Source organism: Pseudomonas sp. LB-090624, assembly GCF_003205205.1.
Lineage (GTDB): Bacteria > Pseudomonadota > Gammaproteobacteria > Pseudomonadales > Pseudomonadaceae > Aquipseudomonas.
Map to the genome: position 1 here is coordinate 172492 of NZ_QJRL01000006.1, position 50770 is coordinate 223261.

Sequence of the window (50770 nt, forward strand, 5' to 3'; positions counted from 1 at the left end):
TCAACCAGTTCCGCCTGCCGGGCCTGGAGGTGGAGCCGCAGTTCATCCGCGAGTACCCGCTGGCCGAGCATTTCGCCCACTCGGTGGGTTACGTAGGGCGCATCAACGAGAAAGAAGCCAAGGTCCTCGACAGCACCGAATACCGGGGCACGCAGTCAATCGGCAAGACCGGTATCGAACACTTCTACGAAAGCCAGCTGCATGGTCATGTGGGCTACGAAGAAGTCGAAACCAACGCCCAGGGCCGGGTGATGCGCGTGCTCAACCACAAGGACCCGACCCCAGGGCAGGACATTGTCCTGACCCTGGACGCCCACCTGCAGGTGGCTGCAGAGAAGGCCCTGGGCGACCGCCGCGGCTCGGTAGTGGTGCTGGACCCGGCCAATGGCGACGTCCTGGCGATGGTCAGCAACCCCAGCTTCGACCCGAACCTGTTCGTCAAGGGCATCAGCTTCAAGCAGTACGCCGCGCTGCGCGACTCCATCGACCGCCCGCTGTTCAACCGCGTACTGCGCGGCCTGTACGCGCCCGGCTCGACGGTAAAACCGGAAGTGGCCATCGCCGGGCTCGACAGTGGCGTGATCACCCCGGGTAGCCGGGTATTCGACCCGGGCTACTACGAACTGCCCAACTATGCGCACAAATACCGTAACTGGAACCGTAGCGGCGACGGCTGGGTGGACATGTACACGGCCATCATGCGCTCCAACGACACCTACTTCTACGACTTGGCGCACAAGCTGGGCATCGACCGCCTGCATGACTACATGGCCGAGTTCGGCCTCGGCCAGAAGGTGTCACTGGACATGTTCGAAGAGGCTTCCGGGCTGATGCCTTCGGCCGAGTGGAAGCGTGCCACCCGGCGCCAGGCGTGGTTCCCGGGCGAGACGCTGATCCTTGGCATTGGCCAGGGTTACATGCAGGTCACCCCCCTGCAGCTGGCACAGGCCACCAGCCTGCTGGCGAGCAAAGGCGTGTGGCACCGCCCGCACCTCGCCATGACCGTAGGTGGCGCTGCGCCGATCGACCCCCACCCGATGCCCGATATCGTGCTGCACGACAAGCATGCGTGGGACCAGGTCAGCCAGGGCATGCAGATGGTCATGCACGACCCGCGCGGCATTGCCCGTGCGGCGGCGGCCGGTGCGCAATACCGGATTGCCGGAAAGAGCGGCACCGCGCAGGTGGTGGCGATCAAGCAGGGTGAGCGTTACAACCGCGACAAGACGCTGGAACGCCACCGTGACAACGCCTTGTTCGTCGGCTTTGCCCCAGCGGACCACCCGAGCGTGGTGGTGGCGGTGATGATCGAAAACGGTGAGGCCGGCGGCCGAGTGGCCGGACCGGTGGTGCGTGAGGTGATGGATGCGTACCTGCTGGATGCGCAGGGGCATCTGAAGCCGGAGTATGCGGGCGGGGCAGCGCCTCACAGCGTGCCGCACACTTGAAATTGCCAGGGCTGCGCAGCAGCCCCAGACTCTCTTGTCATTGAGAATGGATCATTCGCCCAGGTAGGCCTTCTTCACCTGATCGTCATGCAGCAGGGCTTTGGCACACCCTTCCAGGCTGATGCGACCGCCGTCGATCACATAGGCACGCTGGCAGGTCTGCAACGCTAGCCGGGCATTCTGCTCGACCAGCAGCAGCGTCACCCCGCCCTTGACCACCTCGACGATGGTTTCGAAAATTTTCTGCACGATGATCGGTGCCAGGCCCATGGACGGTTCGTCCAGCAGCAGCAGCTTGGGCCGCCCCATCAGCGCACGGGAGATGGCCAGCATCTGCTGCTCGCCGCCCGACATGGTGCCGGCCAGCTGGAAGGCGCGTTCTTTCAGGCGCGGGAAGATGCCGTACATGTGCTCGATGTCAGCGGCAATGGCGTCCTTGCCGTCGCGTCGGCTGAAAGCGCCCATCTCGAGGTTTTCGTGCACCGTCAGCTTGGGGAAGATGCCGCGTCCTTCCGGCACCAGCGCCAACCCTTCACGGATCAGGTCATGCCCCTTGATCGCCGCGTGCGCCTTGCCGTCGAAGGTGATGCTGCCGGCGCTGGGCTTCAGCAACCCGGCCAGGGTTTTCAAGGTGGTGGTCTTACCCGCGCCATTGGCGCCGATCAGCGCTACCATCTCGCCCTCGCCCACTGTCAGGTCGATGCCCTTGATAGCCTGGATGGCGCCATAGCTGACCTGAAGGTCGCTCACTTGCAGAATGTTCTTCATGCCACTGCCTCCGCGCCGAGATAAGCCTCGATCACTCGTGGGTCCTTGCGCACGTCGGCCGGTAGGCCGTCGGCGATCTTGCGGCCAAACTCCAGCACGGTGATGTGGTCGCACAGCCCCATCACCAGCTTTACATCGTGCTCGATCAACAACACCGTTTTGCCATCCGCCTGCATCTTGCACATCAACTGGCGCAAGCCTTCGGTTTCCGAAGCGTTCATGCCAGCCGCCGGCTCGTCGAGGGCGATCAGCTTGGGTTCGGTAGCCAGCGCCCGGGCGATTTCCAGGCGGCGCTGGTCGCCATAGGACAGGCTTTTGGCCAGCTCGCCGGCCAGGTGCCCGATACCGACGTAGTTCAGCCAGTAGCGCGCGGCCTGACGGATCTCCCGTTCTTCACGTACACAGGCCGGCGTGCGCAAAATCGCGCCAAACACGCCGCTGCGGGTGCGCACATGGCGGCCGATCATCACGTTTTCCAAGGCGGTCATGTTGTGGAACAGGCGGATGTTCTGGAAGGTGCGGGAAATGCCCGCCTCCACCACCTTGTGCGGTTTGCTGATGCGCAGTGGCTTGCCGTCGAACATCACCCGCCCCTGCTCGGCCCGGTACAGGCCGGTGAGCACGTTGAACAGGGTGGTCTTGCCGGCGCCGTTGGGGCCCAGCAGACCACGGATCTCACCACGGCGGATGCTCAGGTCGATGCCGTGCAGGGCCTGCAGGCCACCGAAGAACTTACTGACCTGATGCAGTTCGAGAAGGATGTCGCTCATGCCTTGTCCGCCTCTTTTATCGGGAGTTCGAAGGATGCTTCGCTGGCTGGAGCATGCACTGCGGTGGTGAGCGCTGCAGGCGCCGCCTCCAGCTCGGGGTCGCCATCGTGCAACTCGGCACGACGGCGGTCGGACGGCCACAGGCCTTCAGGACGGAAACGCATGACCAGGATCAGCGCCAGGCCGAACACCAGCATGCGCAGCGTCGAAGCGTCCAGCACGTTGCGCAGGATGTCGCGGCTGATGAAAGTGACGTTGTCCATCACCCACGGCTGGACCCAGTTGACCAGGTCGCGGAACAGTTCGGGCATGACCGAGAGGATCAACGCGCCCAACACCACGCCACGGATCGAGCCCATGCCACCGAGTACCACCATGGCCAGGACCATGATCGACTCCATCAGGGTGAACGATTCGGGGCTGACAAAGCCCTGGTAGCTGGAGAACAGCACACCGGACACGCCACCGAAGGTGGCACCCATGGCAAAGGCCAGCAGCTTGAGGTTGCGCTTGTTCAAGCCCATGGCCTCGGCGGCCACTTCGTCTTCGCGCAGGGCCATCCAGGCGCGACCGATGCGCGAGACCTCCAGACGCTTGGACAGGACGATGCAGAGGATGACGATGAACAGGAAAAACAGGTAGTAGCTGATCACGGGCGACACTTGCAGGCCGAACAGGCTCCAGCCTTGCTGCAACGACACCACTGGCGTTGTACCTGCCCCGGACGCATGCGCCCATGGCCCGAAGTCGACGTGCAGGGGGGCGATGTTGCTGATGCCCTGCGGGCCGTTGGTGAGGTTCACCGGCTGGTCCAGGTTGTTCATGAAGATGCGGATGATCTCGCCGAAGCCCAGGGTGACGATCGCCAGGTAATCACCGCGCAGCTTGAGCACCGGTGCACCGATCAGCACTCCGCAAATAGCCGCGGCGACCGCCGCCAGCGGGATGATGACCCACACCGGCCAGTCCAGCACACCGTCGACCAGGCCGGCCATGTGCAGGTGCGGCGAGGCAAGCAAGGCGTACAGGTAGGCGCCGATGGCGTAGAAGCCGATGTAGCCCATGTCGAGCAGGCCGGCGTAGCCGATGACGATATTCAGGCCCAGCGCCAACAGCACGTAGAGCATGGCAAAGCCCAGGATGCGTACCCAGGTCGGCCCGAGCATGGGGATGGCCTCGACCAGGAACGGCAAGGCGATGAAGCCGAGGATCAGCAGCAGGTACTGGCTCTTGAGGTTTTTCATGGCTGCCTCCTTACGCCCGGTCGGCCTGGCGTTCGCCAAGCAGGCCGTTGGGGCGGAACAACAGCACCAGGATCAGCACCGCAAAGGCAAAGATGTCTTGGTAGTTGGCACCCAGGAAACCGCCTGTTATCTGCCCGGTGTAACCCGCGGCCAACGATTCGATCAGCCCCAGCAGCAAGCCGCCAGCCATGGCCCCGAACAGGTTGCCGATACCGCCGAGCACTGCCGCCGAGAAGGCCTTCAGCCCCAGCAGCAGGCCCATGTAGGCGTCAGCCTGGCCGTAGTTGACCGCACGCATTACCCCGGCAATCGCGCCCAGGCTGGCACCGATCAGGAACGTGGCGCTGATCACCCGGTTGATGTTGATGCCCATCAGCCCGGCCACTTCCTGGTTCTGCGCGGTGGCACGCATGGCCTTGCCCAGGCGAGTCTTGTCCACCAGCAGCCACAGGCCAAGCATGATTACCACCGCGATCAGCATGATCGACAGCTGCACGTTGGTGATGGTGGCGCCAAAAACGTCCACCGGCTGGGTCTCGACCACTTCGGGGAAGGTCTTGTAGCCACGCCCCCAGATCATCATTGCCAGGTTCTGCAAGGCGATGGAAATGCCGATGGCAAGAATCAGCGGGGTCAGCCGCGGGGCCTTGCGCAAGGGCCGGTAGGCGTACTTTTCCATGCCCTGGGCCAGCAGCATGCACACCACCACAGCAGCCATGATCGCCAGCAGCAAGGTGATGATGCCGGGGGCAAAGCCTGCGCCGGCAAGCATCGTCAGTACCGAAATGGTCACCATGGCGCCAACCATCACCACTTCGCCATGGGCGAAATTGATCAGGCCAATGATGCCGTAGACCATGGTGTAGCCCAGCGCTACCAGGGCATAGATGCTGCCCAGCACCAGGCCGTTGAGCACCTGTTGCAACAAAATATCGAAGTTACCGTCCACGAGCTGAATCCTCGAAGCTGCATTGATGTCGTCGCGCGGCAGCACACCGCCGCGCGACCGACAGGCCTGGCAGGTAGGAAATGTCTTCTTGTTATACGGCGGGCAGGCGCCCGCTTGTTATTGGCGGTACAGCTCAGTCACGCTCGACCGACAGGGTCTTCCAGCCGCCGTCAGCGAACTGGAATACGGTTGCCGCAGGGTTTTTGAGGTTGCCCTTGTCATCGAAGGCGATGGTGCCGGTGACGCCGTCATAGCTCTGGCTCTTGAGCACAGGCAGGTACACCTTGGGGTCGTCGGAGCCGGCTTTGACCATGGCATTGATCGCAGCCCAGGTCGCGTCGTAGGCTGCTGGTGACGACTGCACCACACCCACGCCGAACTTGTCCTTGAGCTTCTGCTCGAAGGCTGCCCCTTTGGGCATCTCCAGCAGCGGCATGCCGTAGTTCCAGGCATAGGTGCCCTCGGCAGCGCTGCCGGCCATCTGCTTGAACGAGTCGTTGGGCAGGTTGCCGATGTTCATGAAGCGGGCCTTCAGGCCCAGGTTCTTCATCTGCCTGGCCATGGGCGCAGCCTGGTAGTCGAGTGCGGCGAAGAACACCGCATCGGCCTTCTGCGCCTTGGCCGTGGTGAGAATGGCGTTGAAGTCGGTGGACTTGTCGTTGGTGTACTCGCGCACGACCACGTTGCCGCCCGCCGCCTTGACCGCCTTGGTTACCTCGTCGGCCAGGCCCTGGCCATAGGCGGTACGGTCATCGAAGATGGCGATGCGCTGGGCCTTGAGCTGACTGACCAGGTAGTTGCCGGCGTAGCGGCCAAGGGTCGCATCGTCGTTCACAGTACGGAACACCGAAGGAATACCCTGCTGGGTCAAGGTGGGGTTGGTGGCCGACGGCGAGATTTGCGGGATGCCAGCGGCCGCGTAGATCTTCGAGGCGGGGATGCTGGTACCGGAGTTGTAATGCCCGATCACTACAGCCACTTTCGAGTCCACCAAGCGCTGCGCCACCGCAGTGCCGGTGCGCGGGTCGGCAACGTCGTCTTCGGAAACCAGCTTGAAGTTGGCGACCTTGTCACCAAGTTTCAACTGCTGCTGATTGGCCTCCTCGATGGCAATCTGAATGCCATGTTCGACGTCCTGTCCCTGGTGCGCCGAAGGGCCTGTCAGGGGGCCGGCGAAGCCGATCCTGACGGTTTCAGTGTCTGCTGCGTTTGCCGTCCCCATGGCCATCAGCAATGTTACCGCGGTCGCGAGGGCTGCACGCCCTCCCTTGTTGTTATTCATGCTCAGCTCCCAGTAGTGATTGGACGAACCTCGACATCGCTTACCGCATGCGAATTGGCCGGAACGCCATCGCACTTGTAAGATAACAGTCAGCAGGCAACTGTCAATGGGTGTATGCTGAAGCCGTGGTCAAATATTTTTACCGGCACATGTGCAGGGCGGTTCAAGGGGTAAGCCCGCTCCTACAGATCAGATGTTTGATAACATATGCCTACAACATCACCGCTGGTTGGCTACGGATCCCGCCGCAAGGGGCATCAGGGCTGCGCGCAACCTGCCGGAGAACCCACCGTGATGAGCCAACCAGTTTCAGGAGCAACTTTTCTATGAATGCGTCGTTAGGCACGCGCCGCGCCAATCTGGCGGAAACCGTAATCCAGGAACTTTCCAGCCGGATCGACAACGGCACCTACGGCCCGGGCGACAAGCTGCCGTCCGAACAGGAGCTGTGCAAGGAGTTCAACGTCAGCCGCCCGGTCATTCGTGAGGCGGTGGCCTCGCTACGCCTTGGCGGGCGCCTCATCGCTCGCCAGGGCGTGGGTGTGTTCGTGGTCGAGCAGGATGTGAAACGCATCGGTTTTGCCATCGACAGCGTGGTTGATGACGTGCGCGCCGCCGCACAAATACTTGAACTGCGCCTGGGCATCGAAGCCGAATCGGTGGCCCGTGCCGCCGAGCGCCGCAGCCCGGCCAGCATGGCGGCGATTACCGAAGCATTCGACCGCTTCAACTCACTGGACGGCGCAACGCAGGAGGAAGAAGCCAAGGCCGACTTCGAATTCCACCTGGCGATTGCGCGCGCCACCAACAACCCCCACTTCACGCAACTGCTGGAAGCGCTTGGGCCGGACATCATCCTCGACCTCAACCTCAAGCATGGCCAGGTCACTGGCAAGAACCGCCAGGCACACATCAAGAAGATCGCTCGCGAGCACGGCGCGATCCTGTCGGCGATCAGCATGGGGGATGTCGCCAGTGCGCGCACAGCACTGCGCAAGCACCTTGAAGAGAGCCTGTCGCGGTATCAGCGGTTGCTCGACAGCAAGGCCTGAGTGATAGACCGGTCTCTTTGCGGGCGAGCCCGCGAAGAGACCGGTGCAGGTCACATCAGGGGTTCAGCAGGGCCTCACAACCCCAGGCACACATACTTGATTTCAAGGTAATCCTCGATCCCGTAGCGTGCCCCTTCCCTGCCCAGCCCTGATGCCTTCACCCCGCCAAACGGGGCCACCTCGGTCGCCACCACGCCGACGTTGACCCCGACCATGCCATACTCCAGCGCCTCGGATACCCGCCAGATCCGCCCGACATCCCGTGCATACAGGTAGCAGGCCAGCCCGAACTCGGTATCGTTGGCATGGGCAATAACCTCCTCTTCACTGCTGAAGCGGAAGATCGGCGCCACCGGGCCGAAGATTTCCTCGCGTGCCACGCGCATGTCCGGCGTCACATCGGCGAGCAAGGTCGGCTCGAAGAAGGCCTCGCCCAGCGCATGCCTGCGCCCACCGACTACCACCCGCGCCCCCGCCTCCACCGCGTCGCCCACCAGGCGCTCGACGCCACTGGCAGCACGCCCGTCGATCATCGGCCCTACCTGGGTGCCAGGCGCATCGCCCTGCCCCACCACCAGTTCGCGCACGCGCTCGGCAAAGCGCGCGACAAAGCGCTCATAGATACCTTCCTGGATATAGAAACGGTTGGCGCAGACGCAGGTCTGGCCGCTGTTACGGAACTTGGCGATCAACGCGCCCTCCACGGCCTTTTCCAGGTCGGCATCGTCGAACACGATGAAAGGCGCATTGCCACCGAGCTCCATGGTCACTTTTTTCACCGTCGCCGCTGACTGTTGCAACAGCTGGATACCAATCGGCGTGGAGCCGGTGAACGACAATTTGCGCACCACCGGGCTGGCCGTCAGCTCACCGCCAATCGCCGCCGAATCGCCGGTTACCACGCTGAGCACGCCGGCAGGGATACCGGCGCGCTCAGCCAGCACACAGAGTGCCAACGCGCTGAAGGGGGTTTGCGAAGCAGGCTTGAGTACCAGCGTACAGCCTGCGGCCAAGGCCGGCGCTGCCTTGCGGGTAATCATCGCCGCAGGGAAATTCCAGGGTGTGATCGCCGCGCACACTCCGATCGGCTCCTTGGTCACGATCAGCCGGCGATCAGCGCTCGGCGAAGGAATGACATCGCCGTAGATACGCTTGCCCTCCTCGGCGTAAAACTCCACATAGGCTGCCGCAAAGGCAATCTCGCCACGGGACTCGGCCAATGGCTTGCCCTGCTCGGCCGTCATGATGCGTGCCAGGTCTTCCTGATGGGTGAGGATTTCGCGGAACCACGCCTGCAGCCGGGCGGCGCGCTCCTTGGCGGTGAGGGCACGCCAGGCCGGCAAGGCGCGTTCGGCAGCGGCGATGGCGCGGCGGGTTTCATCGGCGCCCATGCGGGGCACATGGCCGATGACCTCGCCGCTGGCCGGGTTGGTCACCGCAATGCGCTGGCCACTGTCGGCAGCCAGCCATTTTCCGTCGATATAGCAAACTTCACGCAGCAGATCACGATCGGCAAGGTTCATGTCGATTGGCTCGTTCGAAGAAAGAAAAAGGTGGGGCCAGACGGCGCCCCACCTGAGGCGAATCAGCGCTGGGCCTGCAAGGCCTTGTCGCGGATCTGGCTGAGGGTCATGCGCGGCGTCAGGGCCTCGGGGTCGACCTGGATCTCGATCAGCGCCGGCTTGCCCGAGGCCTGGCAGCGCTCGAAGGCGGCGGCGAAGTCTTCGGTGCGGGTAACCGTCTCACCGTGCAGCCCGTAGGCGCGTGCAAGTGCCGCGAAGTCCGGGTTGTGCAGTTCGGTGCCGGAAACCCGCCCTGGGTAGCTGCGCTCCTGGTGCATGCGGATGGTGCCGTACATGCCGTTGTTGACGACGATGGTGATCAGCCGAGCGTCGTAGTGCACCGCTGTGGCCAGCTCCTGGCCGTTCATCAGGAAGCAGCCGTCACCGGCGAAGGCCACCACGGTGCGTTGCGGGCAGGTCAGTTTGGCGGCCACCGCTGCGGGCACTCCATAGCCCATCGAGCCGTTGGTTGGGCCCAGCAGCGTACGGAACACCTGGTGCTGGTAACCACGGTGCACCCAGCCGGTGTAGTTGCCAGCCCCGCAGGTGAGAATGCTGTCGGCTGGCAGGGTTTTGTTCAGCCAAGCAATCACTTCGCTCATCTGCACGTCGCCCGGCGAACGCGGGGTTTCGAAGTTACCCCGGTAGCCACTGTTGAGGCTGGCGACCCAGTCGGCGAACGCGTCCGGGCGCACCGGCCCGAGGATATTGGCCTGACGCAGGAAGCTGCCCGGGCCTGCATTGATGCCCAGGGTCGGCTGGTAGACGCGGCCAATTTCCTCAGCGCTGGCATGCACGTGCACCAAGGCCTGCTTGGGTGTGGGGATGTCAACCAAGGCGTAGCCGCCGGTCGTCATCTCGCCCAGCCGGGCACCGACCACGATCAGCAGGTCGGACTGCTTGACCGCCTCTACCAGCACCGGGCCGGCCGCCAGACCCAGGTCACCGGCGTAGTGCGAGTCGGTGTTGTCGAACAGATCCTGGCAACGGAATGAGGCCGCCAGCGGCAGGTTCTGGGTGTGCACGAACCGTTTCAGGTCGGCCACTGCCTCGGCCGTCCAGCCCCCGCCGCCAGCCACCACCAAGGGCCGCTCGGCCTTGGCCAGCAACTGCTGCAGCTCCCCCAAGGCTTCGGGTGCCGGCGCTGCCTCGACGCGCTTGGCCGGGCGAGCATCGGCCACCTGCACCAGGTCGGTCAGCATGTCTTCCGGCAAGGCGATCACCACCGGGCCGGGGCGGCCACTGATGGCACGCTGGAAAGCCTGATTGACCAGTTCGGGGATGCGTGTGGCGTCGTCGATCTGCACCACCCACTTGGCCATCTGGCCGAACATGCGGCGGTAGTCCACCTCCTGGAAAGCCTCGCGCTCGATCTGGTCGCGAGCCACCTGGCCGATGAACAGCAGCATTGGCGTGGAGTCCTGGAACGCTGTGTGCACGCCCACCGAGGCGTTGGTCGCACCCGGGCCACGGGTGACGAAGCAGATACCCGGCTTGCCGGTCAGCTTGCCATAGGCCTCGGCCATGTAGGCGGCGCCACCTTCCTGGCGGCAGACGATCAGGTCGATTTCATCCTGTACGTCATGCAGCGCATCGAGCACCGCCAGGTAGCTTTCGCCAGGCACGCAGAAGGCGCGCTCGACACCATTCACGCGCAAGGCATCGACCAGCACCTGGCCGCCACTGCGCTTTACTTCGGAGTTGCTCATTGTTGTTCTCCCTCAGGCGCTGCGATCAGATGACCGAATCTTCCAGGAACGGCTTGTTGTCGATTACCCGCTGGTAGCTCAGCGCGCCCAGGTCGAGCGAGCGGTAGGCACCATAGGTGATCAGCTCGGACAGCCCGCGGCCGATGGCCGGTGCCTGCTGCAGGCCGTGGCCGCTGAAGCCGTTGCAGAACAGGAAGTTGCCGACCTCGTTGTGCGGACCGACGATGGCGTTGTGGTCGAGCACGCAGAAGTCGTAATGCCCGGCCCAGTAGTTGACGACCTTGATGCCTTCGAATGCCGGCACGCGCTCGGCGAGGATCGGCCAGACTTCTTCGTCGAACTCGGCGTGCAGCACCTCGAAGTCCTCGAAGTCCACTTCCGGGTCGTTTTTTGGATACGTGCCGCCCAGATAGAACTTGCCCTCCGGGCGGAAGAACACCCCGGTCGGGTCGATGGTCAGCGGCACGGTACCTTCCAGCGGCGTACGGCAATCGAACACGAACAGCGAACGACGGCGTGGCTCGACCGGAATGTCCAGGCCGGCCATGCGCGCGACCTGGGTGCCGCGGGTACCGGCACAGTTGACCAACAGGCCGCAGCCAATGCGCTCGCCGCTGGCCAATTGCACGCCAGTGATGCGATCGCCTTCACGCCGGATGCCGACCACTTGGTTCTCGATGTACTCGATACCCATCGAACGCGCCTTGCGACGGAAGCCGTTGAGCATGCCCAGGCTGTCGAACCAGCCTTCGCCGCTCTGGCCGTAGCTGGCGCCTGCGAGGCTGTCGATATTCACCCAGGGGAATTTGCGCTTGAGCTGTTCGGGGTCGAGCAGATGGACATCGGCGCCGTGGGATACCTGGGTATCGTGCAGGCGGCGAAGCACTTCATAACCCTTGTCGTCACCGAGGAACAGGTAGCCGTTTTCGTGAAAGGCCAGGTCCGGGCGATCGCCTTCCACTTCCATCACATCCGGGAAGCTGCGCACGAACTCGGCGCCGAATTTGGAGATTTCGATGTTGATCGGATTGGAGAACTGCTGGCGAATCGAACTGCTCGACAGTGCGGTGGCCGATTTGTTGTAGGTCCAGTCGCGCTCGATGACCAGTACCGAACCTTTGAAGTCCGGGTTGTTGGCCAGGAAGTAGGCGGTAGCGCTGCCGTTGACTGCGCCGCCGACGATCACCACATCATAATTCTGTTGTTTAGCGGTGGAAGCCATGGAGTGAGCTCTCTTCTGATGTTGCGCTGATCACAATGCAGATGGCCCTGTTCCGGCCCCCTCGCCGGCAAGCCAGCGAGAGGGCCGAAACAAGTCATTTCGGATCTTCGAAATGCCCGGCACCGGCGAAGTTGCCGCCGTGGTAGCGCGCGGCTGGCTCGTCAGGCTTGAGCGGCGGATGCTCGGCAAGCACCTTCTCGCGATAGTCATCGGCGCTGTCTTTCGGCACGTAGCCGATGGACGAGGCCAGACGGTTGTCCCACAGGCTTTCGCGGTTGTTCGACATGCCGTACACGATCATGTGGCCAACCCGCGGCGCCAGCAGTGAGCGCTCGGTGAGCTGGGCGAAGTCGTCGAACGACAGCCAGGTGGCGAGCATGCGCCGGTCCAGCGGCTCGAGGAACGACGAGCCGATGCGCAGGTTGACCGACTCGATGGCGAACTTGTCCCAGTAATAGCGGCCCAGGTCCTCGGCAAAACATTTGCTGAGGCCATAAAGACTGTCGGGGCGATGCGCGGCGGTAGCGTCAATGGTCTCGGTGCGATCGTAGAAGCCGATGGCGTGGTTGGAACTGGCGTACACCACGCGCTTGACGCCGTTGCGCCGGGCGGCTTCATAGATGTTGTAGGTGCCGACGATGTTGCCGTTGAGGATCTTGTCGAAGGTGTCCTCCACCGGCACGCCACCGGCATGCACGATGGCATCGACACCCTCGGTCAGCGGCAGCACGTCGTCGAAATTGCCCAGGTCGCAGCGCACCAGTTGTTCATGGGGCGCAGCATGGCCCAGGTCGGCGATGTCGGTCAGGCGCAGCTCGTCAGCGAATTGCGCCAGGTGCTTGCGCAGCACGCTACCCAGGCGCCCGGCGGCGCCGGTGATCAGCAGGCGTTTGAATGGCTTGCTCATGATTTACCTCTGTGTAGATCGATTGATCAGACCAGCGCCGCAAACGCGTCGCGCAGCTGGCCCAGTGCCTGTTCCAGTTCCTGACGGGACGTGGCGAAAGACAGGCGGACATAAGGCTCCACGCCGAACGCCGAGCCTGGTACGGTCGCCACCTTGCCTACACGCAACAGGTACGCCGACAGCTCGGTATCGTTGCTGATCACGTGGCCGTCCGGGGTGCGCTTGCCGATGAAGGCACTAACCTCGGGGAAGGCATAGAACGCACCCTGCGGCATCTGCAGCTTGAGGCCGGGGATCTGCGCCAGGCCGTCGACCACCAGGGCGCCACGCGCCTGGTACTCACGGTTGGCGTCACGCACGAACGTCTGCGGGCCGTTCAGTGCCGCCACCGCAGCCAACTGCGAAATGCTCGACGGGCAGGTGGTGGTCTGCGATTGGGTTTTGTTCATGGCCACGATCAGGTCTTTGGAACCTGCCGCATAACCCAGACGGTAGCCGGTCATGGCGTAGGCCTTCGACACACCATTGATCAGCAAGGTGCGCTCGCGCAGTTGCGGGCACGCCGTGACGAACGACACGAAAGGCTGGTCGCCGAGCACGATGTGCTCATAGATTTCGTCCGAGATGATCAGCACCTTCGGGTGGCGCTCCAGCACCTTGCCCAGGGCGGCAAACTCCTCGCGGGTGAAGATCGCCCCGCTCGGGTTGTTCGGCGAGTTGAGCATCACCCAGCGCGTACGCGGGGTGATCGCAGCCTCCAACTGCTGCGCAGTGACCTTGAAGCCCTGTTCGGCACCGCAAGGGATAACCACCGGGACACCGCCGTTGAGCATCGCCATGTCGGTGTACGACACCCAGTATGGTGCCGGGGTGATCACCTCGTCGCCTTCTTCCAGGGTGGCCAGGAAGGCGTTGAACAGCAATTGCTTGGCACCATTGCCCACACAGATTTCGTCCAGGCCATAGACCAGGTCGTTTTCCCGGGCGAACTTGTCGACGATAGCCTGGCGCAGCACTTCCAGGCCGTTGGGCCCGGTGTAGTGGTTGTTGCCGGCGAGCATCGCCTGATAGGCCGCCTCGATCACGTGGGCCGGCACGTTGTAGTCTGGCTCGCCCAGCGCGAGGTTGATGACCGGTTCGCCCTTGGCCAGCATCTGCTTGGCCAGCACCGACACGGCCATGCTCGGCGAGCTTTTAACTGCCTTGACGCGGCTGCTTTGCACGTCCATCGCTCAATGCTCCTTGGCGGCTTCGAAGCCGTAGTCGTGACGCGCCTGCTCGGCGCTGATGTAGCCGAAGCGCAAGTCACGCTCGACTTGCTGGCGGTCGCGTAGGCGGGGGTCGCCGTAGCCACCGCCGCCGGGCAGTCGCAATACCAGCCGACGGTCTGCCGGCACGAATTGCTGGCCCTTGCCGCGCAGCAGGGTGCCGTCATCCAGGCCGACGAAGCCTTCGGCGCCCTGCTGGCCACCCTCAAGGCCGCGAGCAGCATGCTGGATACGGTCGAACATGGCGCTGAAGCGGAAGCTGTAGCCCTCGGCCGCAGACACTTCGATTTCCTGGCCCAGACCGCCGCGCAGCTGGCCGGCACCGCCGGAGCCTTCACGCAGCTCCTTGCGCCACACCACCACGGGGCCAGCGTGCTCGGTAGCTTCCACCGGCATGGTGTGCACGCCACTGGGGAAGGCCGTGGCGCTGAGGCCATCCATCGCCGAACGGGCGCCCATGCCGCCACTGTTGAACATCAGCATCTCGGCGTTGCGGCCGTGCGGGTTGTTTTCCAGCGGGCGTACGCTCAAGTGCAGGTTCCACAGGGCACTGGCACCTTCGGCCGGCACCTTGCCCGGCAGACACTTGTGCAGCGCACCCAGCACCAGGTCGGGGACGAAGTGGCCGAGCACATGGCGCACCGACACTGGCGCCGGGTGCTTGGCATTGAGGATGCAACCCTCTGGTGCAGTGACTTCGAACGGCTCCAGTGATGCGCTGTTGTTAGGAATTTCAGGTGCAACGATGCACTTCAGGCCATAGCAGGCATAGGCCTTGGCGTAACCCAGCGGCACGTTGATGCCAAACTGGCTCATGCCCGAGGTGCCGGTGAAGTCGCTTTTGATCCCATCGGGACCGACCGTGATGGTGACCGCCAGGGTCACCGGCACGTCGTAGCCGTCAAGGGTCATGCTGTTGCTGTAGGTGCCATGCGGCAGCGACTTGAAGCACTCCAGCGTGGCACGGCGGCTGTGCTCGAGGATGAAGCCGCCGATGTGTTCCAGGTCGTCCAGCCTGAACTCTTCGAGCATGTCGAGCAGGCGCTTGTGGCCAGTCTCGTTGCACGCCGACAATGCGTAGAAGTCACCCACCACGCGGTCGTTCTCACGTACGTTGTTGCGCAGGATGTTGATCAGGTCACGGTTGACCTGGCCGCGCTCGAACAGCTTCATGATCGGGATGAACAGGCCTTCTTCGTACACCTCGCGGGCATCAGGACCAAAGCCGCGGCCGCCGATGTCGACCACATGCGCGGTGCTGGCGAAGTAGCCGATCAGCTTGCCCTTGTAGAAGGACGGGGAAACGATGGTGATATCGTGCAGGTGACCGGTACCCTTCCACGGGTCGTTGGTCACGTATACATCACCTTCGAAGATGTTGTTTTCACCGATGTCGTTGATGAAGTGCACCACCGCCTCGGCCATGGTGTTGACATGGCCAGGGGTGCCGGTGACGGCCTGGGCGAGCATGTTGCCAGCCCGGTCGAAGACGCCGGCCGACAGGTCGCCGGCCTCGCGCACACTGGTGGAAAACGCCGTGCGGATCAGGGTCAGGGCCTGTTCTTCGACCACCGAGACCAGGCGGTTCCACATCACCTGCATTTGAATGTCGATCAAAGTATCGCTCATGGTTCTGGCTTCCGGATTCAGGCGTTAGCGGCGCACGACCAGCAGGCAGCCGTCTGGCTGGACCGTGGCGGTGAAGTTGGAGGTGACGAACGTCGAGGTCTCGCGCTCGACGATGATCGCCGGGCCTTCGACGCGGGCACCTACCTGCAGCTCTTCGCGCGGGTGGATGCCAGCCTCGACGAACCCACCGGCAGCCACGTCGAATACCTGGCGACGGGCGACTTCGTGAGCGCGATAGGCGGCGCCCACTTCGTCGATCTGCTGTACCGGCGGTAGCGGCGAACTGGCCTTGACCGACCAGCTGACGATTTCGATATCCGGGCCTTCGATGGGGCGGCCAAAGAAGCGGGTGTAGGCCTCTTCGAAGCGAGCCTTGAACTCCACCGTATCGGCGGCACTGAAAGCCTTGAATGGCAAGGCCACCGGGATTTCCCAACCCTGGCCGACATAGCGCATGAACGCCGTGCATTCCATTTCCGGCTCACCGACCGGCATGCCCTGGCGCAGGAAGCCCAGCGACTCGGCCTTCATTTCTTCGATCAGCGCATTGACCACTGCTGCATCGAACTCGGACAAGCGCACGAAGGCGCTGCGCACGGCTTCGTAGCCGAACGGCGCACGCAGGAAGCCGATGGCCGAGCCCACGCCCGCACCAGCCGGCACGATAAAGCGCGCCACGCCCATCTTCTCGCACAGCCGAGCGGCATGCAGCGGGCCGCCGCCACCGAAGGTGATCATGGTGTAGTCGGCGATGTCCTTGCCGCTTTCCACCGCATGTACGCGGCCAGCGTTGGCCATGTTCTCGTCGACCACCTCGCACACGCCAAACGCAGCGGTATCGGCCTGCATGCCCAACGGCTGGCCGATGACCCGGGCCATGGCGTTGGCGGCGCTGTCAGCGGACAGGCGCAAGGCGCCACCGGCGAAGTTCTCGGCATCCAGGCGGCCAAGCAGCAGGTTGGCGTCGGTAATGGTGGGCTCCAGGCCGCCACGCCCGTAGCAGGCCGGGCCTGGCTCGGACGCGGCGCTGTGCGGGCCAACGCGGATCTGGCGCATGCTGTCGATGCTGGCGATGGAGCCGCCGCCGGCGCCGATTTCGACCATTTCCACCACCGGGATGGAAATCGGCATGCCGCTGCCTTTCTTGAAGCGATAGGTGCGCGCTACCTCAAAGGTCTTTGCGGTTTTCGGCACCTGGTCTTCGATCAGGCAGATTTTTGCCGTGGTACCGCCCATGTCGAACGACAGCACGTTTTCCAGCTGGTAACGGCGGGCAATGTCAGCGGCGAATATCGCACCACCGGCCGGGCCGGATTCAACCAGCCGTACCGGGAACTCGGCGGCACTCTGCACGGAGATGATGCCGCCACCGGAATGGATCATGAACACCGGACAGTGGGCGCCCGCTTCCTTGAGGGTGACCACCAGACGGTCCAGGTAGGACTTGATCAGCGGCTTGACATAGGCGTTGGCGCATACGGTGTTGAAGCGTTCGAACTCACGCATCTGCGGCGAGACTTCGCTGGAGATGGAGATCGACAACTGCGGCAGGCGCGCTTGCAGGGCATCGCGCAACTGGCGCTCGTGGGCGCCATTGACATAGCTGTGGATGAAGCCGATGGCCACGCTCTGGTAGTTGCCTTCGGCGATGCGCTCGACCAGCGCCTCAATGTCGGCCTGCACCGGGGCGATCAGCACCTTGCCCTTGACGTCCAGGCGCTCGCGCAGGGTATAGCGGTGTTCGCGATCAATCAGCGGCGGTGGCAGGACGATGTTGATGTCGTACTGCTCAAAGCGGTTTTCAGTGCGCATTTCCAGGGTGTCCCGGAAGCCTTCAGTGGTGATGAAGGCTGTGCGGGCGCCACGGCGCTCGATCAGCGCGTTGGTGGCCAGGGTGGTGCCATGGATCAATTGATCGATGTCCGACAGCGCCAGGCCCGCCTGCTCCACCACCTGGCGTACGCCGGTGAGGATGGCCCGCTCGGGGAGCTCGTAGTCGGTCAGGATCTTGGTCGAATGCAGCACGCCGTTCACATCCAGCGCGATATCGGTGAAGGTGCCGCCTATGTCCACGCCGACCCGGCATGATGTCGCAGTCATCGTCATATCCCCTGCAATGCTCTGTAGTTGTCTCGACCGGTTAAGGCGGTCTTCATGTAAGTTATATGTTGTCTTACAGGTGGTCAAGCACCTATTTACTGAAATCTGTTGTGTTGGCACCGACCTCTTCGCCGATGGACCCACGCCTACAGGCTCGCCGCAAACCCTGAGGGCAGCGCCCTGAGCTGCGGGGGCGGGCGCTCCCGCGTAAAGGCCAGTGCCACCACCCCTCAACCTGCCGTCTTGACCATTCTCCCCCCGCCCACCGCCTGCGCTGTGGGGAACACTTCCATCCGGGACACATCCACTTGCCGCGGCATCTTCAGCGCAGCCAGCAAAAGCTCGGCAATGTCTTCCGGCTGGATCGACTCATACCCGTCATACAGTTCGCTACCTGCCGCCTGCATGCCCATGGCGGTTTTGTACAACTGAGTCTGCACCCGGCCCGGGGCAATCTCGGTCACTCGCACCCCGCTGCCCAGCAGATCACAGCGCAAGGCATCGCAGAACAGGCTCACCCCGGCCTTGGACGCCCCATACACCGCCGCTCCCGGATGCGCTGCGCGGCCGGCACTCGACCCAATGAAGAACAGATGCCCCCTACCCCGCCCGACCATGCCGGGCAACACCTGGCGCGCCAGGTGCAGCGGCGCCTTGAGGTTGATATCGAGCATGTTGTCGATCTCGGCTTCGTCCATGTCCTGGAACGCCGCACGGGTAGACAGAATGCCCGCGTTGTTGACCAGTACATCTAGTGCCTGCCCTTCCAGTGCGGCCGTCAGCGAACGGTAGTCGCGCACATCCGCCTGCAAGGTACTCACCCCGGGCTCGCCGGCAAGCTCTGCCAGCGCCTCAGGGCTGCGGCCCACGGCGATCACCTGCAAACCAGCGTCACGTAGCGCCAGCACGATGGCCCTGCCGATACCACTGGTGGCCCCGGTTACCAGCGCCCGCTGGTAGCCCTTGGGGAATGCGACTTCAGGCATAGATGTAACCCCCGCTGACAATCACGTTTTCGCCGGTGGCGTAGCTGTTGCGGCTGCTGCCCATCATCACGATCCACTCAGCAATTTCTGCGGGTTCTGCGGCGCGGCCCAGCGGGTTGGCCGCTGCCAGTTCGCCAAGGAAGCCCAGCTGCCTGGCGCGCTCGGTGGCGAAACCGGCCGGGGCCACCGAGTTGACCAGGATCTGGTCCTTGGCGCAGGCCTGGGCAAAGGATTTGGTCAGGCTCACCACCGCTGCCTTGGTCGCCGCGTAATGGGCGTTTTGCGGGTGGGCCTTGAAGGCATCGACCGAAGTGACGTTGACGATACGCCCCGTAACCGCCGGGGCCGCCACGTACTGCTGCATGTGGCGCACCGCAGCGACCATCATGTGGTAGGTGCCCTTGATGTTGACGGCGTTTTCCAGGTCCCACTCATCGTCGCTGATCTCGAAGATGTCCTGGCGCGGGTAGATTGCCGCGCTGTTGACCAAGCAATGCACCCGCCCCAGGCCCTCGACAATCTGGCCAAAGGCAGCGTGGGCGGTATCCTTGCGGGCAATATCACCCACCGCGATCGCCACCTGCACACCTTGCCCGCGCAGCTCTTCTGCAGCTTGTACCAGCAATTGCTCATTCCGGTCGATCAGGCCGATCTTGTCGGCGCCACGCTTGACCATCAGACGGGCTGTTTCCAGGCCCAGACCCGCGGCACCACCTACGATCACCACCGTTTGCTTGTCCACGAAACACCTCCACGATTGAGTCTTTACGTAAGATGCCTGTTGTCTTACATTTGGTCAAACATCAATTCGCCGACAGGTGCAGCCATGCCCGCTTACAGCCGCTCGTCCGTCCCCGCCCCGCATGCCCGGGACCGCCTGCTGGATGCGGCCAGCGCGCTGTTCGCCAACCACGGCTACCAGGCCATCGGCTTGCGCGACCTGGCCAGCCACCTGGGCCTACGGGCGGGGTCGCTGTATCACCATATCGAAAGCAAGCAGGGACTGCTGTTCGAGCTGATCGAATCGAGCCTGATCGATCTGCTGTATGAAACCCGACAATGCCTCAAAGGCGCCCGTACCAACAGTGAACGCTTACCGTGCTTCGTCCGGGCATTCGTCGCTTACAGCCAGGCCAACCCTGACAAACTGGTGCTTTTGACCCGCGAGGCAATGAACCTCAGCGAAGAGCAACTGTTGCAGGTCGAACAGCTGAAGGCGGAGTACAGCGGGCTGCTGAGTGACATCGTTGCTGCCGAATGCGGGCTTACGGCATCGCGGGCGCGTTCGATTGCCCACGCGGTACTGGGATTGTTGTGTGGCCAGGCGCAATGGGGAACTTTGCTGAACGCCCGGGAGCAGTTGGTGACCTTCGTCCAGGGCATTGTCGGCACCGGCAAGCCCCCTCAACTGATTGTGCGTTAAGGCGCTGCTGCAAGTTGTGGGGCCGGGCTTGCCCGCGAACGGGCCGGCACATCGGTACAAGGCAATCAGGCCACCGGCATGCTTCAATACACCGCCACCCCCTTTACTCCGGAACCTGAGCCCTCATGAACCGCAACGACCTGCGCCGCGTCGACATGAACCTGCTGGTGCTGTTCGAAGCCCTGATGATCGAACGCAACCTGACCCGCGTCGGCGAAAAGCTGTTCATTACCCAGTCCACCGTCAGCGCCGCCCTCGCCCGCCTGCGCGAGCTGTTCGACGACCCGCTGCTGATCCGTAGCGGCCGGGCCATGGAGCCCACGCCGAGGGCCATGCAGATCTTCGCCGAGCTGGGCCCGGCCATGGACGTGATTTCCGCGGCCATCAGCCGCGCCCGCGCGTTCGACCCGGCCAACAGCTGCAACGTGTTCCGCCTGGGCCTGTCGGACGACGCCGAGTTCGGTCTGTTCCCGGCCCTGCTGCAAGCCCTGCGCGAAGAGGCCCCGGACATCAGCGTGGTGGTCCGGCGGGCCAACTTCCTGCTGATGCCGGGCCTGCTGGCCAGCGGCGAGATTTCGGTGGGCGTGAGCTATACCACCGACCTGCCAGCCACCGCCAAGCGCCGCAAGCTGCGCGATATCGGGGTACGGGTGCTGCGCGCCGACGACCGCCCGGGGCCGCTGACTCTCGACGAATACTGCGCGCGCCCACATGTGATGGTGTCGTTTTCGGGTGACATGAGCGGCAACATCGACCTCGACCTGGCGCGCATCGGCCGTTGCCGCAAGGTAGTACTGGCCGTACCGCAGTTCGGCAGCCTACGCGCCCTGCTGCGCAACACCGAGCTGATCGCGACGGTGCCGGACTACGCCGCCTGCGCCTTGGCCGACGACGGTAGCCTGCGCGCCGACCCGGCGCCGTTCGAGATCACCGAGGCCGAACTGTCGATGGTGTGGAGCGGCGCACAGGACAACGACCCGGCCGAGCGTTGGCTGCGCGAACGCATCCTGCAATTCATGGCCACACAGTGACGCAGCGACCTCATCGATAGCCGCAATGGACGACTCGTCACTGGCTGTCATTCGGCCGAGCATGGCAGTGACTGGGCCGGTGCAGGTTTCTACTTGCCCCGCTGCATCCACGCCGCCCCCAACCCGCTGAGGCATATCACCGAGATGCCCACCAGGCTCAGGGTATCCGGGACCTGGCTGTACACCACGAACCCAAGCAAGCCGGCAAACACGATCTGGCAATAGCTGAAGGGCGCCAGCATCGCCGGGGCCGCATGACGGAAGGCCTGGGTCAGCAGCAGGTGCGCGGTCATGCCAAAGCCGCCCAGCGCCAGCATCAGCAGCGCATGGTCCCAACGCGGTACCTCCCAGAAGAACGGCACCAGCGCACTCATCGCCAATGTGTTGCACAGCCCCGCATAGAAGTTACTGGTGGTCGGGCTGTCATGCGCAGCGAGTATGCGCGTCAGCAACTGATAGAAGCAAAAGCCCAATGCTGAACCGAACGGGTAAAGGATCGCCGGGGTAAACATAGCCCCGCCCGGGTGCACCACCACCAGCACGCCGATGAAGCCCAGCACCACTGCCACCCACTGTCCCACCGTCACCCGCTCTTTCAACAGCGGCGCCGACAGCGCAGTGACCAGCACCGGGGCAAGGAAGTTGACCGCGGTGGCCTCGGCCAGCGGCAGGTATTGCAAGCCGGCGGTGAATAGCAGGCTGGTGCTCAGCAGGCTCAAGGCGCGCAAGGTTTGCAACAGCGGGCGGCGGGTACGCAGTACATTGAGGCCGGCCTTGGGCAGGAAAATGCCGGCCATCAGCAGGGTATGCACCACATAACGCGCCCACACCACCATGACAATCGGGTACAGGCCGCCAAGGAACTTGGACAAGGCATCGTGGCTGGCGAAGAGGAACGTCGCCACCACCACCAGGGCAATACCGCGCAGGGGTTGGTTGACGCCGGACAGCGGTGTGCTGGAACTCATGGCTCTCTCGATGACGGCGCGGCCCGATGCCGCGCCCAGGAAAGGCCGCACAGGCATACACCTGGCGGGTGTAACAGCTCGAATTCTAGAAGAGATGCAGCAGGATAAGGAAGTTGATTCACCGTTTGTCCAGCACGGGAGCAATTTGTGTTCGCTGATCGACCACTTTATGCCTCGCACGCATGGCCCGGGGGCTGCTGATCACCGACCATCGAACACGACCCCTGCCCACCCTACAAGGAATTTACATGCAAAGGCTCACCACCCGTAACGGCCTGGACCTCCCCGCAATCGGCCTGGGCACCTGGCCGATGACTGGCAGCGAGTGCACGGCCGCCGTGCACCAAGCCCTGGACGTGGGTTACCGGCACATCGACACCGCCACCGCCTACGACAACGAGGCGGCTGTCGGCCAGGCGCTGCGCGACAGCGATGTGCCTCGCGAGCAGATCCACCTCACCACCAAGGTCTGGTGGGACCGCCTTGAGCCAAAAGCCATGCGCCAGTCGCTGGAAGACAGCCTGCGCGCCCTGGGGACCGAACAGGTCGACCTGTTCCACATCCACTGGCCCGGCAAGGACTGGGACCTGGCGCACAGTATCGACACGTTGGTGGCCTTGCGTGACGAGGGCAAGGCGCGCCATATCGGCGTGGCCAACTTCCCGCTGGGGCTGCTGCGCCAGGTGATCGAGACCCTGGGCGCGCCGTTGTCGGCGATCCAGGTGGAATACCACGTGCTACTTGGCCAGCAACCGCTGCTCGACTACGCCCGCAGCCACGACCTGCTGCTGACCGCTTATACCCCACTGGCCCGCGGCCAGGCAGCGGCGCAACCGGTCATTCAGGAAATCGCCCGCAAGCACGGCGTGCTGCCCAGCCAGGTGGCACTGAAGTGGCTGCTGGACCAGGACGGGGTGGCAGCGATACCCAAGGCCAGCAGCCGGGAAAACCAGTTGGCCAACCTGGCAGCATTGAACGTGCGCCTGGATGATGAAGACCGCGCAGCGATTGCCCGGCTGCCGAAGGACCAGCGCGTGGTCAGCCCGGCGTTTGCGCCGGACTGGAATAGCTGAGTTGCGCGCAGACCGCCCCTTCAAACCCGGGTAATGATCTGCTTCAAACGCTCGCTGGCCGGCGCCGGCCGCCCGTACAGGTAGCCCTGGAAGTGCGAACAGCCCTCCGCGGCCAGCCGGCGCATCTGTTCCTCCGACTCCACGCCCTCGGCGGTGGTCTTGATCATCAGGCTGTTGGACAAATCGGTGATCGCACGGATGATCGACATCGCCTCGCGGCTGTCGCACATGTCGTGCACGAACGACTTGTCGATCTTGATCCGGTCGAACGGGAACGACCGCAGGTAGCCCAGCGACGAATACCCGGTGCCAAAGTCGTCCAGCGAAATCGACACCCCCAGGTCTTTTAGCGCGCGCAAAGTACGCACATTGTCTTCGCTGTTGCCCAGCAGCACCGACTCGGTAATTTCCAGCTCCAACCGCTGCGGCGCCAGGCCAGAGTCGGCCAGCGCCAGGGCGACGATGTGCACCAGGTTGCCGTTCTTGAACTGCACCGCCGACAGGTTGACCGAAACGGTCTGCTCACTGTCCCAGCTGGCCGCCTCCTGGCAGGCCAGGTTCAGCGCGCGGGTACCGAGTTCGTGGATCAGGCCGGTTTCTTCGGCGATGGGGATGAAGTCCATCGGCATGACCATACCGCGGGTCGGGTGCTCCCAGCGCAACAGCGCCTCATAACCGGTGACGCTGCTGGTCTGATGGTCGACCACCGGCTGGTAGTGCAGTTGCAACTGGCCCAGGTGCAGCGCCGTGCGCAAGTCGGTTTCCACCAGACGACGCTGGCGGGCAGCAACGTCCAGCTCGACGTCGAAGCACTCATAGCGGTTGCGACCGTTGCGCTTGGCTTCATACAGCGCCATGTCGGCATAGCCCAGCAGTTGCTCAGCCTGGTCGTTGTCATCCGGTGCGATGGCAATGCCGATACTGACGCCCACGCTGAACTGGTGCCCTTCTATCTGGAACGGCGGGTAAATGGCATTGATCAGTCGCTGTGCGGTATTGCAGGCCGCCTCGCGGTTTTCCAGGCCGGTGAGCACCACGGCGAACTCGTCGCCGCCCAGCCGGGCCAGGGTGTCGTGTTCACGCAGTTCGCGGCGCAGGCGCTTGCCAAGGGCACGCAGCAGCTTGTCGCCAAAGGCATGGCCGAGCGAGTCGTTGATGTTCTTGAAATTGTCCAGGTCCAGGCACAAGGCGGCGGTCAGCTTGTCGTGCTCGCTGCCGCGCACCAAGGCCTGGCGCAGGCGTTCGTTGAACAGTGTGCGGTTGGGCAGCCCGGTAAGCGCATCGTGGTGCGCCATGTGGTGGATCTGCGCGTGGGCGGCCAATTCTTCGGTAGCGTCCTCGGCCACGAACAGCACGTAGTCGGCCTGGCCCTCGCGGTTCTGGCTGAGCAAGGTACGGCTGCGCAGGGTGCGCGGGCCACGGGCGGTATCGACGCGGGTTTCGGCGGCATGGCCCTTGGTGCTGCGGGCACCGCGCACCAGTTGCTGCTGCAGGAATTCGGCCGCCGCCGGTGCCAGGCAGTCGCTGGGCAGTTGGCCGATCATGGTGCGCTGCGGCCCGCCGAACAGGCGCTCGGCCTGCTGGTTGGCCAACAAAATCCGCTGGCTTTCCAGGTCCTGGACGATGACGCTGGCGGGAATGTTGGCAATCACCGAATCAAGAAACTGTGACAACTTGGCCATTTCCTGGCTGTACTGTTCGGCCAGCTCCTTGGCCCGCAGCAGTTCCTGTTCCTGCTGGTAGCGTTCGGAAATGTCACGGGTGACCTTGGCGAAACCCACCAGTTGCCCAGCGTCGTCGTACACCGCGTCGATCACCACATGGGCATGGAAAGCTGAGCCGTCCTTGCGCAGGCGTGAGCCGATTTCCTCGAAGCGGCCGGTGTTGCGCGCCTGCTCCAGGTTGAGCGCAGGCAACCCGGCAGCACGTTCGGCATCGCTGTAGAACAGCGAATAGTGCTGGCCAACGATTTCTTCGGCCTTGTAGCCCTTGGCGCGCTGCGCACCGGGGTTCCAGTTGGCAACGATACCTTCGGGCGTGAGCAGGTAGATGGCATAGTCCACCACACTCTGGATCAACAGCCGGTACATGATGTCGGGGCTGGCAACTAGCGACATGAACTTTACCTGAGCCTTTGCAGGGCATGAAAAGAGACCGGCAAGCGGGTGCCGGGCTTGAGTGAGCATTGATGGCATTATGCCGCCCATGACAATTTTGTGAAGTGGCTCACAAAAATGTCGCCATCCCTTCATCAAGGACGAACCAAGGCGAGGAACACCTCAGTGGCGAGCGCCGGTCACCAGGAAATTGAGCAAATCAGGATCATCATCCACGGCGATGGCCTGCGCCGGGCGGGACAGCTTGGCCAGCACGGCCTTGCAGAAGGCCACCGCGGGCGGGTCTTGCGCGTAGCAACGCAGCAGCCAGTCGCCTTCACCACCCAGCAGCTGCAATGCCACTGCCTGGCCGATGCCCTGGCGGCGGTACTTCTTCAGGATGAACAGGTCGGCCAGTTCCAGCGCATCGATGCCCGGCAGTTCGCTGCGCTCGACCAGCACGAAGCCGGCAATGAAGCCGTCCGCCAACACCAGGCAGGCGCGCCAGCCGTCATCCTGCCAATAGCGCTGCAGGTGCTCGTCGTGGATGTAGAAGCGGCCGTCCACCTCGACATCTTCCTGTTCCCAGTCGGAGGACTCATAGGCATAAAACTGGTACAGGTTGCGGATCAGCGGGGCCTGGTCCGCGGTGGTGGGCAACAGCGCGATGGGCAGCATGGTGCGGGGCTCGGTTAAATTGCCGATTCTAGATCACCCGCCTGCGGCAGTAAAAAGCCCGGGCCCTCCCCGCACGGAAAGGCCCAGGCAAGAATCACAGCAGATGATGGCTAGAGGTCTGCGGGGCGTGGGCGTTGTGCAGACCTTATGGTCGCGGCCTTGGGGCAGACCTCAAGCCGAAACTCAGCCCTCCTGCAACGCCCGCGGGCGGTGACTGCGCGCCTCGGCCTCTGGCGCCTTGGCCGCCTGCAGGTGGAAGTCGAACGCCAGCTCGGCAAAGCGCTCGCCTTGCACGCCGCGGTCATGCGCCGCCGCCGCATCCTCGACAAAGCGCAGGTCGCCGATCAGCCCGTCACGGGTGGCGTAGGCAAAGTCATCCCACAGGTACTGGTCACCGGCAAAGTTGATCTGCGTGGTCAGGTGCCGGTGCCCCGGTGCCGAGATGAAGAAGTGCACATGCGCCGGGCGCTGGCCGTGGCGGCCGAGCAGGTCGAGGCATTCCTGGGTCGGCCCCTGCGGGTCGCAGCCGTAACCCGACGGCACGATCGAGCGCGCACGGTAGCGGCCTTCGGCATCGGTGATGATACGGCGGCGCAGGTTGTACTCGGACTGGCTCGAGTCGAAGTACGAATAGGTGCCTTGGGTATTGGCGTGCCACAGGTCGACGGTAGCCCCGGCCAGCGGCTTGCCATCGGCATCGAACACCTGGCCCTGGAGGAACATCACCACGCCAGGATCGGTGCCATCGTCCATGCGCACTTCACCTTGCGCCAGTGGAGCGCCGGCAACGTAAAGCGGCCCTTCGATGGTGCGCGGGGTGCCACCGGCCAGGCCGGCTTCGGCGTCCTTGGCGTCCTGCAACAGGTCGAGGAAGTGCTCGATGCCAAGGCCGGCAGCCAGCAAGCCGGCCTCGTTACGGCCGCCCAGGCGGTTGAGGTAGTCAATGGCGTGCCAGAACTCGTCCTCGGTGACTTCCAGGTCTTCGACCAGGCGTGCGGTGTCTTGCAGTACGCGGCGGATGATCTGCTTGAAGCGCGGGTTGCCCTCGGCATGGTCCAGGCCAGCGACCTGGTTGAAGAAGGCTTGAATGTCGGCAGTGTGGGAAATTTTCACGGTCATCGTGCTCACCTCATATTGTTCTTGTCAGGTAGACAGGTGCGGATCAGCGGTCGTCGCTGTGGATCGACGAGGGGTGCCGGCACAGGCCGTCGACCTCGATGTCCATGTACGGAAACAACGGTAACTGCATCAACGTGTCGTGCAGCGCCTCGACGCTGGGCACATCGAACACGCTGTAGTTGGCATAGTGCCCGGCGATGCGCCACAGGTGGCGCCAGGTGCCTTCGCGCTGCAGGCGTTGGGCCAGTTCCTTTTCGTCGGCCTTCAGCTGGGCGGCCTTGGCCGGGTCCATGTCGACCGGCAATTTCACGGTCATCTTCACGTGGAACAACATGGTTCATCTCCTTGCTTGCTATGCAATCAGCGACGGGCGAAGCGCGCCAGGCGCTGTTCGTCCAGGGTCAGGCCCAGGCCTGGTGTACGGGGGATGTGCAACTGGAAGTCACGGTACTGCGGCGGCTCGTTGACGATTTCTTCGGTCAGCAGCAATGGCCCGAACAGCTCAGTGCCCCAGGTCAGCTGGCGCAGGGTCAGGAAGGCATGGGCCGAAGCCAAGGTACCGATCGAGCCTTCGAGCATGGTGCCGCCGTACAGGGCAATACCCGCGGCCTCGGCGATTTGCGCGGTGCGCAGCACGGCACGTGGGCCACCGTTCTTGGCGATTTTCAGGGCGAAGATGCTGGCGGCGCCGTCGGCGGCCAGGCTGAAGGCGTCTTCGACGCTTTCGATCGACTCATCGGCCATGATCGGTGCCGGGCTGCGCTGGTTAAGGCGCACCTGACCACCGCGGTTGACACGCGAAATCGGTTGTTCAATCAGGTCGATGCCGTTATCGCCGAGCACCTGGCAGGCTCGCAAAGCCTGGGACTCATCCCAGTACTGGTTGACATCGACACGCACGCTGGCGCTGTCGCCCAGCTCGCGCTTGATCGCCACTACGTGCCTTAGGTCCTGCTCAACCGGGTTGGCGCCGATCTTCAGCTTGAACACCCGGTGCCGGCGGATTTCCAGCATGTGCTGGGCTTCGCCGATGTCGCGCGCGGTATCGCCGCTGGCCAGGGTCCAGGCCACTTCCAGGCTGTCACGCACACGGCCACCCAGCAGTTCGCTGACCGGCAGGCCCAGGCGCTTGCCCTGGGCGTCGAGCAAGGCACTTTCGATACCCGACTTGGCAAAGGTGTTGCCCTTGGCCAGCTTGTCCAGTTTGAGCATGGCGGCGTTGATGTTGTCTGCCGGCAGGCCGATCAGCGCCGGGGCCAGGTGCGCGTCGATATTGGCCTTGATGCCCTCGGGGCTTTCGTAGCCATAGGCCAGGCCACCAATGGTGGTGGCCTCGCCGATACCTTCCACACCATCGCTGCAGCGGATGCGCAATACCACCAAGGTCTGCTGCTGCATGGTATGCATGGCCAGCTTGTGCGGGCGAATGGTCGGCAGGTCGACGATCACTGCCTCGATACGTTCAATCAGCGCGCTTGTCATTGTTGCCAGGTCTCGTCAGGTCGGGCAGCCAGTTGCAGGCCCGAATGGTGCATTAACTTGATTGTTCAAGGATTGCGCGAGACCCTGACCAGCGTCCAATATCAAATGAATCTCCCACCATACCCTGGAGGTCTGATGGAGCTGCGCCACCTGCGTTATTTCAAGGTTCTGGCCGAGACCCTGAACTTCACCCGCGCCGCCGAGCTGCTGCACATTGCCCAGCCACCGCTGAGCCGGCAGATCAGCCAGCTGGAAGATCAGCTCGGCACCCTGCTGGTGGTGCGCGAACGCCCGCTGCGGCTGACCGAGGCCGGCCGGTTCTTCTACGAGCAGACGTGCACCGTGCTGCAGCAGTTGCAGAACATCAGCGACAACACCCTGCGTATTGGCCAGGGCCAGCGCCAGTGGCTGGGTATCGGCTTTGCGCCGTCCACGCTGTACACCGTGCTGCCGGAGCTGATCCGCGAACTGCGCCAGGACAGCGAGCTGGAGCTGGGCCTGAGCGAGATGACCACGCTGCAGCAGGTGGAAGCCTTGAAAAGCGGGCGCATCGATATTGCATTTGGGCGCATCCGCATCGACGACCCGGCCATTCACCAGCAGGTACTGTGCGAGGACCCGCTGGTGGCCGTGCTGCCCAAGGGCCACCCGCTGGCGGGCCAGCCCCTGAGCCTGTCGCAGCTCGCGGGGGAAGCGTTCATCCTCTACCCAGCCAATCCCCGCCCCAGTTACGCCGACCATATATTGGCGCTTTTCGCCCACCACGGCATGAGCATCCGGGTCAGCCAATGGGCCAATGAGCTGCAGACAGCGATTGGCCTGGTGGCCGTTGGCGTGGGCATTACCCTGGTGCCGGCGTCGGTGCAGCAGCAGCACCGTACCGATATCGAATACGTCGGCCTGCTGGACAGTGGCGCTGTCAGCCCGATCATCCTCAGCCGGCGCAAAGGTGATGTAAGCCCGATCGTGCAGCGTTGCCTGGCATTGATCGAGCAGCAGGCCCGATGAACAGGCTGCCCCATTTGCGCTGCCTGTGTGTTCGCCACCCTCGGGCAGCAGCGGTCGGGCAGTAGAAAGGCCGCCCCGCTTACGCCACAATCGACCGCCAGGTTCAAACCGGACACCCCGCATGCTCACCACCCTCGCCATCGGCAATTACCGCTCGATCAATCACCTCGTACTGCCCTTGGGCCAGCTCAACCTGGTGACCGGTGCCAACGGCAGCGGCAAGTCCAACTTGTACAAGGCCCTGCGGCTGCTCGCCGAAACCGCCCAAGGCGGTGTGATCGAAGCCCTTGCCAGGGAAGGCGGGCTGGATTCGACCTGGTGGGCCGGGCCAGAGATGAGTGCGCGCATGAAGCGCGGTGAGGTACCGATCCAAGGGCAGCATCCGAGCGAGGCCAGGCGCCTGCGCCTGGGCTTTGCCACCGAGGACTTCGGCTTCGCCATCTCCCTCGGCTTGCCGATCCCGCTGCCTTATCCCACCGCCTTCATGCTTGACCCCGAAATCAAGACTGAAGTCATCTGGGCTGCCGGGGCCTATCGGCCTTCGTCGTCGCTGGTAGAACGCAAGAATGCCCTGGTACGGGCCCGCGAGGGCAATGCCTGGACGGTGCTCGACCAGCATGCCGACAGCTGCGAGAGCTTCTTCAGTATCGTTGGCCGGCCAAGGCAGGCCCCGGAAATTGGCGAGCTGCGGGCATTCATCAACAGCTGGCGGTTCTACGACCACTTTCGCATCGACCGTGATGCGCCGTGCCGTCAGCCACAACTGGGGACTCGCTCACCGGTGCTGCATCACGACGGGCGCAACCTGGCCTCGGCGTTGCAGACCATTGTCGAGATTGGTGAGGTTGAAGACCTGGAAGAGGCACTCGAGGACGCGTTCCCCGGTAGCCGTCTGGAGATCAATGCGCCACCGGGCGGGCTGTTCAGTGTGCGGCTGCACCAGCATGGGCTTTTGCGGCCGCTTGAAGGTGCTGAATTGTCGGACGGCACGCTGCGCTATCTGTTGCTGATGGCTGCGCTGCTGACGCCGCGGCCACCATCGTTGATGGTGCTGAACGAACCGGAAACCAGCCTGCACGCCGACCTGCTGCCGGCCCTGGCGCGGCTGATTATCCGGGCGTCTGGCCGTAGCCAGGTCTGGGTGGTATCGCACAGTGCGCCATTGATTGCAGCGCTGTCGGCGTGTGACGGGTGCAATGTGCTAGAGCTGGAAAAGGTACAAGGGCAAACCCAACTACGCGGGGTGGGGATGTTGGATGAGCCGCTGTGGCGGTGGGTTGATTGAGCCCGGCGACAATGATAGCCCGGGGACCGTCTTGGTTATTGCGGTGCCTGGGAGATCGAGCGCCGCCCGCGCGGCGCATCGCGAGCTGCGCTCGCTCCTACATTTGTTTCGGGCCAGTATCCCTGTGGCAGACGCGCGCGACCGCCTGGTTTGTACGACGCGATATCGCGCCATGCACCAAGGCGTTCGCGCGCAAATTCCACAGGCATAATTGGCCTGAAACAAACGTAGGAGCGAGCGCAGCTCGCGATGCGCCGCGCGGGCGGCGCTCGATCTCCCACGCGCTGCAATAACCAAGGCAAACCTCGATCAGGCTGAAATCCCCTGCGCCCCCGGCCAGATGACTGCCTGAGCTACGATCACATTCTTGCCATTGAACGTCAGCGCAGGCCCGCCATGGAGTTGATAGCCCAGCTCCAAGGCATCACTCACCCGATGGCAAAAAGACGCGTCATCGGGGCCGGTCAATACACGGTAAATCGGCAGGCCATCGGGTGGTTGGGTCATGTATTCGGTCCTTGCAGCAGTAGGTGTGTCTTCCAAGAATACTGTTTTCTGCCGGATCACGGCTGGATTGTTCCATGCGGTGTCTACGACATCGCTTTTCATGCAGAGCCTAGGCTGTGTGGGCTGACCCTAGAGGGGCGGTGAGAACCTCCCGAAGGCGCTGAAGGGCTGGCAAGTTACGATTTGACTCACTATAAGCCAATACGATGTTTCGGCTGTAACGGGTATCCTGACTGACGGGAATATAGTGAGCATTGAACGACCCTGTCGTGAGCCACTGAGGTACAAGTGATACTCCCTGACCATAGGAGACCAGCAAATCAATGGCCTCCAGTGAGTCGATATCGCACCCCACCCTCACATCAATGTCACGATCATCAAGGTACCGCTGAGCCAATGATCCGCCCCATGAGTTAACGTCGTAGCGTATGAAGGGCTGAGTTTCCAGGGCGGATAAAACTGCGTCTGCAGTGACCGGCGTACCGCTTAGCAGCCCAAGCGGCTCGGCGCGGAGCAAACATAACCTTACAGACTTAGGTGGTTTGAACGGTGGCTCGACGAGAATGGCCGCGTCCAGCTCGCCGCCGACAAGTTTATCGTACAGGAGCTTTGAATCGCCTGGGGTAATCTTCAGCTTCACGTCAGGTGCGCATACCGAAAACTGTTCGATAGCTGACGGTATGATTCCCGTTAATGCGGTAGATATCGCGCCAAGATTAAGATCCCCCCGCAAGTCATCCAGTTGCAGATCGAATTTCAATTCATTGGCTTGTAGTATGATGTCACGGATTTTTTGTGTAACAGCAATTAGCCTCTGATTAGGCCTTATCGAATGAGCATCTCGGTTGAAAAGCTCGCACTCCAGTTCTTTCTCGAGGCTTTGAATTCGCAAGCTGATGGCCGTCGATGACACATTCGACTTTTTTGCAGCGCTGGCGATTGACCCATTGTCAATGACAGATATAACGGCCTCCAGCGTTCTGATGTCCATACCGATTCCTTATGCTCAGACCAAGCGTGGGTGGGTGTACATGCGTCGCGCGTTCTGAAAAGCTTTTCTCCCCTGCTGAGGAGAGTCGCCATGTTTAATCCTTTCCATATCGCCTACCATGTTACCAGCCTTGAAGACGCCCGAAAATTCTATAAAGATTACCTGGGATGTATCGAGGGGCGAAGCACTGATACCTGGGTAGACTTTGACTTTTTCGGGCATCAGATTTCCCTGCATCTTGGTGAGCCATTCAAGACTACCCGCACAGGCAAAGTGGGCCAGCATAGGGTGCTGATGCCCCATATTGGCGTGGTACTGCCGCTTGATCGCTGGCTGGAGCTTGCTCAGCGGTTAGAGGCCAAAGACATGGTGTTTGAGATCCCCCCAGTCATTCGTTTCAGGGGGGAGCCCGGGGAGCAATGTACGATGTTCTTCCTTGACCCGAGCGGCAACCCAATCGAAATCAAAGGCTTTAAAAATCTCTCCGCCGTCTTCGCTTCTTGATTCATCCCAATAATAACAAGAGACCCAACACCATGGCTGCGAAAAAAAAGATCAGCTTGATCACCCAGATTGCAATCGGCTTGTTTTCAGGGGTTATTGTCGGGTTACTGCTCAACTACTTTCCCGATCAAAAAGGCTGGTGGGTAGCGCAGGTCCTTCAGCCCGCGGGCGATGCCTTCATCAAGCTGATGAAAATGATCATCGTCCCGCTGGTGTTCTCCTGCATGGTAGTGGGGATTGCCGGATCTGGGGGCCGCTCTCTCGGGCGAGTGGGAACAAAGGCGTTGGTTTACTTCTTCTCGGTGACCGGCGTGGCAATTGTTTTCGGATTATTAGTGGGTAATATTTTCCAGCCTGGCGTTGGCGCCGACTTTTCCAGCACAGCAACTAGCACGGTGCAAGCCCCGATGCAGGGCGCATCACAGGGGTTAGGCAATGTGCTGCTGGGAATCATCCCGGATAACATCATCGCGGCGATGGCTGAAGCCAAGCTACTTTCCGTACTGTTTTTTGCGATAATTTTTGGGGTGGCGCTTTCTACTCTGGAACCGCAAAAGCGACTTCCCTTGGTCGGTGCGTTACAAGCCGTTGCCGATACGATGTTCAAAGTAACCCACATGGTGATGGCGTATTCTCCGATCGGCATTTTTGCCCTGATTGCAGTAACGGTATCCAGCTTTGGCATTCACGCCCTGCTGCCGCTGGCGAAGCTGATCGGCGTGACATACCTGGCGGTACTATTCTTTGCTATCGTGGTGCTGGGCTTCATTGCAAAGCTGGTCGACGAAAACATTTTTGAAATCATCAAGGCTTTCAAGGATGAATTAGTGCTGGCATTCAGTAGTGCCAGCTCCGCGACGGTCATGCCTCAACTGATGGCCAAGAGCGAAGTGAGAGGCGTACCACGCAACATCACCACGCTGGTCATACCGCTGGGATATTCGTTCAACCTTGATGGTGCCTCTTTGTTTGCAGGGTTAGGGACACTCTTTATTGCCCAGGTTTACAATATTGAGCTCGCCCTGGCAGACCAGATCATGCTTGTTTTCATCATGGTACTCACCTCCAAGGGCGCTGCTGGCGTACCGGGGTTCATGTTTGTCATCCTCACTGCCACACTCACCGCCGCCGGGTTGCCGTTGGAGGGCGTTGCCTTGATTGCTGGGGTTTACAGGCTAATGGATATGCCGGTTACTGCACTGAATGTGCTAGGCAACGCGCTGGCCCCCTTGGTAGTGGCAAAATGGGAAAGTCGATCCCTGAACCGTGATGAACCTGTGAAGGGTAATGCTGAAGCCAGAGCACTCCCTCAAGAACAATGATTCGGCCAGTATCACTGCGTTTTGCCAAGCTGAAGGAAGCGCAGTAGTCAGTCGATCAGGTTCACAGGACGAAATGGAAGATAGGGTAAACGCCATGCTCTTCCATTTCCGGTTTCTGCACGACCCACCTTTGATCGACCACGGGCTGCGAGGATCTGCTCCATTTTTTTTTAACACGTCATCGCTGTATCCAGCCATGTCGGAGGCACAAGGCGCACACGGATTCAGTCGAAGGCACCGTTCAGCACTTCATAAATCAGGCCTGTCGCCACAGCAACCAGGATCAGATCGGCGCCGGCCTGCATCCACTCGTAGCCGTCATAGTGCGGCAACTGGCCGAGCAGGCGACCGTCCAGTTTCTTGGCGATTCCTGGAGGAAGCGGCTTGCCACGAGCGAGATTCTTTTGGATACCGGGTGGTAGCGAGGGGCCCGGACTCCAGTAGTCCCGGTGGCCGCTCAAGATGCCGAGGACATCACCACGGTCTATAGACGGGCCACCGTGTCGGCCACCATGATCGCCCCCCTTCTTGCCGCCACCTGACTGGCCAGGTCCTTGGGAGTGTGGAGGCTGGCCCTTCCCGTTCCCCTGCCCTTTGCCATTGCCAGGATCAGCCGATGAAACGCAGGGCGCTAATGCCATTACCATCGATGTAATGCATGCAACGAAAATCCGGGGTCTGGCCATGGCTGCTTCCTTTTGCGATGGTGGATTCTATGCAATGTAGACGACGCCAGGGGCACAAGCCGCGTCTAGCTTTCACAACAGCCTGTCATGCCTCCCCACAGAGTGCGTTCTTTCCCGCCTGGGAAAATGACGTTTTCTAGCCACTGACGGATTCTATCGGCACGGGGTACTGAATACGTACCAGCTCGATCAGGGCCTCAACCAGAGGATGATGCCGGGCGGAGTTCCACGCCAAAGCACTGGTGACCAAGCGAAACTCCTGCAACAAGGGGCGTATCACGACATTGGCGGGCGCTAGTCGTTGAAGCTCGTACGGCACCAGTGCGATACCCTGCCCACAGCTGACAAACGAAATCTGGGAACCGATCGACCTGACCTCATGCATGATCTTCGGCCGGAAACCGCACTGTTGGCAGCAATTAACGATGTAGTCGAAAAAGACCGGGCTACCGCTGCGTGCGAACATGATCTGGACATCATCGACCAAGGCTCGTAGATCTACAGACGCTTGATTGGCCAGCGGATGGTTTATTGATAATGCGACGGCCAGCCGATCCTGCACCAGCGGGATCGAGCGGATGGGGTCGTGATATCCGCCCTCGATGCGGGCGAATGCGACGTCGATATCCCCCGTCTCCAGCGAGGGCACCGCCTCACCACTGTCGATCTCACGGATGAACACCGATGCCTGCGGGAAACGCGCCTTCAACTGCTCGATGAGCCCAGGAAGCACTTCGACCAGCGCGGCATTGATGGCGCCAATCGTAAGCACCGCTGTCTGGCCAGCAACAGCCTCGTGCACAGCAAGCTCCAGTCGTTCAAGCTGCTCGGCGAACTTGCGCACTGCCGGCATGATCGCCAAGCCGGCCGGCGTCAGAAACGCACCTTTGCTTGTGCGCTCGAACAGCTTCACCCGCAATGAGGCTTCGAGCACTTTGATCTGCTCGGTCAAAGGCGGTTGCGACATGCCCAGCCGCTTGGCTGCGCGTCCAAAATGCTGCTCCTCGGCGACAGCCAAGAACAGCCAGAGATGGCGTATCAGGCGAAAGTTGATCATGAAATTCCTGGTTCAGGACTCGCTGAGGGGGACTCTACCTTAAGGGGCGATGACAAACGCGGTGATGCGTGCAAATGGCCTGGGCCGATACGCCCAGCGTATCGAGCAATTAGCATATTCGAAATATACCTTCGGCTCAGAGCCCGAAATACTAGGGCATCGCAACCGCAGGTGTCCGTCATGAGCCAACAATACCGACTGCCTGGACACTCGCCCACCGTGCACCTGATCACAGTTTGCCGCGTCAATACGACTGACATGTGCCCTACCCCTCTTTTTAGCTGAGGTCCCGCTGTGTTGAATTTTGATCTCGCACTGATTGCCAAAGCCCGAAGCGCTCTTCAGGGCCAGGTTGTGCGCACCCCCCTGCTCAGCTCGCCCATGCTCAATGAGCTGGTGGGGGCAAATGTATATGTGAAAGCTGAATGTCTACAAAAAACCGGAGCGTTCAAGTTCCGCGGTGCGATGTTCAAGCTGTCGCAGATGACATCAGAGGAACGCGACAAGGGTGTCATCACCTACTCGGCAGGCAACCATGGGCAAGCGGTTGCTGCGGCGGCCCGTCATTGGGGATGCCCATGCGTCGTTGTGATGCCAGAGCATGCACCGCGCATCAAGCAGGACAACTGCCGCTGGTGGGGTACGGAGGTCGTGCTTTACAACAAAGACCGGGAAGATCGCGAGGATGTCGCGCGACGTTTGATCAACAGTCGTGGCATGACGTTCGTATCGCCGTTCGATGATCCGCACATCATGGCAGGCCAGGGCACCATCGGGCTGGAGGTGATCGATCAACTGGCCGAAGCGGATGCGGGACTCGACTCGGTCTGGTTGGGCTGCAGCGGAGGCGGTATGGCTGCAGGCACGCTGACGGCGCTGCAGTCGAAATTCGGTGAATTCGAAAGCGTTCTGGTAGAGGCCGACGGCTACACCAAATGGGCAACTGCGCTGAAGCAAGGCAAGCCGGTGAAACTTGAGAAGCTCCCCAACACACTTATTGACGGTATTGCGGGGCCTGCAGTTGGGCTTCTGCCCTTCGAAGCGTTGAGGCCCCTCCGCCCGCGCGCAGAGGTGGCGTATCTGGACGATGCGTTTTCTGGCATGCGCGCCGCGTTTCAATTTCTGAAACTGGTTGTAGAACCGGGCGGTGCCGCGGCACTGGGTGCACTCATCAGGGAACGAGCGCGCTATCGAGATAAAACCATCGTTGTGGTGTGCTCCGGCGGTAATGTCGACCCTGATGTTTTCCAACAAGCATGGGCAAGGTAGTCGCGCTCGGTATCCGCCCCCCAGCTCGCATTCACGCATGACTGAAAACAGTGGAGACAAACATGAACAAGGTGCTGGAAAAGCTGACAGCCATGGGCCTTGAGCTGCCGGCGTTCAATACGCGAGGCGGTAACTATGTGCTGTACACGCGGTTTGGCAATCTGATCTATACAGCAGGTCAGGTGAGCCTGAAGGACGATGTCCTGCAGTACAAAGGGACGGTCGGCGTCGACATCGACCTCGAGACGGCACAGGCTGCCTCTCGCGTGTGTGCGCTCAACCTCTTGGCGATCGCCAACCATGCGAGTGAGGGCCGACTTGATCGACTCCGCGTGCTCAAGGTCAACGGCTTTGTCAAATGTCTACCCAGCTTCGAGCAGCAGGCAAAAGTCGTTGACGGCGCGTCGGATTTGTTTGTGGAACTCTTCGGTGCTGAACGTGGAGGGCATGCGCGGGCTGCTGTGGGTGTGGCCGCACTTCCTAGAGGCGCTCCGGTAGAGATCGAGGCCGTCTTCGCCATCGAATGAAGGGGGTAAGCCGGCAGCGCAGGTACTCGATGGCGATACCCTGCTGGAGGGGAATCAAACGGCACCGCAGCGCCATACGATGAAGCTATCAAGGTATTCGTTGAAAAGGAATGTCACTGCTCAGAAACCTGCGCAATAGTAATCACAGCAACATGCTCCAACAGATGAACTGCAGGACCAGGCGGTCGGCGCCATGAGCGCGCACCGTGATAAAAACAACAAACAAGTCAGTTTCATATCGAAACTTTCAGTTCTAGAAAACTGCCGTTGACCACAACAAATAGAACATCATGCAGTGGCCACTCAGCGTCCAGCTCGGGCCAAATTTCTGGAGATTTTATGAACACTCGCGTCTTCACCACTACCCTCGCTATGTCGTTCACACTCCTGTCCCAAGGCGGGATGGCGACAGAACTCACAGGCACCCTCAAGAAAATTCAGGAAAGCGAAACCATTACCTTAGCGTTCCGCGATGCGGCAATCCCTTTCTCCTACCTCGCCGACGCGTCAGGCGTCCCTGTCGGCTATTCACAAGATATCCAGCTTAAAATCGTAGACGCGCTCAAGCATCAACTCGACTTGCCGAACCTTCACATCAAATACAACCTGGTTACCTCGCAGACACGCATTCCGTTAATTCAGAATGGCACGGTGGATCTTGAGTGCGGATCCACGACTAACAACTTGGAGCGCCAGCAACAAGTCAGCTTCTCGGTCGGCATTTTTGAAATAGGCACTCGCCTGCTCACCCTCCGTGACTCACCCTATAAGGAATTATCTGACCTGCAGGGCCGTAATGTCGTTACCACCGCCGGTACCACCGCGGAGCGGTTGCTGCGGTCTACCAATGCTGACCAGCAGCTCGGGATGAACATCATTTCAGCGAAAGATCATGGCGAGTCATTCCAGATTCTGGAAACCGGCCGCGCTGTTGCCTGGCTTCAGGATGATGCTTTGCTCGCAGGTGAACGGGCAAAATCACGCACACCGGAAAAATGGGTAATCGCAGGCAAAGCCCAGTCGCATGAAATATACGGCTGCATGTTGCGCAAGCATGATGCCCCCTTCAAGCAAGCGGTGGACAACGCCGTGAAAGCGCTCTATGCATCTGGCGAAATTGAAACGATCTATCATAAATGGTTTCAACAACCCATACCGCCCAAAGGTCTGAGCCTCGACTACCCGCTGCCCGAAGAAGTCAAAGCGCTTTATACCAACCCCACTGACCAGCCGGCGCCACTGTAAGGCAAGCTTCCCGTATACCGGGCCCTGTTACCCATTACGAATTGTGCAGCACGCCTTCAGCAACTCCGGAGCGGTTAATCGAATGAACTACAATTGGGATTGGGCTATTTTTTTCAAGCCCACGGGTATTGGTACGCAAATCTACCTGGACTGGTATATATCCGGGCTGGCATGGACGCTCGCCATTGCGATACTTGCCTGGATGATCGCGCTCGTGCTTGGTTCGCTCCTTGGTATTATGCGATCGCTGCCAGGGCGATGGCTGTCGGGTATAGCAACCTGCTACGTTGAGGTGTTTCGCAATGTCCCATTACTTGTGCAGCTGTTCATTTGGTATTTCTTGATACCTGACCTTTTACCTCCTTCGTGGCAGGTCGGGTTCAAGCAGGACCTGGATCCAACAACATCGTCGCTCATCAGTGTAGTCATGTGCCTGGGCTTGTTCACCGCTGCGCGGGTCTGCGAGCAGGTACGTACCGGTATCGAAGCGCTTCCGGCAGGTCAGGCCGCAGCCGGCAAGGCCATGGGTTTCAGCGTAGGGTGCGTGTACCGTTATGTGCTACTGCCGCAAGCTTACCGGATCATCATTCCGCCGCTGACCACTGAATTTCTCGCTGTATTCAAAAACTCTGCAGTCGCCTCGCTGATTGGGTTGCTCGAGCTTCTCGCGCAGACCAAACAGACGGCTGAGTTTTCCGCCCATCTCTTTGAAGCCTTCAGCTTGGCAACCCTGATCTACTTCACCTTGAACATGGGGCTCATGGGCATCATGAAACGCATCGAGCGCAAGTCCCGCGTGCCGGGCCTTATTACAATGAGCGCAAAATAATGGACTTCACCGAAGTTATCCCCGCTCTTCCAGCCCTCGCGAGCGGCATGTGGCTGACGCTTAAGTTGTTAGCGATCGGTGTTCTCGGCGGCACCGTTCTAGGTACATTGTTGGCATTGATGCGCCTTTCGACCAACCGTTGGATGTCCAGCGCCGCCGGCCTGTATGTCAATTACGTTCGGTCGGTGCCGCTGCTGCTGGTCATTACCTGGTTCTACCTCGCAGTGCCCTTCATGCTTCAATGGCTCGTGGGGCGCCCCATGCCGGTGGGCGCGTTTGCCTCATGCGTCGTCGCCTTCATATTGTTTGAGGCCGCTTATTTCTGCGAGATCGTACGGGCAGGCGTGCAAGCGGTAGCGAAGGGGCAAATGGCGGCTTCCTTGGCACTTGGCATGAGCAGCGCCCAGGCCATGCGCATGATCATATTGCCCCAGGCGTTCAGAAAGATGACGCCGCTGTTGCTTCAGCAAAGCATCATTTTCTTTCAAGACACCTCACTGGTATACACCGTTGGGCTCGTGGATTTCCTGAATGCTGCCCGCGGCAATGGCGATATTATCGGCCGTGTCAACGAGTTCCTCATCGTCGCCGGCCTCACTTACTTCATCATCAGCTTCGGCGCTTCGAGACTGGTAAAACGCTTGGCACAACGGTGGGCAGTATGATTGAGATCAAAAACGTCAATAAGTGGTATGGCAACTTCCAAGTGCTCACAGACTGCACCACCCAGGTGAAGCAAGGTGAAGTGGTCGTGGTGTGCGGGCCTTCGGGATCCGGCAAGTCCACGCTGATCAAATGCGTCAACGCACTGGAACCCTTCCAGAAGGGCGACATCCAGGTCCAGGGCACCCCCGTCGGAAGTGCAAAGACTGACCTGCCAAAATTGCGCTCCCGCGTCGGCATGGTGTTTCAACACTTTGAACTGTTTCCCCACCTGTCAATCATCGAAAACCTGACCCTTGCCCAAATCAAAGTCCTTGGCCGCCACAAAGAGGCCGCTGTCGAAAAGGCCAAGGTCTTGCTCAATCGTGTCGGCTTGTTGGCGCATGCACACAAACACCCGGGCCAACTTTCCGGCGGGCAACAGCAACGCGTTGCCATCGCTCGTGCTTTGGCAATGGACCCTGTCGTGATGCTATTTGACGAGCCCACGTCTGCCTTAGACCCCGAAATGGTCAATGAGGTACTGGACGTCATGGTCGAGCTCGCGCAGGAAGGCATGACCATGATGTGCGTCACCCACGAGATGGGATTTGCGCGAAAAGTTGCCGACCGGGTTATCTTCATGGACAAAGGTTGCATCATCGAGGACTGCAAGAAGGATGAGTTCTTCGGCTATCCCGAGCAACGATCTGAGCGCGCCCGTCAATTTCTTTCGAAGATCCTTCAGCACTGATCAGCGCATTCCCCTGAGATTGTATGCTGTATCATCGATGCGGCGCAGTGGGGCCAGTAAGCGCAGGCCTGTCGGTTTTGACGGTGGTTGATGGCTGCGATTCAGTCGTCAATCATGGTTGATACCTTGACCCTGGGAGGGAAATTTTTGAGCGCGGTGCCTGAAGTCGAGCGACTGGGACTCTTGAAAATTGGTCTGCTAGGTATCTTGCAGATCCTCTCCTGGGGCGGATCGTTTTACCTGCTTGGCGTGTTGGCCGATCCTATTTCCAAAGATACCGGTTGGTCGCACCAGTGGGTAATCTCCGGGGCATCCGTTGGCCTCCTGACTGCAAGCCTGCTGACGCCCTTTTGCGCCAGGATGATCAATGCATACGGAGGTCGTCGCGTGCTGGCCGTCCACAGCGTGCTATTGGCTGTCGGGCTGCTAGCCCTGGCGACCTCGGTAAATATCTACCTGTATTTGGGGGCGTGGGTCATTCTCGGCGCCGCAATGGCAGCCGGCCTTTATGGTGCGTTGTTCACATCGCTGGGCGCCATCTACGGCATGAACGCAAAGCCTGTCATTGTCGGGATCACCCTCATATCAGGATTCTGCACCACAGTGATTTGGCCGCTTCTCGCCTTCCTCGACCATCTCATCGGCTGGCGCCTCACGTGTGGCATTTTTTCTTTGTTCGCGGTGGCCGCACTGCTGCCCCTGTACCGCTACGCGTTGCCCACTTGCAGGGTGAAAGGCGCAACAGCAACCAACACTGATTATGCTGCAGCCAACCTCGACCCAATCACGTTCTGGATCATGACGAGCGTTTTCGCGATCGCCGCAGCTCTGATGACTTGTATATCCATCGTGCTGATCACCGTGCTGCAGGCTCGAGGCTTCAGCCTGGCATCGTCAATTGCACTGGCGGCCTTGATAGGCCCTGCTCAAGTATTGTGCCGCGTAGCGGATTTGTTATGGAAGCGACAAGCCCCCGTGATGACCGCTCTGCTGGCCAGTGGAATGACTGCGGTGGGGTTGTTCATGGTTGATTTCGCACCGAGCCTGGTGGCACTGGGGCTTGCGTGCTACGGCGCGGGTAATGGAATGCGGGCGATTGTCAAAACGACGCTGCCGATGGTGGTCGTGCGGCCAGAGCATTACGTCACCGTCTCAGGGCGTCTAAACAGGCCCGCGCTATTAGCCCAGGCGCTTGCCCCGATTGCTTGCGGCTATGTGATATCCAATCTTGGTAGCGACGCCATGATTCATCTTCTCAGTGCCTTGGCGCTGTTGGCATTTGGCTTGACTGTCGCGCTTTCGCATCGGATCGAACAAACGACGAGGTAGAGCAGACGACTCGCATGAGCTACAAGCTGGCTTGATACGCTAGGATGGTGCCTAACAAGCACACTAACCTGATGGGCCGACATGTTTGACTGGGATAGCCTTCGATATTTCAACGCGTTCGTTCGCGAGGGGTCACTCGCCGCAGCGGCTCGGTCGCTAGGCGTCGAGCACGCCACTATTGCACGCAGAATCTCTGCACTTGAAGCCGCATTGAACCTGAAGCTGGTTGATCGCAGAGGCCGCCTTTACGAACTCACCCAAGATGGCTTGCGGGTCGGCGAGTACGCGGCGCTCATGGAGTCGGCGTCGTTTGCCTTGGAGCGCTTCGTCGAGGGTGAGGAAAGCCGCGTCGAGGGTGAACTCACGCTTTCTGCTCCTCCGGCGTATCTAGGCACTCTGGTCGCGCGCAGGCTCGGGGCGCTACGCGCACGCCACCCCCTTCTGCAACTCAGGTTAGTAGGCGCGAAATCCACAGCCTCGCTGGCTCGAAAGGAAACCGATATCGCGATCACCTTCACCCGCCCACAAGAGCAAAGCGTGATCGCCAAGAAATTAGGCACGCTGCGCTTTTTCCCCTACGCCACCGAGGACTATCTGGCGAAGAATGTTACGGCTGATCATGAATTCATCGGCTATGACCGCAGCATGGGTCAATCTATCCAGCAGCGCTGGTTGCTGGATCACCTCAAAGGCAGGCGCGTCTCGGTGACCAGCAATGATCTTCGAATCCAGGCACTCGCTGCAGCAGGGGGAGCCGGCGTGGTTTACTTGCCAGACTTCCTTGCGGCTGAGCATGCACTGGTTAACGCGGATACTGAATGTCCCCCTCTGGAGCTGCCGATCTGGCTCGCTTTCCATGAGGACCTGCGCAGCTCCATCAAAATTCGGGTGGTTGTCGAATTCCTCATGCAGGGATTGGAAACCACTCAGATCATGTGAATTTTTTCACATACCACTTGCATCCTCTGGGAGTGGGCTCACAGGTAACCTCTGATTAAGCTGGCAAAACCACTTGTCAGAGAGAACCCATCATGAGCAATACTTCACCCATTCAGGGGGCGCTCGCGGTGTATCGAACAGCCTGGATTGTCACCGCAATCTTCATTCTGTCCAATGCCGCTACGCCCCTCTACAGCCTTTGGCAACGAAGCCTGGGATTCAATTCAGGCACGCTGACGGTAATTTTTGCGTGTTACATCGCAGGCTTGCTGCTCACGTTGACGCTAGCCGGCCAACTGTCTGACCATTTTGGGCGCAAAGCGCTGTTGCTCCCGTGCATCGGTCTGGCAATCATCGCAGCCTTCCTGTTCGACCAAGCGGCAAGCATTGGGACGCTGATGCTCGCGCGTTTCTTGACCGGGATATCAGTCGGACTGGTGGTATCAGGGGGTATGGCCAACGTCATCGAACACGCCGAGCCGCACCAGAAGCATTTCGCTTCGCTGATGGCTTCGATAGCCATGGTGTTTGGCGCCGGTACCGGGCCGCTGCTGGCGGGCGTTGTGGCGCAATACCTCACAATGCCCATTCACATCGTATTTCGGTTCGAGATAGCGCTGCTCTGCCTGGCCTTGCTCGCACTGATGCTGCAGAAGAACCGTAAACTGGGCACGGGTTCGTTCAAGCCGCGCCTGCCTAGAGTACCGAAAGAAAGCGTCGGTATCGTCCTGTTAGGTATCGCGTTCTTCGGCCCTGGTATCACATCAACATCGTTCATCCTGGCGCTTGGCCCCAAGTTGATCGCCACGTTCCTGGGCGTGAACAGCCCGCTGATAACCGGCTGCATGGCCTTCTCGATGTTCGTTGTAGCCGTAGGTGTGCAATTGGCCGCGAAGCGACTTGGCCACCGCACAGTCTTCTCGCTTAGCGGGGTTGCCACGATGGCTTCGATGGTCAGCGTATGGATTGCGCTGCAAGCGGGGTCGGTGATCTGCTTGATCATCTCGGCACTGCTGGCCGGTGCAGGCCAGGGCCTGGGACAACTGGGAGGTTTGACGCTGATCGCTGACAACGTTCAGAGTGAACGCAGGGCTGAGGCAAACGCAGTGTTCAATATGGGCGGCTATCTACCGGCCGGCGCTATACCCGTTCTGATCGGCTACCTGATTGACTACTGCGGGCTGAACATGGGCGTCACCTCCTTGGCCGCGATCATCGGTTGCCTGGGATTCATCGCCTTAACCCAGCTAAGCGCTGCGCCTGCCGGGCCAGTTCGCACGGGTCTATGACCCGGCGCAGTTGTCATGCCGCGGCAGGTTTTGGCGAGCCTCGCCGAGGGCGCTACCCTGCTGCTGGGCTGCACACACCATCGCATGGGCAAATTCCACGGAGCATCCTACAAGACACGCCTACATTCTTTAGAGCGAGTGTTCTAGAATGGACACACCCCTCCTGTTACCCCATAGGATCGGATACCGACGTTTTCTCGACTGGAAACCCTATGCTCACGCCTATTGCTGCAAACGCTCCACAGCAAGATCGAAGTCGCGCCTCTCTTGAGCGCCTGATGCTCGCCACCCGGGAGATACTCAGTGAGGGAACATTCGAGCAGCTTACCATCGCGGGTATCAGCAAACGCTCCAAGGTTTCCGTGGGCTCTATCTACGCGCGTTTCAAAGGCAAGGACGAACTCTTCCTGGCAGTCATGATCGATGTGATGACTGAAATGGAGGGAGAGTGGGCACAGGAGATAGAAGCCCTCAAGACCCGAAAGTTATCTTTGAGCGAACTCGTACCGGCCCTCATCGACCGCTTGGCCGAGCATCTGCACAGACATGCCAGCATCCTGAAGCCATTCATGACGAAGGCGAGCGATCCGCGGGTAGCGGCCTGCGGAAAGGCTGCGCATTTGAAGACCGAGCAAACATTCCAAGATTTGCTCCTTGAGCAGCGCGACTCTATCAGTCATCCCGAGCCAGAACGCGCCGTGCTGAATAGTTTTGTGATCGCCTACTCTGCACTTGCTCGATTCTTGGGGCTAGGCTCGGCACCTGATGCTGCCGGTGAAGGCAGCTGGGACCACCTGAAAAATGACCTCGGGCAAATGTGCCTTGGTTTTCTCAAGCAATCCCACGCCTAATTCCATCCATCGGTTTGCTAGGCTGGTAGCAGCGCCACGGCACGCACGAAACCGGCCGATGCAGCCCGTATCTTGTAAGGGAAGCAACTCACCCAAAAACCCGATGTGGGCAGTACATGCAAGTTGGACAACTTTTCCATTTGGCCGTAGCCGATATCGCGTCCCGCCTTGTGTCCTTCCCAGATGATCGAGGCATCTCCGGTCTGCGCGAAGCGGGCTCGGGTGTGACTGAACGGTGCATCCCAGCTCCAGGCATCAGTGCCCACGACCCGAACGCCCTGGGCGAGCAACCACAGCGTGGCATCGCGGCCAATGCCAACGCCTGCATCCAGGTAACCGGGCTCTCCGAACAGCTCACCCGCGCGGGTGTTGATCAGAACGATGTCCAGCGGCGCTAGCGTGTAGCCTATTTGACTGAATTCTGCGGCAAGCTCTTGGGCAGTCACAACATGACCGTCCGGCAAATGCCTCAGGTCGAGCTTCACACCAGGGCGAAGGCACCACTCCAAGGGGAGCTCGTCTATGCCAAAGGCAGGCTTTCCAGCAGGGTCCAAGGCATGGTCAGTCGTCGACGCATAGTGCCAGGGAGCATCCATATGCGTGCCGCTGTGCGTTGTGATATGCAACCGCTCGGCGGCCCAAGACTCGTTACCCGGGAGGTCATCCTTATCCAAACCTGGAAACAGCGCGGCCATTTCTGGCCAGCCTTGTTGATGGTCCATGTAGTCGATCCGGGGCAGCAATGGGGGCGGATCGGTATATGGGTTATTGTCTAACGTGACAGAAATGTCCACGAGACGACACTGACTGAAATCCATAGATTCAAACTCCAATGAGATAACCAGGAGCCCTCGCGCCTGGAGATCGGGATGAGTGACTCAGCGAGCAGGACGCACGACCCGCTGTTCGATAACCCCAAAAGGCGCTGCGCCCCGCTCGTCCGTCGCCTGCATACGGACCACATCTCCCCATTGCATGAAGTCTGTGAGAGCCCGCCCTTCGAGGCGTTCGATAGCGCGACGCTCCGAAATGCACGTACACCCCCTTTCCCCACCGGCATTCGAAACTGTTCCAGAGCCGATCAATGTCCCAGCGCTTAATCTGCGGGTCATCGCAGCGTGAGCGATCAACTGCGCGAAATCGAAATGCATGTGGCTCGACGAGGGATTACCGAACCACTCGCCATTCCAGTCCACCTCAAGGTTCAGGTGGATACGCCACTCATGCCAGCAAGCCCCCAGCTCATCAGGGGTGATGGCCACCGGAGCGAAACTGCTTGAAGGCTTGGCCTGAACAAACCCGAACCCCGTCTTCATTTCACGAGGCGCCAAGGTGCGCAAGCTGACATCGTTCAATTGCAGCAACAACTTGATGTGCCGACCTGCGTCGCTGGCAGGACATCCCATCGGCACGCTGTCGAGCAACACTGCAAACTCGCCCTCGAAATCCACACCGTGCGCAACGTCAGCGGCCTGAATATCATCATGCGGCCCGAGGAAATCATCCGACCCACCTTGGTACATCAATGGAATTCGGTCCACATCTTCAATGGGCGGCAGGCCGAATGCTTGTTGCATCAGGTGTCCGTGGTTGAGAAATGCAGAACCATCGAGCCATTGGTAGGCGCGCGGGAGCGGTGCCATCGCGTTTCTGGCATCGAAACAGAATGAGGACTCAGCGTTTTCTTCATTGAGCGCCTGATAAAGTGCGTTCAACCTGGGCTCTACCGTTTCCCATTGCTCGATGGCTTGCTGGAGCGTCTGGGCGATGGGCGATGCATAGCACGCGCGACTTAAGTCACGCGCCACCACCACCAGAACGCCATCACGCGTCCCGTCCTTGAGGGTTGCAAGCTTCATTCAAGCGGACCCGATGATTGATTTGGCTTGCCAGCGCCTGGTGGCGGCCCGCCCGGTGCCCACTTTTCCTGCCGGGAAAACAGGAAAATTTGGGAACCGTCCGCACCTGCGGGGGTTTCGCGTGCCAACCAGTGGTCGTCATGCAGGTCCATATCAGCGTCGTATTCCACATGGCAGCCCAGAGGACTGTTGAAATACCAGAACCAGTTGGAGCCCATTTTGTGCCGTCCAGGCCCCCAGAAAGAGCTGTAGCCTTTTTCGACGAAACGAGTACCGGCCACCATCACGTCAGTAGGCCCGCCCATGTGGAACGTGAAATGCTCGATGCCCTTGAGGAAAGGCGGAGTCTGGATCAGGAACAAGGTGTGGTGATCCTGCGTACCCGCTGGGCGCAGGAACGGTCCGACATCGGTAAAACGATCAGTGCATACGAAACCCAGGCGTTCGTAGAACGCTTCAGCCCGCGCAGCGTCCGGTACAAAGTAGACAACATGCGACAGGCTGCGCGGCAATGCGGGCATATCGGCGGTCACTGCTAACACATTCACCGCTCGGTGAACTTGGTCGCCCGGGGCATTGACCGCTTCAGCAGGCAACGAGATGGCCCGTCGGCATGTGATCTGGAAACCCAACGCAAAGCCCATATCGTCCACACAGCGCAACACACCATCATCGCCCCAGACGACGTGTCGGTCTTTCTCAAGCTCGGCAGCGATCGCCTGGAGGTCAGACTCTCCCATCACCCCATAGACGGTTTCGCGCAGTTGGGTTGCAGTCTCCAGCGGCGCTGGAAGGCGCTGATCGGAATGACGCCGCAGCACAATGCCTGTGCCGTCGAGTGCTTCCAAAAGCCCACCGTTTTCGTCCAAATCGACCGGTTTGAGTCCGTAATCGATGAGGTATTGAATGCACGCGTCCAGGTCGTTCACACCAAATACAAGGTAATCAGGTCCGATGATATTCATGGCAATTGTCTCTATTTTTGTATGGTTCAGGCCGTATGCCCGCCAAGAGTTTCAGCCACCCAATCAGCGATGAATTGGCCAGCGTTGATCGAATTGTCGAAGCTTGAATGCTGCACCCCACCTTCGCGCTCCGTGAAAATCTTCAGTTCACGTCGGGGGCTGTTGATCAGTTGTTCGTAAGTGCGGTGGGCCCACTTGACTGGGATCTGGGAGTCTTTTTCCCCATGAGTCACGAGGAAGGGCACCTGGATACGGTCGAGAATGCCTTCCAGGTGAACCTGTTCGGCAATGGCCATGAAGCTCTCGATGTCGTCACCGCCCCACACCCAGCGAACGTGGTCCCAGTAATGCGGCACCGGGAAATCACCTTCACGCTCGAGGCGCTTACGTTGCACATCACGCCAGTCGTGGTTCGCGCCCCAGACAACTCCACAGGCGAAACGTGGTTCGAAAGCCACCGCACGCGGGCAGTAGTAGCCCCCCAGGGAAACGCCCTCCATGCCAATGCGCTTGGGATCGACATCGTCACGGGTTTGCAGGTAGTCAACTATCACGCTGGCCCAGTGTTCGCTGTCATGGCGCGCCTTCAGGCCGTGCAAGCGAATCGCCTCGCCGGTGCCTGGCTGATCGACGATCAGCGAGGACACCCCGCGACGCGCTAGCCAGGCCGGCAAGCCGACCCGGTATTTGAGTTCCTTGCTGGAGTCCAGACCGTTGACCTGAACCAGCACCGGCAGCCGACTGTTGTTACCCGGGGCCTTTACGTACAGGGCGGACAACACCGTGCCCTCATAAGGGATCTCGATGCGTTCGCATGGCTCACCTGACAAAGCGATACCCTTTGCAAACACCTCCAGAAAGCGTTTGTACAACTGAAGCCGCCCGGGTGTGCCATGGCCCTGCAGTCGCTCGCAGGTCATGTAGTAAATGGCCGCGCGGTTGTACTTCTCGCCCGCAGAGAGCAAGCGCCCGCAGGCTTCGTCCTCCTGGGCCAACGCACACAACTTATCGGCCATGTCCGCCCAGCTTTGCCGAAATGCCTGACTGCCCGCAGCGTCCGGTTTCTCCGAAGCCTCCAGCAAGGGCGCGCACATTTGCTGTATTTCGCCAATACGCGCCCCCATTTCGATAGCGAGGTCTACGGCAAGATTCCAGGGATAATTGTTTGGAAAAAAGCGAAACATCGTCAGGGTCCTGTGTAATTGATATGGCGTGACCTGATGCACGAATGAGCGCCGACAATAATAGAACTATAATTCTAGTTCAGCAATAACTGAATGCTTTCCCAACTTCGATTTCTGCACGGCGTATAGCCAGGCTGTGCAGCCGGCACTGAGCATCCCGCCCACGAGCACCGTCAGGGCCAGATTCAACCCACTGCTGGCGAGCACTGGCGCCAGCCAGGCCGTCACAGCCGCGAACACCAAGGTTTGCTCGAATGAAAACAGTGAGTGGGCAAGCCCCCGATTGGCTGCGTGTCGCTCTGTTGCCATCAGCATCAAGCAAGGGTTGATCAGCGCCAGTCCGAATGTGGTCAAGCCAAGTGGTAAAACCGACCATGGCAGGACGGGTGATGCGCAAGCCCAGTAACCCACATTGCAAACGCCCGCGCCTAAAAGCAGTGCATAACCGATGATCAATTGACGTATTCGGGGCACCCTGCCGGCCAGCCGTCCCGCCACAGCGGAGCCCACCACCATGCCTGCCACTAGCGGAATGAAGAGCCAGCCAAAGGCGGTCACCGGCAAGGCGAGTACTTCAGTCACAAAAGTTGCGGCAGCCCCGATGTAGACAGAAAACACCAAAAAGGCCAGGCTGCTAGCGATCACCGCCAGCTGAAAGGCGAGATCACTGGCAGTGGTTTTGTAGGCACTGCTCACGGTCCGAAGCAGCAGGTCATTACGCCTTCGGATTGGTAAGCTTTCCGGCAGACCGACCAAACTCCAAACCCACATCAACGCTGCAAAAGCAGCCTGCAAGAAGAAGATCGAACGCCAGCCATAGCCTTGAAGTACCCAACCGCCAACCATTGGTGCAACGGCCGGGGCCAGGCGCAAAAGGCTTTCTGGGCGCGCGCTGGGGCGATCTACAACACCAGTCCCTATTCGGACTATCGCAACGGTGGCAACACGGACAACAACTACGG

General features: G+C 60.8%; 48 protein-coding genes (1 of these 48 cut by a window edge). 19 read left to right on the forward strand and 29 right to left on the reverse strand.

What is annotated here, in order from left to right:
* Positions 1-1448, forward strand: the 3' portion of a protein-coding gene (gene mrdA, locus DMX11_RS09145) for a penicillin-binding protein 2 (RefSeq protein ID WP_110744226.1). The gene continues 448 nt to the left of window position 1, outside the view; 1448 of the gene's 1896 nt are visible here — the last part of the coding sequence; the start codon falls outside the window, past its left edge; the stop codon is at positions 1446-1448.
* A gap of 51 nt (positions 1449-1499) precedes the next feature.
* Here mrdA and DMX11_RS09150 read toward each other — a convergent pair whose 3' ends face one another.
* The 5 genes from DMX11_RS09150 to DMX11_RS09170 all read right to left on the reverse strand — a co-directional run bounded on the left by DMX11_RS09150 (position 1500) and on the right by DMX11_RS09170 (position 6461).
* Entirely contained in the window at positions 1500-2216 is a 717-nt protein-coding gene (locus tag DMX11_RS09150; protein ID WP_110744227.1) for an ABC transporter ATP-binding protein, read from the reverse strand.
* A complete protein-coding gene (locus tag DMX11_RS09155) occupies positions 2213-2986 on the reverse strand; it encodes an ABC transporter ATP-binding protein (protein WP_105948506.1) in 774 nt (257 codons plus the stop codon). The genes DMX11_RS09150 and DMX11_RS09155 overlap by 4 nt, the downstream gene beginning before the upstream one ends.
* Positions 2983-4230 (reverse strand): ABC transporter ATP-binding protein, encoded by a 1248-nt coding sequence (locus DMX11_RS09160; RefSeq protein ID WP_110744228.1) that lies wholly within the window; start codon positions 4228-4230, stop codon positions 2983-2985. Before DMX11_RS09160 ends, DMX11_RS09155 begins: the two co-directional genes overlap by 4 nt.
* 10 nt (positions 4231-4240) lie before the next feature.
* Positions 4241-5179, reverse strand: a complete 939-nt coding sequence (locus tag DMX11_RS09165) for a branched-chain amino acid ABC transporter permease (RefSeq protein WP_108481449.1) — start codon at positions 5177-5179, stop codon at positions 4241-4243.
* 133 nt (positions 5180-5312) lie between these two features.
* Positions 5313-6461 (reverse strand): branched-chain amino acid ABC transporter substrate-binding protein, encoded by a 1149-nt coding sequence (locus DMX11_RS09170; protein WP_256590549.1) that lies wholly within the window; start codon positions 6459-6461, stop codon positions 5313-5315.
* A 326-nt stretch (positions 6462-6787) separates the two neighbouring features.
* Between DMX11_RS09170 and DMX11_RS09175 the strand changes: the two genes are divergently transcribed.
* Positions 6788-7513: a FadR/GntR family transcriptional regulator gene (locus tag DMX11_RS09175; protein WP_110744229.1), complete on the forward strand. Its 726-nt coding sequence runs from the start codon at positions 6788-6790 to the stop codon at positions 7511-7513.
* A 74-nt stretch (positions 7514-7587) separates the two neighbouring features.
* On the opposite strand, the gene DMX11_RS09180 is transcribed toward DMX11_RS09175, so the two are convergent.
* The 9 genes from DMX11_RS09180 to DMX11_RS09220 form a co-directional block, all read right to left on the reverse strand.
* The gene (locus tag DMX11_RS09180) at positions 7588-9036 is read right to left on the reverse strand and encodes an NAD-dependent succinate-semialdehyde dehydrogenase (protein ID WP_110744230.1); all 1449 of its coding nucleotides are present in this window, start codon (positions 9034-9036) and stop codon (positions 7588-7590) included.
* Positions 9037-9098: 62 nt separating this feature from the next.
* Positions 9099-10784 carry a thiamine pyrophosphate-binding protein gene (locus tag DMX11_RS09185; RefSeq protein ID WP_110744231.1) on the reverse strand — a complete coding sequence of 562 codons (1686 nt, stop codon included), beginning with the start codon at positions 10782-10784 and terminating at the stop codon, positions 9099-9101.
* A gap of 25 nt (positions 10785-10809) precedes the next feature.
* Entirely contained in the window at positions 10810-12006 is a 1197-nt protein-coding gene (locus DMX11_RS09190) for an FAD-binding oxidoreductase (RefSeq protein ID WP_110744232.1), read from the reverse strand.
* Positions 12007-12100: 94 nt separating this feature from the next.
* Positions 12101-12913 carry an NAD(P)-dependent oxidoreductase gene (locus DMX11_RS09195; RefSeq protein WP_110744233.1) on the reverse strand — a complete coding sequence of 271 codons (813 nt, stop codon included), beginning with the start codon at positions 12911-12913 and terminating at the stop codon, positions 12101-12103.
* 26 nt (positions 12914-12939) lie between these two features.
* Positions 12940-14142 carry a pyridoxal phosphate-dependent aminotransferase gene (locus tag DMX11_RS09200; RefSeq protein ID WP_110744234.1) on the reverse strand — a complete coding sequence of 401 codons (1203 nt, stop codon included), beginning with the start codon at positions 14140-14142 and terminating at the stop codon, positions 12940-12942.
* A gap of 3 nt (positions 14143-14145) precedes the next feature.
* On the reverse strand, positions 14146-15810 hold the full coding sequence (locus tag DMX11_RS09205; RefSeq protein ID WP_110744235.1) for a hydantoinase B/oxoprolinase family protein: 1665 nt from the start codon (positions 15808-15810) through the stop codon (positions 14146-14148).
* A 24-nt stretch (positions 15811-15834) separates the two neighbouring features.
* Complete coding sequence (locus DMX11_RS09210; RefSeq protein WP_110744236.1) at positions 15835-17910, reverse strand: hydantoinase/oxoprolinase family protein; 2076 nt, start codon at positions 17908-17910, stop codon at positions 15835-15837.
* A 230-nt stretch (positions 17911-18140) separates the two neighbouring features.
* Complete coding sequence (locus tag DMX11_RS09215; protein ID WP_110744237.1) at positions 18141-18896, reverse strand: SDR family oxidoreductase; 756 nt, start codon at positions 18894-18896, stop codon at positions 18141-18143.
* Positions 18889-19638 carry an SDR family NAD(P)-dependent oxidoreductase gene (locus DMX11_RS09220; protein WP_110744238.1) on the reverse strand — a complete coding sequence of 250 codons (750 nt, stop codon included), beginning with the start codon at positions 19636-19638 and terminating at the stop codon, positions 18889-18891. The genes DMX11_RS09215 and DMX11_RS09220 overlap by 8 nt, the downstream gene beginning before the upstream one ends.
* Before the next feature lie 84 nt (positions 19639-19722).
* Here DMX11_RS09220 and DMX11_RS09225 point away from each other — a divergent pair, with 84 nt between their 5' ends.
* The gene (locus DMX11_RS09225) at positions 19723-20319 is read left to right on the forward strand and encodes a TetR/AcrR family transcriptional regulator (RefSeq protein WP_110744239.1); all 597 of its coding nucleotides are present in this window, start codon (positions 19723-19725) and stop codon (positions 20317-20319) included.
* Positions 20320-20444: 125 nt separating this feature from the next.
* Positions 20445-21350: a LysR family transcriptional regulator gene (locus tag DMX11_RS09230; RefSeq protein ID WP_110744240.1), complete on the forward strand. Its 906-nt coding sequence runs from the start codon at positions 20445-20447 to the stop codon at positions 21348-21350.
* A gap of 89 nt (positions 21351-21439) precedes the next feature.
* On the opposite strand, the gene DMX11_RS09235 is transcribed toward DMX11_RS09230, so the two are convergent.
* Positions 21440-22318, reverse strand: a complete 879-nt coding sequence (locus tag DMX11_RS09235; RefSeq protein WP_110744241.1) for a DMT family transporter — start codon at positions 22316-22318, stop codon at positions 21440-21442.
* Positions 22319-22566: 248 nt separating this feature from the next.
* Between DMX11_RS09235 and DMX11_RS09240 the strand changes: the two genes are divergently transcribed.
* Positions 22567-23391 carry an aldo/keto reductase gene (locus tag DMX11_RS09240; RefSeq protein WP_110744242.1) on the forward strand — a complete coding sequence of 275 codons (825 nt, stop codon included), beginning with the start codon at positions 22567-22569 and terminating at the stop codon, positions 23389-23391.
* Positions 23392-23411: 20 nt separating this feature from the next.
* Here DMX11_RS09240 and DMX11_RS09245 read toward each other — a convergent pair whose 3' ends face one another.
* From DMX11_RS09245 to DMX11_RS09265, 5 genes are all read right to left on the reverse strand, one after another.
* A complete protein-coding gene (locus DMX11_RS09245; RefSeq protein WP_110744243.1) occupies positions 23412-25508 on the reverse strand; it encodes a bifunctional diguanylate cyclase/phosphodiesterase in 2097 nt (698 codons plus the stop codon).
* A 162-nt stretch (positions 25509-25670) separates the two neighbouring features.
* Complete coding sequence (locus DMX11_RS09250; protein WP_110744244.1) at positions 25671-26165, reverse strand: GNAT family N-acetyltransferase; 495 nt, start codon at positions 26163-26165, stop codon at positions 25671-25673.
* Positions 26166-26348: 183 nt separating this feature from the next.
* Positions 26349-27284 (reverse strand): catechol 1,2-dioxygenase, encoded by a 936-nt coding sequence (gene catA / locus DMX11_RS09255; RefSeq protein WP_110744245.1) that lies wholly within the window; start codon positions 27282-27284, stop codon positions 26349-26351.
* Positions 27285-27327: 43 nt separating this feature from the next.
* Complete coding sequence (gene catC / locus DMX11_RS09260; RefSeq protein WP_003256111.1) at positions 27328-27618, reverse strand: muconolactone Delta-isomerase; 291 nt, start codon at positions 27616-27618, stop codon at positions 27328-27330.
* Positions 27619-27644: 26 nt separating this feature from the next.
* Positions 27645-28766 carry a muconate cycloisomerase family protein gene (locus tag DMX11_RS09265; RefSeq protein ID WP_110744246.1) on the reverse strand — a complete coding sequence of 374 codons (1122 nt, stop codon included), beginning with the start codon at positions 28764-28766 and terminating at the stop codon, positions 27645-27647.
* A 135-nt stretch (positions 28767-28901) separates the two neighbouring features.
* Between DMX11_RS09265 and catR the strand changes: the two genes are divergently transcribed.
* Both catR and DMX11_RS09275 read left to right on the forward strand, forming a co-directional pair.
* The gene (catR, locus tag DMX11_RS09270) at positions 28902-29774 is read left to right on the forward strand and encodes an HTH-type transcriptional regulator CatR (protein WP_110744247.1); all 873 of its coding nucleotides are present in this window, start codon (positions 28902-28904) and stop codon (positions 29772-29774) included.
* A 121-nt stretch (positions 29775-29895) separates the two neighbouring features.
* Positions 29896-31059 carry an AAA family ATPase gene (locus tag DMX11_RS09275; RefSeq protein WP_110744248.1) on the forward strand — a complete coding sequence of 388 codons (1164 nt, stop codon included), beginning with the start codon at positions 29896-29898 and terminating at the stop codon, positions 31057-31059.
* A 309-nt stretch (positions 31060-31368) separates the two neighbouring features.
* Here DMX11_RS09275 and DMX11_RS09280 read toward each other — a convergent pair whose 3' ends face one another.
* A complete protein-coding gene (locus DMX11_RS09280; protein WP_110744249.1) occupies positions 31369-31566 on the reverse strand; it encodes a DUF1737 domain-containing protein in 198 nt (65 codons plus the stop codon).
* Between the two features lie 109 nt (positions 31567-31675).
* The gene (locus DMX11_RS09285) at positions 31676-32557 is read right to left on the reverse strand and encodes a LysR family transcriptional regulator (protein WP_110744250.1); all 882 of its coding nucleotides are present in this window, start codon (positions 32555-32557) and stop codon (positions 31676-31678) included.
* 90 nt (positions 32558-32647) lie between these two features.
* Here DMX11_RS09285 and DMX11_RS09290 point away from each other — a divergent pair, with 90 nt between their 5' ends.
* Both DMX11_RS09290 and DMX11_RS09295 read left to right on the forward strand, forming a co-directional pair.
* Entirely contained in the window at positions 32648-33061 is a 414-nt protein-coding gene (locus DMX11_RS09290; RefSeq protein ID WP_110744251.1) for a VOC family protein, read from the forward strand.
* Between the two features lie 32 nt (positions 33062-33093).
* Positions 33094-34383: a cation:dicarboxylate symporter family transporter gene (locus DMX11_RS09295; RefSeq protein ID WP_110744252.1), complete on the forward strand. Its 1290-nt coding sequence runs from the start codon at positions 33094-33096 to the stop codon at positions 34381-34383.
* A 224-nt stretch (positions 34384-34607) separates the two neighbouring features.
* On the opposite strand, the gene DMX11_RS09300 is transcribed toward DMX11_RS09295, so the two are convergent.
* Together DMX11_RS09300 and DMX11_RS09305 are read right to left on the reverse strand one after the other, a co-directional pair.
* Positions 34608-35069 carry an anti-virulence regulator CigR family protein gene (locus DMX11_RS09300; protein WP_110744253.1) on the reverse strand — a complete coding sequence of 154 codons (462 nt, stop codon included), beginning with the start codon at positions 35067-35069 and terminating at the stop codon, positions 34608-34610.
* A 136-nt stretch (positions 35070-35205) separates the two neighbouring features.
* Positions 35206-36126: a LysR family transcriptional regulator gene (locus tag DMX11_RS09305; RefSeq protein ID WP_110744254.1), complete on the reverse strand. Its 921-nt coding sequence runs from the start codon at positions 36124-36126 to the stop codon at positions 35206-35208.
* A gap of 297 nt (positions 36127-36423) precedes the next feature.
* Here DMX11_RS09305 and DMX11_RS09310 point away from each other — a divergent pair, with 297 nt between their 5' ends.
* The 10 genes from DMX11_RS09310 (at position 36424) to DMX11_RS09355 (ending at position 45800) form a co-directional block, all read left to right on the forward strand.
* The gene (locus tag DMX11_RS09310; protein ID WP_146230346.1) at positions 36424-37395 is read left to right on the forward strand and encodes a threonine/serine dehydratase; all 972 of its coding nucleotides are present in this window, start codon (positions 36424-36426) and stop codon (positions 37393-37395) included.
* 62 nt (positions 37396-37457) lie between these two features.
* Entirely contained in the window at positions 37458-37922 is a 465-nt protein-coding gene (locus tag DMX11_RS09315) for a RidA family protein (protein ID WP_110744256.1), read from the forward strand.
* Between the two features lie 372 nt (positions 37923-38294).
* Positions 38295-39167, forward strand: coding sequence for a transporter substrate-binding domain-containing protein (locus tag DMX11_RS09320; protein WP_371921786.1), 873 nt, complete (start codon positions 38295-38297; stop codon positions 39165-39167).
* A gap of 82 nt (positions 39168-39249) precedes the next feature.
* Positions 39250-39996, forward strand: coding sequence for an amino acid ABC transporter permease (locus tag DMX11_RS09325; RefSeq protein ID WP_110744258.1), 747 nt, complete (start codon positions 39250-39252; stop codon positions 39994-39996).
* Positions 39996-40661, forward strand: coding sequence for an amino acid ABC transporter permease (locus tag DMX11_RS09330; protein ID WP_110744259.1), 666 nt, complete (start codon positions 39996-39998; stop codon positions 40659-40661). The genes DMX11_RS09325 and DMX11_RS09330 overlap by 1 nt, the downstream gene beginning before the upstream one ends.
* Entirely contained in the window at positions 40658-41392 is a 735-nt protein-coding gene (locus tag DMX11_RS09335) for an amino acid ABC transporter ATP-binding protein (protein ID WP_110744260.1), read from the forward strand. Before DMX11_RS09330 ends, DMX11_RS09335 begins: the two co-directional genes overlap by 4 nt.
* 90 nt (positions 41393-41482) lie before the next feature.
* Positions 41483-42721: an MFS transporter gene (locus DMX11_RS09340; protein ID WP_110744261.1), complete on the forward strand. Its 1239-nt coding sequence runs from the start codon at positions 41483-41485 to the stop codon at positions 42719-42721.
* An 81-nt stretch (positions 42722-42802) separates the two neighbouring features.
* Positions 42803-43660 carry a LysR family transcriptional regulator gene (locus tag DMX11_RS09345; protein WP_110744262.1) on the forward strand — a complete coding sequence of 286 codons (858 nt, stop codon included), beginning with the start codon at positions 42803-42805 and terminating at the stop codon, positions 43658-43660.
* Positions 43661-43752: 92 nt separating this feature from the next.
* A complete protein-coding gene (locus DMX11_RS09350; RefSeq protein WP_110744263.1) occupies positions 43753-44949 on the forward strand; it encodes an MFS transporter in 1197 nt (398 codons plus the stop codon).
* 212 nt (positions 44950-45161) lie between these two features.
* Complete coding sequence (locus tag DMX11_RS09355) at positions 45162-45800, forward strand: TetR/AcrR family transcriptional regulator (RefSeq protein WP_110744264.1); 639 nt, start codon at positions 45162-45164, stop codon at positions 45798-45800.
* A 17-nt stretch (positions 45801-45817) separates the two neighbouring features.
* On the opposite strand, the gene DMX11_RS09360 is transcribed toward DMX11_RS09355, so the two are convergent.
* The 5 genes from DMX11_RS09360 to DMX11_RS09380 form a co-directional block, all read right to left on the reverse strand.
* On the reverse strand, positions 45818-46618 hold the full coding sequence (locus DMX11_RS09360; protein WP_110744265.1) for a cyclase family protein: 801 nt from the start codon (positions 46616-46618) through the stop codon (positions 45818-45820).
* 60 nt (positions 46619-46678) lie between these two features.
* Positions 46679-47659 carry a fumarylacetoacetate hydrolase family protein gene (locus DMX11_RS09365; protein WP_110744266.1) on the reverse strand — a complete coding sequence of 327 codons (981 nt, stop codon included), beginning with the start codon at positions 47657-47659 and terminating at the stop codon, positions 46679-46681.
* Positions 47656-48624 carry a VOC family protein gene (locus tag DMX11_RS09370; RefSeq protein ID WP_110744267.1) on the reverse strand — a complete coding sequence of 323 codons (969 nt, stop codon included), beginning with the start codon at positions 48622-48624 and terminating at the stop codon, positions 47656-47658. Before DMX11_RS09370 ends, DMX11_RS09365 begins: the two co-directional genes overlap by 4 nt.
* 26 nt (positions 48625-48650) lie before the next feature.
* Positions 48651-49808, reverse strand: a complete 1158-nt coding sequence (locus DMX11_RS09375) for a S9 family peptidase (RefSeq protein ID WP_110744268.1) — start codon at positions 49806-49808, stop codon at positions 48651-48653.
* Between the two features lie 66 nt (positions 49809-49874).
* Positions 49875-50770 (reverse strand): MFS transporter (locus tag DMX11_RS09380; protein WP_146230347.1); only part of this gene is annotated, 896 nt, incomplete at its 5' end.

What these genes read in the sequence shown, in the direction of transcription:
- DMX11_RS09150 (WP_110744227.1), bottom strand. Translation starts at nt 2,216, where the DNA reads ATGAAGAACATTCTGCAAGTGAGCGACCTTCAGGTCAGCTATGGCGCC.
- DMX11_RS09155 (WP_105948506.1), bottom strand. Translation starts at nt 2,986, where the DNA reads ATGAGCGACATCCTTCTCGAACTGCATCAGGTCAGTAAGTTCTTCGGT.
- DMX11_RS09160 (WP_110744228.1), bottom strand. Translation starts at nt 4,230, where the DNA reads ATGAAAAACCTCAAGAGCCAGTACCTGCTGCTGATCCTCGGCTTCATC.
- DMX11_RS09170 (WP_256590549.1), bottom strand. Translation starts at nt 6,461, where the DNA reads ATGAATAACAACAAGGGAGGGCGTGCAGCCCTCGCGACCGCGGTAACA.
- DMX11_RS09175 (WP_110744229.1), top strand. Translation starts at nt 6,788, where the DNA reads ATGAATGCGTCGTTAGGCACGCGCCGCGCCAATCTGGCGGAAACCGTA.
- DMX11_RS09180 (WP_110744230.1), bottom strand. Translation starts at nt 9,036, where the DNA reads ATGAACCTTGCCGATCGTGATCTGCTGCGTGAAGTTTGCTATATCGAC.
- DMX11_RS09185 (WP_110744231.1), bottom strand. Translation starts at nt 10,784, where the DNA reads ATGAGCAACTCCGAAGTAAAGCGCAGTGGCGGCCAGGTGCTGGTCGAT.
- DMX11_RS09190 (WP_110744232.1), bottom strand. Translation starts at nt 12,006, where the DNA reads ATGGCTTCCACCGCTAAACAACAGAATTATGATGTGGTGATCGTCGGC.
- DMX11_RS09195 (WP_110744233.1), bottom strand. Translation starts at nt 12,913, where the DNA reads ATGAGCAAGCCATTCAAACGCCTGCTGATCACCGGCGCCGCCGGGCGC.
- DMX11_RS09200 (WP_110744234.1), bottom strand. Translation starts at nt 14,142, where the DNA reads ATGGACGTGCAAAGCAGCCGCGTCAAGGCAGTTAAAAGCTCGCCGAGC.
- DMX11_RS09205 (WP_110744235.1), bottom strand. Translation starts at nt 15,810, where the DNA reads ATGAGCGATACTTTGATCGACATTCAAATGCAGGTGATGTGGAACCGC.
- DMX11_RS09210 (WP_110744236.1), bottom strand. Translation starts at nt 17,910, where the DNA reads ATGACTGCGACATCATGCCGGGTCGGCGTGGACATAGGCGGCACCTTC.
- DMX11_RS09215 (WP_110744237.1), bottom strand. Translation starts at nt 18,896, where the DNA reads ATGCCTGAAGTCGCATTCCCCAAGGGCTACCAGCGGGCGCTGGTAACC.
- DMX11_RS09225 (WP_110744239.1), top strand. Translation starts at nt 19,723, where the DNA reads ATGCCCGCTTACAGCCGCTCGTCCGTCCCCGCCCCGCATGCCCGGGAC.
- DMX11_RS09230 (WP_110744240.1), top strand. Translation starts at nt 20,445, where the DNA reads ATGAACCGCAACGACCTGCGCCGCGTCGACATGAACCTGCTGGTGCTG.
- DMX11_RS09235 (WP_110744241.1), bottom strand. Translation starts at nt 22,318, where the DNA reads ATGAGTTCCAGCACACCGCTGTCCGGCGTCAACCAACCCCTGCGCGGT.
- DMX11_RS09240 (WP_110744242.1), top strand. Translation starts at nt 22,567, where the DNA reads ATGCAAAGGCTCACCACCCGTAACGGCCTGGACCTCCCCGCAATCGGC.
- DMX11_RS09245 (WP_110744243.1), bottom strand. Translation starts at nt 25,508, where the DNA reads ATGTCGCTAGTTGCCAGCCCCGACATCATGTACCGGCTGTTGATCCAG.
- DMX11_RS09250 (WP_110744244.1), bottom strand. Translation starts at nt 26,165, where the DNA reads ATGCTGCCCATCGCGCTGTTGCCCACCACCGCGGACCAGGCCCCGCTG.
- catA (WP_110744245.1), bottom strand. Translation starts at nt 27,284, where the DNA reads ATGACCGTGAAAATTTCCCACACTGCCGACATTCAAGCCTTCTTCAAC.
- catC (WP_003256111.1), bottom strand. Translation starts at nt 27,618, where the DNA reads ATGTTGTTCCACGTGAAGATGACCGTGAAATTGCCGGTCGACATGGAC.
- DMX11_RS09265 (WP_110744246.1), bottom strand. Translation starts at nt 28,766, where the DNA reads ATGACAAGCGCGCTGATTGAACGTATCGAGGCAGTGATCGTCGACCTG.
- catR (WP_110744247.1), top strand. Translation starts at nt 28,902, where the DNA reads ATGGAGCTGCGCCACCTGCGTTATTTCAAGGTTCTGGCCGAGACCCTG.
- DMX11_RS09275 (WP_110744248.1), top strand. Translation starts at nt 29,896, where the DNA reads ATGCTCACCACCCTCGCCATCGGCAATTACCGCTCGATCAATCACCTC.
- DMX11_RS09280 (WP_110744249.1), bottom strand. Translation starts at nt 31,566, where the DNA reads ATGACCCAACCACCCGATGGCCTGCCGATTTACCGTGTATTGACCGGC.
- DMX11_RS09285 (WP_110744250.1), bottom strand. Translation starts at nt 32,557, where the DNA reads ATGGACATCAGAACGCTGGAGGCCGTTATATCTGTCATTGACAATGGG.
- DMX11_RS09290 (WP_110744251.1), top strand. Translation starts at nt 32,648, where the DNA reads ATGTTTAATCCTTTCCATATCGCCTACCATGTTACCAGCCTTGAAGAC.
- DMX11_RS09295 (WP_110744252.1), top strand. Translation starts at nt 33,094, where the DNA reads ATGGCTGCGAAAAAAAAGATCAGCTTGATCACCCAGATTGCAATCGGC.
- DMX11_RS09300 (WP_110744253.1), bottom strand. Translation starts at nt 35,069, where the DNA reads ATGGCCAGACCCCGGATTTTCGTTGCATGCATTACATCGATGGTAATG.
- DMX11_RS09305 (WP_110744254.1), bottom strand. Translation starts at nt 36,126, where the DNA reads ATGATCAACTTTCGCCTGATACGCCATCTCTGGCTGTTCTTGGCTGTC.
- DMX11_RS09315 (WP_110744256.1), top strand. Translation starts at nt 37,458, where the DNA reads ATGAACAAGGTGCTGGAAAAGCTGACAGCCATGGGCCTTGAGCTGCCG.
- DMX11_RS09320 (WP_371921786.1), top strand. Translation starts at nt 38,295, where the DNA reads ATGTCGTTCACACTCCTGTCCCAAGGCGGGATGGCGACAGAACTCACA.
- DMX11_RS09325 (WP_110744258.1), top strand. Translation starts at nt 39,250, where the DNA reads ATGAACTACAATTGGGATTGGGCTATTTTTTTCAAGCCCACGGGTATT.
- DMX11_RS09330 (WP_110744259.1), top strand. Translation starts at nt 39,996, where the DNA reads ATGGACTTCACCGAAGTTATCCCCGCTCTTCCAGCCCTCGCGAGCGGC.
- DMX11_RS09335 (WP_110744260.1), top strand. Translation starts at nt 40,658, where the DNA reads ATGATTGAGATCAAAAACGTCAATAAGTGGTATGGCAACTTCCAAGTG.
- DMX11_RS09340 (WP_110744261.1), top strand. Translation starts at nt 41,483, where the DNA reads ATGGCTGCGATTCAGTCGTCAATCATGGTTGATACCTTGACCCTGGGA.
- DMX11_RS09345 (WP_110744262.1), top strand. Translation starts at nt 42,803, where the DNA reads ATGTTTGACTGGGATAGCCTTCGATATTTCAACGCGTTCGTTCGCGAG.
- DMX11_RS09350 (WP_110744263.1), top strand. Translation starts at nt 43,753, where the DNA reads ATGAGCAATACTTCACCCATTCAGGGGGCGCTCGCGGTGTATCGAACA.
- DMX11_RS09355 (WP_110744264.1), top strand. Translation starts at nt 45,162, where the DNA reads ATGCTCACGCCTATTGCTGCAAACGCTCCACAGCAAGATCGAAGTCGC.
- DMX11_RS09360 (WP_110744265.1), bottom strand. Translation starts at nt 46,618, where the DNA reads ATGGATTTCAGTCAGTGTCGTCTCGTGGACATTTCTGTCACGTTAGAC.
- DMX11_RS09365 (WP_110744266.1), bottom strand. Translation starts at nt 47,659, where the DNA reads ATGAAGCTTGCAACCCTCAAGGACGGGACGCGTGATGGCGTTCTGGTG.
- DMX11_RS09370 (WP_110744267.1), bottom strand. Translation starts at nt 48,624, where the DNA reads ATGAATATCATCGGACCTGATTACCTTGTATTTGGTGTGAACGACCTG.
- DMX11_RS09375 (WP_110744268.1), bottom strand. Translation starts at nt 49,808, where the DNA reads ATGTTTCGCTTTTTTCCAAACAATTATCCCTGGAATCTTGCCGTAGAC.